Here is a 54,861-nt window from a genome sequence, read left to right on the forward strand (position 1 = left end):
GCCGGCGCGAGCGTGGCGGCGGCCGCCTCGGGCAGCAGCGTGACGGGCTTGGGCCGCGGCGACGCGGGCCGGTGGGCCTCCAGCCAGTCCACCAGGCGCTGCTCCAGGGTCTGCGTGCCGCCGCCGCTCGAGAGCCGGGCCAGCAGGCCGGTGTCCAGGCCCAGCGCGATGGCCGCGACGCCGGCCAGCACGGCGGCGCCGACGAGGCGCCGGACCTGTTCGCCGGTGCGCAGCGAGCCCTTCATGCGCGCCAGCAGGCGCCCGCCGAACAGCAGTGCGGCGGCCAGCGAGCTGCAGGCGCCCAGCGCATAGGCGAGCAGCAGCAGGGTGGTGCCGGCGCTGGCACCGTTGATGGCCGCGCCGGTCAGGATCAGGCCCAGGATCGGCCCCGCGCAGGGCGCCCACAGCAGGCCGGTGCCGACGCCCAGCAGCAGCGGCGCCAGCGGGGTCCGGGCGCGCCCGGCGGGCGCATCTTCCTCGCTCAGGCGCGCGCCGAGCGCCACCAGCGGGCGCGTCAGGCGCTCGGCGAGCGAGGGCAGCAGCAGGGTGGCGCCGAACAGGGCCAAGAGCGCGAGCGCCGCATAGCGCCCGTATTCGTTCAGCGTCACCACCCAGGCGCCGCCCACCGCCGCCAGCGTGGCGACGGCGGCAAAGGCCAGCGCCATGCCCAGCAGCAGCGGCAGCCCGTGCGAGGCGAAGGGGCGGTCGGCGCGCGCGAACACAAAGGGCAGCACCGGCAGGATGCAGGGGCTCAGGATGGTGAGCACGCCACCGAAATAGGCGATAACAAGGGTCAGGACAAGCATGGTCGTCGGCCTCTAGAGGGTGATCGTCGGCAGCCGCAGGCGGGCTTCCAGCCCGCCGCCGGCGCGGTTGTGCAGGCTCAGTTCGGCGCCCATCGCCACCGCCAGCTGCTGGGCGATGGCCAGGCCCAGGCCCGTGCCGCCGGTGCTGCGGTTGCGCGAGCCCTCGACGCGGTAGAAGGGCTTGAACACGGCCTCCAGCTGGTCGGCGGGTATGCCGGGGCCGCGGTCCAGCACGCTGAGTTCCAGCCGCTCGGGGCCGGCCCGCACCTGCAGGCGCACGTCGCTGCCGAACTTCAGGGCGTTGTCGATCAGGTTGCTGAGGATGCGGCGCAGCGCGATGGGGCGGGTCACGAGCGGCGCGCCGACCCGGCCCTCCAGCCGCACCGGTTCGCCGGCATCCTCGTAGTCGGCGACCATGCTCTCGAGCAGGGCGTCGGCGTCGATGCGGCAGGTTTCCTCGGTGATGCCGTGCAGCGTGCGCGCATAGCTGACGCCCTCGCGCACCAGCGCGTGCATCGCGGCCAGGTCCTGGCGGAACTTCTCGCGCTCGGGTTCCTTGTCCATCAGGTCGGTGCGCAGGCGCATGCGGGTGATCGGGGTCTGCAGATCATGCGAGATCGCGGCCAGGATCTCGACGCGCTCGGCCATGTAGCCGGCGATGCGCTGCTGCATCGCGTTGAAGGCGCGCGAGGCATAGGCCACCTCGGTCGGGCCGTCCTCCGCGAGCCGATGCGGCTGCAGGTCGGGGCCCAGCTCGTCGGCGGCGGCGGCCAGCCGGGCCAGCGGCCGCGTCACCAGGCGCACGGCCAGCCAGCCGCACAGGGCCAGCACCACCAGCTGGGCCAGCAGCGTCCACAGCACCCAGCTCGACACCGGCATGTCGACGCGCCGGGCGTGGATCAGCAGGGTGCTGCCGTCCGACAGCCGGACATCGAGCCGCAGACGGTCGTACGCCGCGATCCCCAGCTCCATCATCTGCGCGACCTTGAGCACCTCGAAGGGGCGCAGCGCGTCGACCAGCACCGCGGCGAACTGCCGGGCCGTGTCGGACACCGGCGGGCCGCCGGGGTCCTCGCCCTTCTCGCCGTCCAGCGCGAAGCGGTAGTTGCGCCGCTCCAGCCGGGCCAGCCAGGCCGGGCGCTCGGCGGCCGGCAGGCGGTCGAGGATGGCCACCGAGCTGGCGATGTCGCGCTCGATGCCGGCCATCATCAGCTCGCGCAGCGCCATGTCGCGCTCGACGCGGATCGCGGCAAAGGTCAGCAGCTGCGCGCCCGCCAGGCCCACGACGATGATCAGCGTGACGCGGGCGAACAGCGAGCGCGGGGCCAGCCGGCCCAGCGCGCGCGCCACGGCGGCGCCGCTCATGATGCGGCGCGCTCCAGCGCCTGGCGGACGAAGTCCAGCCGGTCCTGGCCCCAGAAGATCTCGCCGTCGATCACATAGCTGGGCGCGCCGAACACCTGGGCCTCGATGGCGCGGCGCGTGTTGTCCTCGTAGCGGGCCTGCACCTCGGCGGCCCGGGCCTGCAATGCGCGCTCGGCCGGCAGGCCGCATTCGGCCAGCAGCTCGGCCAGCACGGCCGGGTCGGCGATATTGCGCTGCTGGGCCCAGACGGCCGCGAACACCGCGCCGGCCAGGCGCAGCGCCGCCTCGGCGCCGTCGTGCAGATCCACCGCGACGATCAGCAGGGCGGCCGGGTGCGGCACGACCGGGAAGAAGGCCGGCTGCAGGTTCATCGGCAGCGCCAGATGCTTGGCGAAGCGCTGCAGCTCGACCAGGCGGTAGGCCTGGCGCTGGGCCGGCCGCTGGGCCAGCGGCACGCCGCCCGAGACCGCGAACAGCGCGTTCAGGTCGATCGGCAGTACCCGCACGGTGGCGCCGGTCTCGCGGGCGATGGCGGCGAAGCGCGCATGCCCCAGATAGGTCCAGGGGCTGTGCGGGGCGAAGTAGTAGTCGATCACGCGGCTCAAGGGATTCTCCGTGGCGGGTTGCGGGTGGGGCGGCGCCGGGGCGGCACTGCACGGACTGGTTTATAGGCGCTGCGGCCCGGTCCGGGGCGATTCCATGTACGGGCGTGTATCCGGGCCGCGCCGGCCACACAGTACTTTTCATTCGGGCCCGGCGCGGCATTCTTGCGGCCCGCGCGCCGCGGCCGCGCTGCTTGTGTATGCCACTGTATCCGGCCCGCGGCGCGCACACAGCGGCATGCAAATCCATGGGAGGCTCGACACATCGCGGATACAGCCGGGCGCTGCAATGGAGGCTCGTCAGCGCGGCATCCCCTTCCGGGCCGCATCCGCAAACCGCAACAAGAGCCTCACACCATGATCAACCCCGTCGACCAAGTCCTGTATACCGCCCATACCCGCACCACCGGTGGCCGCGACGGCGCCGGCACCTCCAGCGACGGCGCGCTCGACGTCAAGCTCAGCCCGCCCGGCTCCGGCAAGCCCGGCACCAATCCCGAGCAGCTGTTCGCGGTCGGCTGGTCCGCCTGCTTCATCGGCGCGCTCGGGTTTGCGGCGAAAAAGCTGGAGCTGACCCTGCCGGCCGACCTGCATGTGGACACCGAGATGAGCCTGGTCAAGAGCGGCGAGGGCTACTGCCTGAGCGCGCGCCTCAAGGTCAGCCTGCCCGGCGTGGCGAGCGAGTCCGCCGAGGCCCTGGTGGCGATGGCCCACCAGACCTGCCCCTACTCCAAGGCCACGCGCGACAATATCGACGTCGTGATCGAGCTGGTCTGAGCCGGCGCCCTCGCGCAAGCTCCAAACCCGACAGCGAGAACATCATCATGTCTGACGCAGTCATCAACCCGCAGCGCCGCCGGCTCCTGGGCGGCGCGATCGCCGGCGCCGTGGCCGCCGAGCTCGGCTTCATGGGCACGGCCACCGCCGCCCCGGCCGCGGCGCAGCCGCTCACCCCGATCCGGCAGATCCGTGCCGGCGAGCTGGATGTCGGCTATTACGAGGCCGGCCCCGCCGACGGCATTCCCGTGCTGCTGCTGCACGGCTACCCCTACGACATCCACAGCTATGCGGACGTGGCGCCGCTGCTGGCCGCGCGCGGCTGCCGGGTGATCGTGCCGCATCTGCGCGGCCATGGCAGCACGCGCTTCCTGGATGCCGACAACCCGCGCTCGGCCCAGCAGGCGGCCGTGGCGCTGGATCAGATCGCGCTGCTCGACGCGCTGAAGATCGAGCGCGCCGTGATCGTCGGCTACGACTGGGGCGCCCGCACGGCCTGCATCATCGCGGCCCTGTGGCCCGAGCGCTGCCTGGGTCTGCTGTCGGTGAACGGCTACATCATGACCAATCTGCCGGGCAATCTGCGTCCGCTGCCGGCCAAGGTCGAGCATGGCTGGTGGTACCAGTACTACTTCGCCACCGAGCGCGGCCGCCAGGGCCTGGAGGCCAACCGGCGCGACATCGCGCGCATCCTCTGGAACACCAACTCGCCCAAATGGCGCTGGGACGAGGCGGTCTTCGAGCGCACCGCGGCCTCCTTCGACAACCCGGACTATGTGCAGATCGTCATCCACAACTACCGCTGGCGCCTGAGCCTGGCGCCCGGCTTCCCGCAGTACGAGGCCTGGGAGAAGCGCCTGGCGACCCTGCCGACCATCGGCGTGCCGACGATCACGATGGACGGCGATTCGGACGGCGTCGTGCCGGCGACCGACGGCAAGGCCTATGCCGCGAAGTTCACCGGCCCGCGCTCGCATCGCATCGTCAACGCCGGACACAATGTGCCGCTGGAGGCCCCGCAGGCCTTCGCCGACGCGGTCCTGGAGCTGGCCTCGGCGCGCCGCTGAGTCCGGGCCCGAACGTGTAGGTCTGTGTATTCGGCTCCGGCCGGATACATGGGCATACAAAGCCTGTGCAAGCAGGCCCCGGGCCGGCTACATTGCTGCAGGATTTTCCTCTCGACGGCGCCTGCCGCGCCGCCTGCCGCCATGCTGCCCAAGACTTCCGACCATGTGCTGATCGTCGACGACGACCGCGAGATCCGCGAGCTGCTGAGCACCTATCTGGTGAAGAACGGCCTGCGGGTCGTCGCGGTGCCCACCGGGCGCCATATGCGCGCGGCGCTGGAGGAATCGGGGCCCTTCGATCTGATCATCCTGGATCTGATGCTGCCGGGCGAGGACGGGCTGTCGCTGTGCCGCGACCTGCGCTCGGGCAAGTACAAGGCCATTCCCATCCTGATGCTGACGGCGCGCGGCGACGAGGCCGACCGCATCCTCGGCCTGGAGATGGGCGCCGACGACTACCTGGCCAAGCCCTTCGCGGCGCGCGAACTGCTGGCCCGGCTGCGCTCCGTGCTGCGCCGCACCCGCATGCTGCCGCCGAACATGCGCTCGACCGAGGATGCGCAGACGCTGGCCTTCGGCGAATGGCAGGTGGACACGACGGCGCGCCATCTGGTCGATGCCAGCGGCCTGGTGGTGGCGCTGAGCGGTGCCGAGTACCGGCTGCTGCGCGTCTTCCTCGACCATCCGCAGCGCGTGCTGAGCCGCGACCAGCTGCTGAGCCTGACCCAGGGCCGCGAGGCCGAGCTGTTCGAGCGCTCGATCGATCTGCTGGTCAGCCGCCTGCGCCAGCGCCTGCGCGAGGATGCGCGCGAGCCGCGCTACATCAAGACCGTGCGCAGCGAGGGCTATGTCTTCGCCGCGACGGTCGAGGCGCAGGACTGACGAGCCTCGGCCGCAGGCCGCGCGTCAGCCGCGCCGCCGCGGCGTCGCGGAAAAACGGCTGGTGATGCTGTGGCACTGCGTCGGATGGCGGATCTCGTGCGAGATGCCGCCCATCAGGAAGAGCAGGGCGAACCAGAGCTTGCGCATCGCTGCCATCGCTCAGGACCCGGCGGCAGGCGGCTGGGCCAGCAGGGCCTGGATCTTGGCTTCGGTCTGGGCGTAGCGGCCCTCGCCGAAATGCGAGTAGACGATCTTGCCGTCGCGGTCGATCAGGTAGATGGCGGGCCAGTAGCGGTTGTTGAAGGCCTTCCAGGTCGCGTAGTCGTTGTCCTGCGCGACCGCATGCCGGACCTTCAGCTTGCGGATCGCCTCCTCGACGTTCTTGGTGGACTTCTCGTAGGCGAATTCCGGCGTGTGCACGCCCACCACGACCAGGCCCTGGTCCTTGTACTTCGCGTGCCAGTCCTGCACATAGGGCAGGTGGTTCAGGCAGTTGATGCAGGTGTAGGTCCAGAAGTCGACCAGCACGACCTTGCCGCGCAACTCCGTCATCTTCAGGGGCGGCGAGTTGAGCCAGTTGGAGATCCCCTGGAAGTCGGGCGCCGCTCGCGCGGTCTGGCCGTTCGCCCCACCGGGGCCCGACGGGGCCGCGGCGAAGGCCAGGGCGGCCAGCGATACCGCCGTGGCCGCGACGACGAGGGGGGTGTGGAGTCTGAACTGCATGATGGGAACCTCGGAAAGGGGGCTGTGAGCGCCCGGATGCGTGGATTCTTGGCGATCCAGGCGCGCTTGGGTTCGTTCGGTGTATGTCCGTGTATCCGGGCGGTGCAGTGCCCACACTATGTTTCCTGCGCCGCCCCGGCGGCGGGTCCGGCGTGCCGGGAGCGCCGGGCAAAGCGTTACCGCTGATGCGGGCGGAAACGCCCAAATAGGCGCAAACTTGCGGCCGCCATCAGTGACCAAGGAAGGAGCGCTCGATGACCCCCTCCCCGCAGCAGGAGCCCCTGCCGCCCCGCCCCGCGGTGCTGGACCTGATCGGCAACACCCCGCTGCTGCCGGTGCGCCGGCTCGACACCGGGCCCTGCCAGTTGTTCCTGAAGCTGGAGTCGCAGAATCCCGGCGGCTCGATCAAGGACCGCATCGGCCTGTCGATGATCGAGGCGGCCGAGCGCGAAGGCCTGATCCCGCCCGGCGGCACGGTGCTGGAGGCCACGGCCGGCAACACCGGCCTGGGTCTGGCGCTGGTCGCGCGGGCCAAGGGCTACCGGGTGCAGCTGGTGGTGCCGGACAAGATGTCGACCGAGAAGATCCAGCAGCTCAAGGCCCTGGGCGCCGAGATCCACCTGACCCGCTCCGACGTGGGCAAGGGCCATCCGGCCTATTACCAGGACCTGGCCGCCAAGCTGGCCGCCGAGATCCCCGGCGCCTGGTATGCCGACCAGTTCAACAACCCGGCCAACCCGCTGGCCCACGAGACCACCACCGGCCCCGAGATCTGGCAGCAGATGGGCCACCAGCTCGATGCCGTCGTCTGCGGCGTCGGCTCGGGTGGCACGATCACGGGCCTGTCGCGCTTCTTCGCCAAGGTGCGGCCGGGCCTGGACATGGTGCTGGCCGACCCGGCCGGCTCGGTGCTGAAGGACTATGTGGAGACCGGCAGCTTCGGCGCGGCCGGCTCCTGGGCCGTGGAGGGCATCGGCGAGGATTTCGTGCCGCCGATCGCCGACCTCAGCGGCGTGCGCCGGGCCTACGCGATCGGCGACGAGGAGAGCTTCGCCACCGCGCGCGAGCTCTACCGCGCCGAGGGCATCCTGGCGGGCAGTTCGACCGGCACCCTGCTGGCCGCGGCGCTGCGCTACTGCCGCGAGCAGCAGGAGCCCAAGCGCGTCGTCACCTTCGTCTGCGATACCGGCACGCGCTATCTGTCCAAGGTCTACAGCGATGCCTGGATGTTCGACCAGGGCTTGCTGAGGCGCAAACCCCTGGGCGACCTGCGCGACCTGATCGCGCGCCCGGCCAAGGACGGCGCGGTGGTCAGCGTCGGTCCCGACGACACCCTGCTGACCGCCTTCGCGCGCATGCGCCAGGCCGACATCTCGCAGCTGCCGGTGCTGGACGAGCATGGCCGGCTGGTCGGCCTGCTGGACGAGTCCGACCTGCTGGCCGGGCTGCACGAGGATCCCAGCCATTTCCGCCACCTGGTCGGCGCCGCGATGAACCGCGAGGTGACGACGCTCGCGCCCGACGCGCCGCTGGCCGCGCTGATCGCGCAGCTGAAGACCGGCCTGGTGGCGGTGATTGCCGACGGCAAGGGCGGCTTCCATGGCTTTGTCACCCGCTTCGACCTGCTCAACCATCTGAGAAAGACCCTGACATGAGTCACGATCCCAAGTCTCTGACCTCTCTGGCCTTCGACACCCGGGCCATCCACGGCGGCCAGCAGCCCGACCCGCTGACCGGCGCGGTGATGCCGCCGATCTATGCCACCTCGACCTACCGCCAGCAGAGCCCGGGCGTGCACAAGGGCTACGAGTACGGCCGCACCCACAACCCGACGCGCCAGGCCTACGAGCGCGCCGTCGCCAGCCTCGAGGGCGGCGCGCAGGGCTATGCCTTCTCGTCCGGCCTGGCCGCGATGGCCACCCTGCTGGACACCCTGCCGGCCGGCTCGCACATCGTGGCCGGCGACGATCTCTATGGCGGCAGCTACCGGCTCTTCGAGCGCGTGCGCAAGCACAGCGCCGGGCTTCAGGTGACTTATGTGGACAGCAGCGAGGCCGGCAACGTCGCCGCCGCGCTGCGGCCCGAGACGCGCCTGATCTGGATCGAGACCCCCAGCAATCCGATGATGAAGCTGACCGATCTGCAGGCCGTCGGCGCTCTCGCGCGCGCGCATGGGCAGGCGCTGGCGGTGGCCGACAACACCTTCGCCAGCCCCTGGTCGCAGCGCCCGCTGGAGCTGGGCTTCGATGTGGTGCTGCACTCGGCCACCAAGTATCTGAACGGACACAGCGACGTGATCAGCGGCGTGATCGTGGTGGGCGACGAGCCGCGCCAGGCGGCCGTGCGCGAGCAGCTGGAGTTCCTGCACAACGCGGTCGGTTCGGTGGCCGGGCCCTTCGACAGCTTCCTGGCGCTGCGCGGCCTGAAGACCCTGGCCCTGCGCATGCAGCGCCACAACGAGAGCGCCCAGCAGATCGCCGAATGGCTGGAGCGCCAGGCCAAGGTGCGGCGCGTGCATTACCCCGGCTTGGTCACGCATCCGCAGTACGCGCTGGCGCGCAAGCAGCAGCGCGGCGGCGGCGGCATGATCAGCATCGCGCTGGACACCGACCTGGCCGGCGCACGCCGCTTCCTGGAGCGGGTCGAGATCTTTGCGCTGGCCGAGAGCCTGGGCGGGGTCGAGAGCCTGATCTCGCTGCCGGCGCTGATGACCCATGCCTCGATCCCGGCCGAGCAGCGCGCACGCCTCGGGATCGGCGACGCGCTGGTGCGCATCTCGGTGGGCATCGAGGATGTCGAAGACCTGAAGCGCGACCTGGCGGCGGGGCTGGAGGCATTGTGAGACGCGACCCCCTGGACCTGCAGCACGAGCTGCCGCTGATCGACATCGCGCCGCTGCTGGACCGGACGGTGGTGCTGGACGCGGCCGCGCTCGACGCGATCGCGCTGCAGATCAACGCCGCCTGCCGCGCGCATGGCTTCTTCTACATCACCGGCCATGGCGTGGCGCCGGCGCTGATCGCGCGGCTGGAGGCGCTGAGTCGGCAGTTCTTCGCCCTGCCCGAAAGCCAGAAGCTGCGCTGGCCGATGAGCGAGGGCGGGCGCGCCTGGCGCGGCTATTTCAAGACCGGCGGCGAGCTGACCTCGGGCCGGCCGGACTGGAAGGAGGGTCTCTACCTCGGCACCGAGCTGGCACCGGACCATGAGCTGGTGCGCGCCGGCACGCCGCTGCACGGACCCAATCTCTGGCCCGAGGCCGCGGTGCCGGGCCTGCGCCAGGCGGTGCTGGACTACATGGCCGCGCTGACCGGCGTGGGTCATGCGGTGATGCGCGGCATCGCGCTGAGCCTGGCCCTGCCGCAGGACTATTTCGCGACCCGCTACACCGCCGACCCGCTGCTGCTGTTCCGCCTCTTCAACTACCCGAGCCGGCCCGTGCCGGCCGGCTCCGATGTGCAATGGGGCGTCGGCGAGCACACCGACTACGGCCTGCTGACCCTGCTTCACCAGGACGACACCGGCGGCCTGCAGGTCAAGACCCGCGAGGGCTGGATCGAGGCTCCGCCGATCGAGCACAGCTTCGTCTGCAATATCGGCGACATGCTGGACCGCATGACGCGCGGCCTGTACCGCTCGACGCCGCACCGCGTGCGCCTGAACATCAGCGGGCGCGACCGGCTCTCCTTCCCGCTGTTCTTCGATCCCAACTTCTTCGCCCGCGTGCAGCCCATCGAAGGCCTGCCGCCGGCCGAGGAGGATGCGCGCTGGCGCTGGGACGGCGCCAGCGTCCACGCCTTCGAGGGCAGCTACGGCGCCTACCTGATGGCCAAGGTCGGCAAGGTGTTTCCGGAACTGGGCCGGCAGGTGCTCTGAGCTCAGGCCCGGGGGTAGAGGATCATCTGGGTGCAGCGGAACAGCGCGATGGTCTTGCCGGTCTCGCGGTGCGTCACCACGGCGTCCCAGACCTGGGTGCTGCGGCCGTCATGCGCCAGCGTGGCGACGACCTCGATCAGGCCCTCGAGCGCGGTGCCCAGGTGGTTGGACTTCAGCTCGACGGTGGTGAAGCTCTGCGCGCCCTCGGGCAGGCTGGCGATGCAGCCGTAGCCGCAGGCGGTGTCGGCCAGGGTGACGACGCTGCCGGCGTGCAGATAGCCGTTGGGCGCCATCAGATGCGGCGCCACCGGCAGCTCGGCGCGGATCCGGCCGGGCTCGGCCTGGGTGATGACGATGCCCAGATGGCCGGGCAGCTTGGCAGCGCCGCGGGCGTTCAGTTGTTCGGGGGTGACGGTCATGGGTGGGTCGGAATGCCGAGGTTGCGATGGCGGTCATTCTGCCCAGGTATATGCTGCCGCGCGCGCAGGCGGGTATGCGCCCCGCCGAGGAGTCGTGCCATGGCCATCGAACGCTGGGGATCGCTGTCGGTCGCGGATCACATCGATGCGGGCGCGCTGGCCGCCAATGTGCTGCTCTACGACCGGCTGGTGCTGCCGGTCATGTCCGGCCAGCCCGACCGCGACGAGCGGGCCTACTGGGAGCAGCGCGGCTGGGCCCCTGAGCTGCAGCGCCGGCGCCTGGACCAGCTGGAGGAACTGGCGGTCTGCCGGCCCTGGAACGCCGCGCGGCGCGCGGAATTCCAGAGCCGCAGGGCCCAGCTGCTGGCCGAGCGCGCCGACGCCCAGCATGTCGACAGCCATGCGATGACCCGCCGGATCCTGGCCCAGGAGCAGGTGCTGGAGAAGCTGGCCGGCGTGCAGCATGTCGAGGTGATCGCGGCCTACAACTCGGCGGCGGCGCTGGCCGCCGATTTCCATCTCGATGCGCCCCGGGCGCATGTGGCCGCGCAAGCCTGGCTGCTGAGCCGCCGGCTGGCCGTGCCGGCGCTGGCTGCGGCCGACGATGTGGACGACATCCTGCGCCAGGCCTGCGAGCTCTCGCGCAATGCGGCGTTCCGGGCGCACCGTGCGGCCCTGTTCGACTGGCAGGAGACGATGGCGCGCAAGGGGCTGCCGCCGGACGCGGCCGTGGCCTTGCTGGACGAGCTGACCGGCGTCTACAACGCGGCGGTGCAGGCGGCCTGGGCCAAGGTGCGCTGGAAGTTCGCCTTCACGCTGTTCGGCATCGGCCTGGGCTTCGCCACCGGCGGGGCGATCGGCGCCGGCGCCTCGGCGGCGCTGGCCCTGGTGCAGTTCGCCACGCTCGACCTCGACCCGGTCGTCGAACCGGGCCGGGCCGCGCCGGTGGCGATGTTCCACGACATCCGCTCCCGCATGGGCTGGGGCCTGGCGCCCGCCTAGCCTCGGGGCGGTAATAGAACGCCAGGGGAAACGCCGATGTCCGGGGCGCGGCCCTTGAAATGCGACTGTATTGGCGTGCAGGGGACTCCGGCGCTCAAACGCTGTGTTGACCGAGGTCCTATTCCGGCGACACCGCGAGCTCATCGCAGCGCCGCACCAACTGCTGCACCAGGGCCAGCGTGGTGGCCGAGGCGCCGGCCGGGTGGTGCAGGGCCAGTCGCATCGGATGGCGGGCCGGCAGGCCGTCGGCCTCGCCCAGCACGCGATGGCCGGCGCGTACGGCGCGTTGCGGCAGCAGGCTGATTCCGAGGCCGTCGGCGACGGCGGCCTGCAGGCTGGCCAGGCTGCCGCTGCAGTAACCGATATGCCAGCGCAGGCGCCTCACATCGAGCGCCTCGAACATCTCCTCGCGGTACAGGCCGCCGTCCGGGAACACGGCCAGCGGCAGCGGGTCGCGCTGCAGGCAGGGGTGCTGGCGGCTGTCGACCCAGACGGCCTGCTCGGGCCAGGAGCGCAGGCCTTCGGCGCGTCTTTGCTTGGCCAGTATCACGTCGTAGTCGCCACGCTCGTAGCCGGCAATGAGGTCGGCGCTCAGGCCGCTGCTGACGGACAGGCGCAACCCCTCGCGCTGGCGGGCGAAGGCCGACAGCACCGGCGTCAGCAGCGCGCCGGCCAGGTCCTCGGGCACGCCCAGCCGTATCAGCTCCAGCGGCTCGGTCTGCTGGCTCATCGCGGCGCGGGCCTCGGCGCCCAGGGCCAGCAGGCGGCGCGCATAGCCCAGCAGGCGCTCGCCGGCCTGGGTGGTGCGGACGCGCCGCTCGCTGCGGTCCAGCAGGATCTGCCCGGCCTCGTCCTCGAGCCGACGCAGCTGCTGGCTGACGGTCGACTGGGTCAGGTGCAGGGCCTGGGCCGCGCGGGTGAATCCGCCGGACTCGACCACCGCGACGAAGGCGCGCAGCAGCTGCGGGTCGTACATATGTATTCACTTATCCACTGAAGTGGATGCGATTATTTAATTTCAGAATCGTGTGTGCAATCACTATTCTTCCCGGTCATGGGGCGGCATGGCGCTGCCCGAAGGCGGCACAGCGATGAGTGGTGGAAACAGTTTGATGGCAGCACTGATGATGACGACAGCGGCGGCGGTGGCCGCGCCGGCCTACGCGGTTTCGGAGGGCGAGCTGCTGGTGATGGCGGCCGAGGCGGGCAACACCCCGACCGTGCAGCGGCTGCTGGACAACGGCGCGGACATCGAGCAGCGTGACGCCAGCGGGCGCAGCGCCCTGCTGGCGGCCACCCATGGCAATCATGTCGCGACGGCGCGGCTGTTGATCGAGGCCGGCGCCAACGTCAACGCCAAGGACCGCATCGAGGACAGCCCCTATCTGTTTGCCGGTGCGCGTGGCCATCTCGAGATCCTGCGCCTGACCCTGGCCCATGGCGCCGATCTGAAGAGCACCAATCGCTACGGCGGCACGGCGCTGATACCGGCCTGCGAGCGCGGCCATGTGGCGACGGTGCGCACCCTGATCGAGGCCGGCGTCGACGTCGATCATGTCAACCGGCTGGGCTGGACCGGCCTGCTGGAGACGGTGATCCTGGGCAACGGCACGGCGCCCTATGTGGAGATCACCGCGCTGCTGATCGCCGCGGGCGCGCGCCTGGATCTGGCGGACCGCGAGGGCGTCACGGCGCTGGCGCATGCGCGCAGGCTGGGCCAGGGCGAGGTCGTGGCCCAGCTCGAAGCGGCGGGGGCGCGCTGATGGGGGCCGGTTTGAGCCGACGCGGCCTGCTGGCCTGCGCGGCGGCGCTGCTGGCACTGGCGACGGCGCGCGCCGCGGCCGGCGCCGAACTGCCGGACCTGCTGCTGCGCAATGTCATGGTCATCGATGTCGACGACGGCCGACGCCTGCCGCAGCGCGACATCGCGATGCGTGCCGGCCGCATCGTCGCCATCGTCGCGCACGACGCCGCACGACCGCTGCCGGCGCGCACGACGGTCGATGGCACGGGCAAGTTCGCGATTCCGGGCCTGTGGGACATGCATGTGCACTTCGGCGGCGGCGAGGCGCTGATCGAGGAGAACCGCAATCTGCTGCCGCTCTATCTGGCGCATGGCATCACCGCGGTGCGCGATGCGGCCGGCGATCTCAGCCCCAGCGTCTTCCAGTGGCGCGACGAGATTGCCGCGGGCCAGCGCCTGGGCCCGACGATCTTCACCTCGGGGCCGAAGATCGAGGGCATAGGCTCGATCTGGCCCGGCGACATCGAGGTTGCGACGACGCAGCAGCTGGATGCGGCGCTCGACCAGCTGCAGCAATGGCAGGTCGACTTCGTCAAGATCACCGACGACAAGCTCTCGCCCGAGCTGTTTCTGCAGGCCCTGGCCAAGGCGCGGGCGCGCGGCCTCAAGACCTCGGCGCATATCCCGATGGTGGTGCCGGTGGCCCAGGCCAGTGCCGCCGGGCTGGGCTCGATCGAGCATCTGGCCTATGCCTACAAGGCCGGTGCGCCGAACGAGGCGGCGCTGAGCGAGCGCTTCAAGGCCGGCGAGCTGAGCAGCCAGCAGCTGTGGGCCGAGGTCGCGGCCAGCTTCGAGCCGGCGGCCGCCAGCGCGGCCTACCGGCAACTGGCGGCGCATGGCACGGCGGTCACGCCGACGCTCAACGGCAGCCGCGTCATCGCCTATCTGGATCAGGACGACCATGCCGCGGATGACTACCTGAAGTACATCGGGCCGGGTCTGCAGGCCACCTATGCCGGGCGCGTGGCGCGCGCCCGCAAGGACGATGCGGCGGCGGTCAAGCGCCGCCACCAGCGCTTCGAGCGCATGGCGGCGATATTGCCGCTGCTGCAGCAGGCCGGGGTGAAGATTCTTGCCGGCACCGATGCCGGTTTCCTCAACTCCTACAACTACCCCGGCATCGGCCTGCACGAGGAGCTGGCGCTGTTCGTGCGCTACGGCCTGACGCCGCTGCAAGCGCTGCAGGCCGCGACCCGCAACGGTGCCGAGTTCCTCGGCCGCGGCGCCAGCCACGGCAGCATCGCGGTCGGCAAGGTGGCCGATCTGCTGCTGCTGGAGGCCGACCCGCTGCAGGACATCAGGGCGACGCGCCGCATCGCGACGCTGATACTCGGCGGCCAGGTGTTCGACCGCCGCGCGCTGGACGCCATGCTGGAGGATGTGCGCCGGCGCGTGGCGGCAGCGACGCCGGCGCCGCGCTGAGCGCGCTGAGCGGGCGTCTGCCGCGGCGGGCCAAGGTCCTTACTTACCGACATTGACCCAGCGCACCTCCAGCCAGTTGTCGGCGCGGTGCACCACGTCGACATTCTTGCGTGCGGCCCAGGGGATGAACTGGCGGTGCAGCGGAATGTAATGCACCTGCTCGGCCTGGCGCTGGAACACCTTCTTGATGATGGCCTTGCGCTTCTCGGGGTCGGCCTCGACGCTGGAGGCCGCGACCAGGGCGTCGAGCTCGTCGTCCCTGAAGTTGCCGCGGTTGTATTCGCCGACGCCCTTCTCGCCGCGGTTGCGGTAATGCGAGGTGAAGATGCTCTCGGGGTCGGTGATCGAGCCGCCCCAGCCGAACATATAGATCGAGGTGTCGAGCTTCTCCACCTTGTTGAAGAACTGCGCCTTGGGCTGCGCGTTGACCTTGGTCTTGATGCCGATCTTGGCCCATTGCGAGGCCAGGGTCACGCAGATGCGCTCGTCGTTGACATAGCGGTTGTTCGGGCAGTCCAGCTGCACCTCGAAGCCCTGCGGGTAGCCGGCGTCAAGCAGCAGCTTCTTCGCGGCATTGAGGTCATAGGGCAGGCGCTTCTCGATCTCGGGATCGTTGAAGCTGCCCAGCGGCGAGGGCACGACCGCGCCGGTGGGCGCGGCCTGGCCGTTCATCAGCTTGTCCTTGATCGTGACGATGTCGATCGCCTGGTAGAGCGCGCGGCGCACGCGCTGGTCCTTCAGCGGGTTCTTGCCCTTGACGCTGCTGTAGAGCAGCTCGTCACGGCCCTGGTCCATGCCGAGGAAGATGATGCGGTTCTCCGGGCCATTGATGATCTTGACGCCCGGCGTGGCGGCCAGCTTCTCGAGGTCGCGCGGGGCGGGGTCGAGCACGAAGTCCACCTCGCCGGAGACCAGGGCCGCGGTGCGGGTGGCGTCGCTCTTGATCGGCGTGTAGTCGATCTGCTGGACATTGCCCTCGATCTTGCCCCAGTAGTTGGGGTTGCGCTTGTAGACCGTCTTGCTGTCCGGCGCGCGGCTCACCAGCTGGAAGGGGCCGGTGCCATTGGTGTTGAAGGCGGCGAAGCTTTCTTCCTTGTTGGCGAAGTCCTGGGTCTTGGTGGCCTTGTTCTCCTCGGCCCAGGCACGGCTCATGATGTAGAGCGTGTTGATGTGCTCCAGGAAGATCGGATTCGCCCTGGGCAGCGTGAATTCGACGGTCAGGTTGTCGATCTTCTTCGCCTCGCCCAGCGCATTGGCGTAGACGGCGATCTGCGAGCTGGGCTGCTTGGCGCGCTCGAGCGAGAACACCACGTCGTCGGCGGTGAGGGGCTTGCCGTCGTGGAACCTGACGTTCGGGCGCAGCTTGAAGGTCCACTTCAGCGCGCTGTTCTGCTTCCACTCGGTCGCCAGCTGCGGCACCAGCTTCAGGTTCTTGTCGCGCGCGACCAGGAACTCGTAGACCTGGCCGTTGAACACATTGGTCAGCGACTCGTTCTGCGCATAGGGGTCCAGGGTCAGCGGATCGCCGGCGCCGGCCCAGCGCAGGGTCTGGGCCGGGGCGGTTGTGGCGGCGGCCAGCAGGGCCAGGGCGAGCAGGGTTCTTTTCTTCTTCATCATCAAGACGGCAATTCCCGGTGTGATTGGTCGGCCGTGCGAGTCTACGCACAGCCAGCGGTCAAGACCCCACGCATTGCAACAATGCTTATGCGCTGGGTGGAGATCCTGGGCGCAGGGCGAACGCAAGCCTGCCCGATACTTGGGGTCTTTGCTCCTCCTCTAGAGTCGCGGCGAGGCCGCGCTGCCGCGCGTCCCGGCCCTGACCCACCCTCCGATGACCCTGCTCCGTTCGCTCCTGTCCCGGCTTGCCCTGCTGAGCCTCATCCTCCTCCCCGGCATGGCCCTGGCCCAGGGCGCCGTGGTCACGACCGAGCAGGTGCGCGCCGAGTTGGTGGCGCATGCGCCGGAGGGCGTCGAGGCCGGCAAGCCCTTGTGGCTGGGTCTGTTGATCAAGCACCAGCCGCATTGGCATACCTACTGGAAGAACCCCGGCGACTCGGGCCTGCCGACCCGGCTGGACTGGCAACTGCCGGCGGGCGTCACGGCCGGCGAGATCCAGTGGCCGGTGCCGCAGCGCCTGCCGGTGGGGCCCCTGGTCAACTATGGCTACGAGGGTGAGCTGCTGCTGGCCGTGCCGATCACCGTCGGCCCCGAGTTCAAGGGTGAGACCCTGGACATCAAGCTGATGGCCGACTGGCTGGTGTGCAAGGAGGTCTGCATTCCCGAGTCCGGCGAGTTCGCGCTGAAGCTGCCGGCCGCCGCCGCGACCGCCGGCCATGCGGCGCTGTTCGGCCAGGCCCGGGCGGCGCTGCCGCGGGCGCTGCCGGCCAAGGTGGCCGCCCGGCTGGACGCTCGGAGCCTGCTGCTGGACATCGAAGGCCTGCCGGCCGCCTGGCGCGGCAAGACCTTGCTGGCCTTCCCGGAGGAGGCCGGCGTGTTCGACCATGCGGCCGCGCCCGCCCAGCAATGGGATGGCGAGCGCCTGAGCCTGACCCTGCCGATCTCGGCCCAGCGCAGCGAAAGTCCGGCCCAATTGGCCCTGGTGCTGCGCCCGGCCGGCCCGTCCGATGGACCCGATGGAAGAGGCGGCCGCGTCGGCTATGCGCTGGCCGCCTGGCCGGCGACCCCAGGCGCCGCGCCCGCGCCGGCCCTGCAGCCGGCCGACGCAGCCGCAGCCGCAGCAGCGCCCGCGCCGGCCCCGATCGCGCTGGCCCTGCTGCTGGCCTTTGCCGGCGGCCTGCTGCTGAACCTGATGCCCTGCGTGTTCCCGGTGCTGTCGCTGAAGGTGCTGGGCTTTGCCCAGCATGCCGGCGAGCGCCGCCTGCTGCTGGCCGGCGGCCTGGCCTACACGGCCGGCGTGGTGCTCTCCTTCCTGGCGCTGGCTGGCCTGCTGCTGGTGCTGCGCTCGGGCGGCGCGCAGCTGGGCTGGGGCTTCCAGCTGCAGTCGCCGTTGTTCGTCGCCGGCCTAGCCCTGCTGTTCGGCCTGATCGGCCTGAACCTGCTGGGCGTGTTCGAGATCCGCGCGGTGCTGCCGGGCAATCTGGCCGGCGCGCGCGCCGCCAACCCGGTGCTGGACCATGGCCTGACCGGGGTGCTGGCGGTGGCGGTGGCCTCGCCCTGCACCGCGCCCTTCATGGGCGTGGCCCTGGGTGCCGCGCTGACCCAGCCGGCCCCGCAGGCGCTGGCCATTTTCGCTACCCTGGGCCTGGGCATGGCCGCGCCCTATCTGGCCGTCAGCCTGTGGCCGGGTCTGGCGCGCGCGCTGCCGCGCCCGGGGGCCTGGATGCGCCACTTCAAGATCCTGATGGCCTTTCCGATGTTCGCCACCGTGCTGTGGCTGATGTGGGTGCTGGGCCAGCAGGTCGGCATCGACGGCGCGATCGCCCTGCTGGGCCTGCTGCTGGCCGTGGCGCTGGCGGCCTGGGTGTTCGGCGCGCCGGATCTGCAGGCGCGCGGCCGCACGGTGTTGGGCGGCCTGGCGCTGCTGATCCTGGCGGGCACGGCCTGGTGGGCCTGGCCGGCGCTGCGCGAGGCGCCGGCGGCCGCGGTGCAGGCGGAGGCCCAGGCCCAGGCCGGCGGCTGGCAGCCCTGGTCGCCCGACAAGGTGGCCGCGGCCCAGGCCGAGGGCCGCATGGTGCTGGTGGACTTCACCGCGGCCTGGTGCGTGACCTGCCAGTTCAACAAGCGCAGCACATTGGCCGACGCGCAGCTGGTGGCCGATATGCGGGCCAGGAACGTGCTGCTGCTGCGCGCCGACTGGACCCGCCGTGACGCCGCGATCAGCCAGGAGCTGAGCCGCCTGGGGCGCAGCGGCGTGCCGGTCTATGCCGTCTACGCGCCGGGCGCTGGCGCGCCCAGGCTGCTGCCCGAGATCCTCAGCGTCGCGCTGCTGCGCGACGCGCTGTCGCTCTGAGGGGTTCCCGACCGATCGATCCTCAACCCTCACTCTCAAGGAGGCTTGTATGAAGCAATGGATGAGCGCAATCGCATTGGGCCTTGCCGCCATGGCCGCCACCGGTGCCGCCCAGGCCAATGCCGTCGTGGGCCAGGCCGCGCCGGCCTTCAGCATCACCGACAGCCAGGGCAAGACCGTCAGCCTGGCCGACTACAAGGGCAAGCATGTGGTGCTGGAATGGGTGAACCCCGGCTGCCCCTTCGTGCAGAAGCACTACAACAGCGGCAATATGCCGTCCACCCAGCAGGGCGCCACCGGCCAGGGCGTGGTGTGGCTGGCCGTCAGCTCGACCGCCAGGAGCGCCAGCGACTACAGGCCGCCGGCCGAACTGGAGGCCTGGATGAAGAGCAAGCGGGCGGCCCACAACGCGACCCTGATGGACGATGACGGCAAGCTCGGCCGGGCCTATGGCGCGCGCACCACGCCGCATATGTACCTGATCGATCCGGCCGGCAAGCTGATCTATGCCGGCGCGATCGACTCCAAGCCCACGGCCAACGCGGCCGACATCAAGACCGCGGTGAACTATGTGAGCCAGGCGGTGGGCGAGGCCCTGGCCGGCAAGCCCCTGAGCCAGCCGACCTCGACGCCTTACGGCTGCTCGATCAAGTACGCGGGTTAAAAGGACCACCCCCTACCGGCTGCGCCGGCCCCCTCAAGGGGGCCGAAGCCGGACACGAACAGTCCTGAGGACTGTTCGTGCCTGCTGAGGGCCAGGGCCTCCGGCCTTGGCGAGCCCGTAGGACCGGCAAAGCCGGATCCTCGGGCTCCGCTGGAGGGGCCGCGGCCCTGCGGGCGCGGTCCGGGGGGCTTAAGCCTTGTCGTCGCCGGAGGCCTGGCGCGGCGGGCGGTTCTTCTGGCCACCGCCGCCACCTTCGCGCCGCGGCGGGCGCTGGCCGCCATCGCGGCGACCTTCATTGCGCCGGTCATGGCGGCGCTCGCCCTGCGGCTGCGCTGCGCGGCGGATGCGGTCTTCCTCGGCTTCCTGCTTGGCGATCTCCAGCAGGCCGTCCAGCTCTTCCTCCGCCACGCCCTTGAGCGCGCAGAAGTTGGCACGCGTCAGCGTGGTGGTCTGGAAATCGCGCAGCAGCGCTGCGCGGTTGCGGCGCTGCTGCTGCTCGAGCGCGCGCCGCTCCTCGACGATGCCGCGGCGGCGTGTCAGTTCGGCAACGGCGGCCTCGCGGTGTTCGGCGCTCAACTCGCCGGCGGGATTGCCGTCGAGGTCGAAGCGCTCGCTGGCCTTGCTCAGCGCGATCAGGTAGCCGGTACCACCGGTGTAGCGGCGCAGCACGGCCGACAGCAGCTGCTTGCTGAACTGGCCCGGAGCGCGCTCCTGGATGTCGGCCTGGATGCGCAGCTTCAGGGGCTTGTGGGCGCCATCGAACAAGGCAGGGAACAGGGCCTTGAGCTGCTGCAGGGCGGCGGCCGGGGTCATTTCGACGGCGGCTTCGGTGCCGGGGTTCGGGGAGGACGACATAAGAGGAACGTGGTTCGAGAAACCGAATCGCGATAGAAAAGGAAAGGCTGGATTGTGCCTACTGTGGCGCGCCGGGCGCAAACCCCAGCGGGCCGCAGATGCGATTGCGCCCCGCCTGCTTGGCGGCGTAGAGCAGGGCATCGGCCTCGGCCAGCCCGTCCTCCAGCCTGGCGTGGCGCGCCAGATCGGACAGCCCCAGGCTGGCGGTGACCGCCAGACCGGGCGCCAGCGCCGCCCAATCGTGCCGCTCGATGGCCTGGCGCAGGCGCTCGCAGATCTGCCAGGCATCGGCCAGGGCCACGCGGTCCAGCATGATCAGGAACTCCTCGCCGCCGTAGCGGGCGGCCAGGTCCTGGGCGCGGCAATGGGCCTGCAGCAGCGTGCCGAACTGGCGCAGCGCGCGGTCGCCCATGGCGTGCGAGTGGCGGTCGTTGATGGCCTTGAAGTGGTCCAGGTCGATCAGCGCGACGCACAGCGGCTGGCCCTCGCATCGGGCGGTCCCGAAGCGCAGATCCAGATGGGCGTCCAGGCTGCGCCGGTTGGCCAGGCCGGTCAGCGCGTCCTGCAAGGCGTCACGGCCCAGCGCCTCGGCGCGCAGGGCCAGTTCCTCGTTGGCCAGGCGCAGCGCCTGGGCCTGCAGCCGCTCGGTGGCGGCCTCGGCCAGCGCGCGTTCGGTCTCCAGCCGCACCGCCAGCGCCTTGGCGCGCTGCTGGGCGCCGTTCAGCGCCAGCTCGCTGCGCAGCGCATGAAAGCGCTTGTAGAGCGCCAGCGCCGGGGCGAAATCGCCGGCCTGCTCGGCCAGCGCGGAGGCCAGCTCGTAGAGCGGGATCAGCAGGCTCTTGGCGCGCGCCTGCTCGCCGATGGCCAGCCCCTCGGCGGCGATGGCGCGGGCCTGCTCCAGATCGCCGGCTTCGCGGTACATCAGCGCCAGGTACTGGGCGCGCTGCACCTTGCTGCCCTGGTCGCCGCTCTGCTGCGCCAGCTGCAGCTGATGCGCGAAGGCCGCGTGCGCTTCGGCGCGGCGCCCCAGCAGGGCCAGCGCCGCGCCGCGGTTGCTGTGCGCCACCACCTGGATGCTCTGCATGCCGGCGGGCTCGGCGATCGCCAGCGCGGCATCGTTGAAATCCAGCGAGCGCAGCAGGGCGGCCTCGGCCGCCTCGGCATGGCCGTCCAGCAGCAGGGCCTCGCCCAGGTCCAGCTCATGGCCGGCCAGGTTGGCGCGCGTGATCGCGCGCATGCGCGGCCGGCCGGCGCGTTCGGCCAGGCCCAGCGCGCGCTGGTGCCAGTCCAGCGAGGCCTCGTTGTTGCCGAGCTCGCCGTAGACGATGCCCAGCAGGTTCATCGCGTCGTACAGCAGTTCCTCATCATCGCCGGCCTGGCAGGTGGGCAGGGCGGCCTCCACGTCGATCAGGGCCTGGTCGTTGTCGCCGACGCTCCAGCTGGCGCGGGCCGAGGCGACGCGGCTGCGTGCCTGCAGCATCTCGTCGTCCAGCGACTGGCTGAGGGTCAGGGCACTGGCGGCATGGGCGGCGGCCTGGCTGTGCTCGCTCTGGCGCTGGGCGGCATGCGCCAGCAGGACATGCGCATGCACCTCGGCCGGCAGGTCGTCGGCGGCGCGGGCGCGGTCCAGCAGCAGGGCGGCCAGGCGCCGGCATTCGGCCCATTGCTCGGCGCCATAGGCATGGCGGGCGGCAGTCAGCAGATCGGGCAGCGCTGGAGCCGGTGCGTTGGGCGGCAGTGGATGGCAGGCGGTCGTCGGCACGTCGGGCCGATGATAGGGCCCGCAGTGGCCGGGCCGCTGCATCGCAAGGGCCCGAAACTGCTCAGGTCGTGTGATCTTTGGGTTTGGCGCAGGCTGGTTTGCAGATCAGCTCGGTGCGGCCCAGCACGCGCTTGGATTGCAGGCTGCTGGGCGGGCGGTGTTTGCCGCATTTGAAGCAGGAGCGGGTGTGGCCGCTGCCGAGGAAGGGCGAACCGCCCAGCTTCGACTCATAGCGCAGCCCGTCGTCGCTCACGCTGGTGAAGGTGTCTTTGCTCATTGTTGTGCCCGCTCCGGTTCACATATCCCTCTGCGAAGATATTAGGCCGGGCGCGCGAGACAACGCTATCTCGCTTGTACCCATGTGATGTCATAAACCACGTGCAATCTGTCACGATATGGGAATGACGGGCCGGCCAACGCACAATCGCGCCTTCCGCCGAGCGGCGGCATGATTCCCCGGACGAGATGGCCAAACTGTTTTTTCGCTATGCCGCAATGAATGCCGGCAAATCGACCGCGCTGCTGCAGGTGGCACACAACTACGAGGAGCGCGGCCATCGGGTGCGCATCTTCACGGCCCAGTTGGACGACCGCTACGGGCGCGGCCATGTCACCTCGCGCCTGGGGCCGCAGCGCGCGGCCGAGGTGTTCGGCGAGGCCACGGATTTCCTGGCCGAGAACCGGGCGCAGCCGGGCGTGGCCTGCATCCTGGTGGACGAGGCGCAGTTTCTCGCCAAGGCCCAGGTCTGGGCCCTGCACGAGCTGGCGCATATCCACAATGTGCCGGTGATCTGTTACGGGTTGCGCACCGACTTCCGCGGCGAGCTGTTCCCGGGCTCGGCCACGCTGCTGGCGCTGGCCGACGAGATGGATGAGATGAAGACCATCTGCGACTGCGGCCGCAAGGCGACGCTGAACGCGCGCCTGGACGCCGACAACCGCCGCATCACCGAGGGCGCGCAGGTGGAAATCGGCGGCAATGCCCGCTACCGGGCGGTCTGCGGGCGCTGCTTCAGGGCGAACTGACCCACCCCCTATGCGCTCCTCTACGCGCTTCCGCCCCCTCAAGGGGGCGAGCGAGCCGCTTACTTCTGGGCGAGTTGCTCGTCCAGTTCCTTGCAGCTGGGTGCGCAGACGGGCTGGGACTTGCCCAGCAGCTTCTTGGACTTGAGCATGGCGCGCGGCCTGTGCTTGCCGCACAGGAAACACGACATGGTGGCCGCTCCGAACGAGGAGGTCGCCGCGAAGGGCGAGCCCGGTGCTTTAGAGCGGTAACGCAGACCATCCGCTTCGATGGTGGTTTTAGTACTGTCCTTGGCCACGCTGGTCCTGTAGTGAGGAGGAGAAGAAATGCCTGCGACGGCGGGGCGGCTGCTGGACGCCGGGCGGCGCCGCAGACGCTATTTTCGTCGATTCCGACCGTCGCGCCCTGAGACCGGTATTTTCCATCATGCGGGCGCATGCCGGAATGAGGGTTCTCGGCGGGCCGTTCAGCGTCCGTTGAAGCGCGGCGCGCGCTTCTCCTGCCAGGCGCGCACGCCCTCGGCCAGGTCCTCGGAGGCGTTGGCGCGGGCGATGTCGGCGGCCAGTGCCGCGGCATCCAGCCGCCCCGCGGCAATCGCGTTCAGATGCCTCTTCATGCCCAGCAGGGCCAGCGGCGCGGCCGCCAGCAGGCGCTGGCACAGCGCGTCGACCGCCTGCTGCAGCGCCGGGCCGTCATCCAGCAACTGATCGAGGAAGCCGCAGTCGCGCATGGCCGCGGCGTCCAGCGTCTGGCCGGCCAGCAGCACCCGCTTGGCGGCGGCCAGGCCCAGGCGGTTCACATAGCGCTCCAACCCGCCGCGATAGAAATGCAGACCCAGGCGCGCGGCCGGCACGAACATTTCACAGGCCCGCGTGCCGAGGCGGAAGTCGCAGGCCAGCGCCAGGTCGGTGGCGCCGCCATAGACGCCCCCCTGGATGGCGGCCACCGTCACCGGCCGGGCGTTCTCCCAGGCATTGGCCAGGGCCTCGAACAGCGCGCCGGCGTCGACGCCCGGCACCGCGTCGATGTGGAAGCCGCTGCAGAAATGCCTGCCCTGGGCGTCGAGCAGCAGCACGCGCACGCCCGGATCGGCCTCGATGCGGGCCAGATGCCGGGTCAGGGCCTGCAGATCGCCCAGTTCGAGCCGGTTGGCCACGCGCGGGCGCCGCAGCGTGATGCGGGCGAATGGGCCTTCGACCTGCAGCAGCGGGAGTTGGTGTTGGGAATCTGGCATGGCGGACATGGGCGCAGTCTAAGATCCCGGCCCGCACCACCGTGTCTCTTGCCGCCCACGAGGCCTTTCCTGAAAACGCCCATCCTGCGCTCCTCGCTGCTTGCCCTGGCGCTGCTTGTCCTGCCTCAAGCCCGGCTGGCGGCGCAGCCCGAGCTGCGTGTCGTGGCCGGCGAGTACCCGCCCTTCATCGGCGCGCAGTTGCCGGGGCAGGGACCGATGAGCGTCGAGATGCTGCGCCTGCTGCGGGCCGCCGGGGTGACGCCTAGGCTGTTGCCGCTGGTGCCCTGGCCGCGCGCGCTGGCGATGCTGCGCTCCGGCGAGGCCGAGGTGAGTTACGGCTGGGGCCTGGCGCCGGAGCGCGAGGCCGAGTTCCTCAGCAGCCGGCCCTTCTTTCGCAGTCCGCGCAAGTTCTTCGCGCTGGTGGGGCACAAGCCGTACATCGACGCCGACGATCTGGCGGGCAAGAGCCTGTGCCTGCCCCAGGGCTACACGCTGCCGCCGGAGATCGCCCCGCTGTGGCACCGGCGCGCGTTCCGCCTGGAACGGCCGGCGACGGCGCCCGCCTGCTTCCGGATGATGCAGGCCGGCCGGGTGGACTATTTCTTCCAGGCCGAGCCGGTGGGGCGTCTGCTGATCGAGCAGGCCGGACTGGGCGGGCAGATCCGGCCGGCCGCCAATGTCGTGGGCCAGGCCGAATTCCACATCCTGGTGCCGCGCCAACTGCCGGGCGCCGCCGCCCTGATCCAGCGCCTGAACGAGGTGATGGTCGAGCCGCCGCGGGCCGCCGGCCGCTGAACGCCGGCCTGCGAAAACAATTTCGACCGACTGGTCGGACGAAATTTGCGCTTTGTCAATGCGGCCTCGTACTAAGGGCTTTCCCCCGGTTTTTGTTTAGAGTGAAACGCAAGAAGCCGGCCCGAGCCGGCATGGCGGTGCGGAGACAGGCATTCATGGACTTCACGATTGCGAGCATCCTGGCGCTGGACGGCGTGACCAACGGGGCGATCTACGCCCTGCTGGCGCTCAGTCTGGTGCTGGTTTTTGCGGTGACGCGGGTCATCTTCATCCCCCAGGGCGAGTATGTCGCCTTCGGGGCGCTGACGATGGCGGGGCTGCAGCTGGGGCAGACGCCGCTGACCATCTGGTTCCTGCTGGCGATGGCCGTCGGCGTGGCCGTGCTGGACCTGTGGGCCGGCTGGCGCGCCGGGCGGCCGCTGGCGGGCCTGCTGGGCACGGTGGGCATGGCGGCGGCGCTGCCGCTGGCGATCGGCCTGCTGGCCCTGTGGGCCGCACCGCTGAAGCTGCCGCTGCTGCTGCAGGCCCTGCTGACCCTGGCGATCGTGACGCCGATGGGCCCGCTGGTCTACCGCCTGGCCTACCAGTCGCTGGCCGACGCTTCGGTGCTGGTGCTGCTGATCGTCTCGATCGGCGTGCATTTCGCGCTGACCGGCCTGGGCCTGGTGTTCTTCGGCGCCGAGGGCTCGCGCAACCCGAGCTTCTGGGATGCCAGCTTCAGCCTCGGCCCGCTGTCCCTGTCGGGCCAGACCCTGATCATCATCGGCGCCTCGCTCGCGCTGATCGTGCTGCTGTGGCTGTTCTTCGAGAAGAGCCTGTACGGCAAGGCGCTGCGCGCCACCGCGGTGAACCGCCTGGGCGCGCGCCTGATGGGCATCTCCAGCACGGCCGCGGGCAAGCTCTCGTTCACGATGGCGGCCTTCATCGGCGCGCTCTCCGGCCTCTTGATCAGCCCGACCACGACGATCTTCTATGACAGCGGCTTCCTGATCGGCCTGAAGGGCTTCGTCGCCGCGGTGTTCGCGGGCCTGGCCAGCTATCCCGGCGCGGCGGTCGGCGCGCTGCTGGTGGGCCTGCTGGAGTCGTTCAGCTCCTTCTGGGCCAGCGCCTTCAAGGAGGTGATCGTGTTCACCTCGATCCTGCCGGTGCTGCTGTGGCGCTCGCTGCGCGATCCCCATAAAGACGAAGAGTGACATGAGCGACCACCCCCTACGCGCTTCGCGCGCCCCCTCCAGGGGGCGACATCGGCAGCCCGGCAAGGCCGGATCTGCGGTGTCCGCTCGGACGGCTTCGGCTGGTGCAACGAGATTGCCGTGCAGCGGCATGGATGACTGAAATGCGCAAGTTCCTTCCTTTGGCAGGCGCCGCCCTGCTGTTCGCCCTGCCCGTGCTGCCGGTGCCGGAGTTCTGGATCACGCAGCTGAACTACATCGGCCTGTTCGCGCTGGTGGCGCTGGGCCTGGTGCTGCTGACCGGCGTCGGCGGCCTGACCTCCTTCGGCCAGGCGGCCTTCGTGGGCCTGGGCGCCTACACGACCGCGGTGCTGAGCACCAGCTACGCCGCCTCGCCCTGGCTGGCCCTGCTGCTGGGCCTGCTGATCACCGGCCTGGTGGCCCTGGTGCTGGCCCTGCTGACCTTGCGCATGTCGGGCCACTACCTGCCGCTGGCCACGATCGCCTGGGCGCTGAGCCTGAATTTCTCGATGGCGAACATGGACTTCCTCGGCAAGTACGACGGCATCCAGGGCCTGCCGGCGCTGCAGTTCCTGGGCTGGAGCCTGCAGGACGGCCGTTCGATCTACTACCTGATCTGGGTCATCGCCATCCTGGCCGCCTTGGGCGTGCGCAACCTGCTGGACTCGCGCCCGGGGCGCGCCATCCGCGCGCTCAACGGCGCGACCACGATGGCCGAGGCCATGGGCGTCTCGACCTTCCGCTACAAGGTCGTGATCTTCGTGCTGGCGGCCCTGCTGGCCTCGGTCTCGGGCTGGCTGTTCGCGCATTTCCAGCGCACCGTGAACCCCAGCCCCTTCGCGCTGAAGATGGGCATCGAGTACCTGTTCATGGCCGTGGTCGGCGGCGTCGGCACGGTCTGGGGCGCCTTCATCGGTGCCGGCGTCGTGAAGATCATCGAGGACCAGCTGAAGGAAGTGCTGCCGGTCCTGCTGGGCAGCAACGGCAACTTCGAGATCATCGTGCTGGGCGTGGTGCTGGTGCTGATGCTGAAGTACGCGCCCAAGGGCCTGTGGCCCTATGTCGTGGCCTTTGCCGGGCGCTGGCTGCCCGCCGCCGCGCGCCAGCGCGACTGGCTGGACGCCGCGCCGCTGGCGGCGCGCGACAAGCCGCGCCTCGGCGAGCTGCTGCTGGACGTGGACAAGGTCAGGAAGCAGTTCGGCGGCCTGGTGGCGGTCAATGATGTGTCATTCCAGATCCGCGCCGGCGAGATCGTCGGCCTGATCGGCCCGAACGGCGCCGGCAAGTCCACCACCTTCAACCTGGTCTCCGGCGTGCTGTCGCTGACCAGCGGCGCGGTGGCCTTCCGCGGCCAGGCGGTCGGCGGCCTGGCCTCGCGGGAGATCGCGCGGCGCGGCATGTCGCGCACCTTCCAGCATGTGAAGATGATCGCCGACATGACGGTGCTGGAGAACGTGGCGCTGGGCGGCTATCTGCGCAGCACCAGCGGCACGGCGCGCGCGATGCTGCGGCTGGACCGCGACGAGGAGAAGCGCCTGTTCAAGGAGGCCGAGCGCCAGCTGCTGCGCATCGGCATGGGCGACAAGATGTTCGAGCTGGCCGGCAACCTGGCCCTGGGGCCGCAGCGCCTGATGGAGATCGCCCGCGCGCTGTGCACCGATCCCGCGCTGCTGCTGCTGGACGAGCCGGCCGCCGGCCTGCGCCACAAGGAGAAGCAGGCCCTGGCCGAGGTGCTGCGCCAGCTGAAGGGCGAGGGCATGAGCATCCTGCTGGTGGAGCACGACATGGAATTCGTGATGGGCCTGACCGACCGCATCGTCGTGATGGAGTTCGGCACCAAGCTGATCGAGGGCTCGCCCGAGGAGGTGCAGGCCAGCCCTGCCGTGCGCGCCGCCTATCTGGGAACGGAACACTGACATGGCCAACGATCTGCTGAACGTCACGGACCTGCATGCCGGCTATGGCCGCGCCGAGGTGCTGTCGGGCCTGAACCTGCGCCTGCCGCAGGGCGCGGTCGTGACCGTGATCGGCCCCAACGGCGCCGGCAAGAGCACCACCCTGAACGCGCTGATGGGCGTGCTGCCCGCCAAGGGTCAGGTCTTGTTCGGTGGCGAGGACATCTCCGCGCTGACGCTGGAGGAGCGCGTGATGAAGGGCCTGGCCCTGGTGCCCGAGAAGCGCGAGCTGTTCACGACGATGAGCGTCGAGGACAACCTGGTGCTGGGCGGCTTCCGACCGATGAAGCTGGGCCAACGCGACTGGCGCGAGGGGCTGGAGCAGGTCTACCGGCTGTTCCCGCGCCTGCAGGAGCGCCGCGCGCAACTGGCCGGTACGCTGTCCGGCGGCGAGCGCCAGATGCTGGCGGTGGGCCGCGCGCTGATGAGCCGCCCCAAGGTGCTGATGCTGGACGAGCCCAGCCTCGGCCTGGCGCCGCTGATCGTCAAGGAGATCTTCCGCATCGTCGCCACCTTGCGCGACACCGGCGTCTCGATCCTGCTGATCGAGCAGAACGCGCGCGCTGCGCTGGAGGTGGCCGACTACGGCTATGTGCTGGAGACCGGCGAGATCGGCCTGGAGGGGCCGGCGCCCGAGCTGGCGCGCGACCCGCGCGTGATCGAGACCTATCTGGGCGCGGCCAAGAAGGCCGCGGCCTGAGGCCGTGTCGGCCTAGTCCGACAAGCGAATCCGGCCCGCGCCGATGCGGGCCGCGCGGGTGGCGCCTTAGCCTTTCGCCCATCGATGGCCGCCTCCGGCGCCATCAAGGACAAGGAAAGGCTTTGGCATGAACCCTACCCGCAATTCCCTCTTGATCGCGGCCGCCGCCGCGGCTCTGCTGGCCGGCTGCGGCCGTCAAGACCAGGAGATCATGGCCGACCCGCCGGCGGCCGGCGTGGCGCCCGCCGCCGCCCCGCAGTCGCCCGCCGATGCCGCCATCACGGCCGATATCCAGGCCAAGTTCGCGGCCGATGCCGAATTGAGCCCGCTGGCCATCCGGGTGCGCACCCGCGACGGCCTGGTCGAGCTGGACGGCAAGGCGCCCGATGCCAAGGTGCGCGACCATGCCACCCGCGTGGCCGCCAAGGCCAAGAACGTGCTGAGCGTGGACAACCACATGGCGGTGCCGCGCAGCAGCTGATCGGCGCGCGGCGGCTCAGGCCTGGCCGGGGCAGCCGTCGGCGCCGGCCGCGAACATCTGCTGCGCGCGCCGCGTGACCTCCTCGGGCGTCGGGTCCTCGATATGGGTGGCGACCATCCATTTGTGGCCATAGGGGTCGGTGATCTGGCCGGCGCGGTCGCCCCAGAACTGGTCCTGCACCGGCATGTCGAGCTTGGCGCCGGCGGCCACGGCGCGCTCCACCGCCGCATCGACGTCCGGCACATAGACCACGCTGCAGGAGCCCGAGCCGCCCAGGCTCAGCGGGCTCAGCGCGCCGTATTGCGGGCGCTCCTCGCTGAGCATGAAATGCGCCGGGCCGACCGTCATCTCCGCATGCATCAGGCCGTCCGGCGCGTCCAGGCGCAGGCCCAGCTTGGCGCCGAATACCCGCTCGTAGAAGCTCAGCGCATCGGCCGCGCCGCGCACCGTCAGGTAGGGGATGGCGCCGTTGCCGGGCGGCACCGGGTCGACCGCCGTCGGCGCATGGGGGGCCTGCTGCGCGGCGAGGCGCTCGCGCTGCCGCTCTTCCTGCGCGCGCAGCTCCGGCGTGAATTCGGCGCCGAAGTCCTCGGCCTCGAAGACCTGGCGCAGTTCGATCTCGCAATCCTGCTCCATCGGATTGGGGCAGCGCTTGATCCATTCGATCGCTTCGTCGCGCGACTTGACCTGCCAAATCCAGAAACCGGCGACCAGCTCCTTGGTCTCTGCGAAGGGGCCGTCGACAACGCGGCGCTCCTTGCCGCTGAAGCGGACCCGCGCACCCTTGCTGCTGGGCTGCAGGCCCTCGCCGGACAGCATCACGCCGGCCTTGATCAGTTCCTCGTTGAACTGGCCCATCTCGGTGAGCAGGCGCTCACTCGGCATCTTGCCCGTCTCGCTGTCGGCGGTGGCCTTGATCATCACCATGAATCGCATGTCGTCTCTCCTGAAAGGTTGCGGGGCAAGGCAGCTTGTGCCTCCTTGCCACGACGTGCAAGCCCGGCCGGAATCGACAGGCAGACAAGGAAATCTTGGAGGGATCCACGCAAGACCCAAGGAGTTTGTCATGCCCCGCAGCACCTGGAGCGCCAAGCGCGAACGTCAGTACCAGCACATCAAGTCCGCCCTCGAAGCTCGCGGCAAGAGCGAGGACCTGGCCGAGGAGATCGCCGCCCGCACGGTCAACAAGGAGCGGGCGCGGCATGGCGAGTCCCTGAGTGCCAGTCGCAGCTCGCTGGAGGACATCTCCTCGGGCCAGCGCGGCGGTCTGCGCTCGCACCGCGGCGAGGGCGGGCGCACCTATGCCCAGCTCTACAACGAGGCCCGGCAGCGCGGCCTCAAGGGGCGCTCCGGCATGAACAAGGCCCAGCTCGAGCGGGCCCTGCGGCATTGAGCTGGCTCAGCCCTGGGCTTCGAACAGCTCCACCGCCCAGTCGACGAAGACGCGCAGCTTGGCATTGAGGTGGCGGTTGGCCGGGTAGAGCAGGTGCAGCGGATGGCGCTGGCGCGTCCACTCGTCCAGCAGCGGCACCAGGGCGCCGCTCTGCAGATGGGGGCGGGCCATGAAGGCGAAGGTCTGGCCCAGCCCCAGGCCGGTCAGCAGCGCGTTCAAGTGGGCCGTGCTCTCGTTCACGGCCAGGGTCGCCGGGCCGCGGATCTCGATCTCGGGGTCGTCCCCACGCTTGAAGTACATGGGGAAGGGGCGGCCGGTCAGCGACGAGAAATACTGCAGCAGCCGATGCGGCCCCAGCACCATCAGCTCCTCGGGATGGCGCGGCCGGCCATGGCGGCGCAGGTAGTCGGGGCTGGCGCAGGTGACGTACTCCAGTTCCGTCAGATGGCGCGCCACCAGCGATGAATCCGGCAGCGCGCCGCCGCGGATCACGCAGTCCACCCCCTCGCTGATCAGATCGGTCGGCCGGTCGCTGACGCCCAGCTCCAGCTGGATGTCGGGGTAGCGCGCCCGGAAGTCCGGCAGCGCCGGGATCAGGATCAGATTGGCCAGCGAGGAGCCGATGTCCAGGCGCAGCCGGCCCCGGGGGCGCGCGCGCGTGTTGGCCGCCGCCGCGTCCATGTCCTCCAGCTCGCTGATCAGGCGGATGGCGCGCTCGTAATAGGCCGCGCCCTCGGGCGTCACCGAGACGCGCCGCGTGGTGCGCTGCAGCAGCTTGGCACCCAGATGCGCCTCCAGGTTCTGGATCAGCTTGGTGGCCGTGGGCTTGGGCAGGTTCAGCGAATCGGCCGCCTTCGCGAAGGTGCCGGCCTCGGCAATGCGCACGAACACGCGCAGGGCAAGCAACTGGTCCATCTCGGGCTCTCCTTCCCATCATCAAGCATCGATTATTTATCGTTGGAAATTGACAAATGGTTTTCTGAAATATCCATTAAGCAATGAGCCTGTCCATGGTTCGCCTGCCGACGCATCGCCTGGAGAACCCGGACGGCAGCATGGCCAGAGCTCGTGAGCCGGATCGCCCTGGTTGCCGGCGGGCGCGCCCCGGGGGGCGATCAGCGCCCGGCGCGGCGCCGCAGCTGCCGCTCCAGCAGCGCGAACAGGCCCTCGATCAGCAGGGCCAGGGCGGCGGCGGGCAGGGCGCCGGCGATCAGCAGCTGGTGGTCGTTCAGCGCCAGGCCGGTGACGATGCGCTCGCCATAGCCGCCGGCGCCGATGAAGGCGGCGATCGTCGCCGTGCCCACCGCGATGCTGGCGGCGGTGCGCACGCCGGCGAGTATGGTCGGCAGCGCCAGCGGCAGCTCGATCAGGCGCAGGCGCTGCCCGGCACTCAGCCCCAGGGCCTGGCCCGCCAGCTTGAGCCCGCCCGGCACCTCGGCCAGGCCCACGCAGGTGTTGCGCATGATGGGCAGCAGCGCGTAGAGCGTCAGCGCCAGCAGGGCCGGCAGCGCGCCAATGCGGTCCACCAGCGAGATCAGCGCCGCCAGCAGGGCCAGCGAGGGCACGGTCTGCAGCATGCCGCAGGCGCCCAGCATCAGGCCGCGCGGCCCGGCATGCGGGGCCACCCAGGTGGCCAGCGGAATGCCCAGCAGCGCCGCCAGGCCCACCGAGGCCAGCACCAGGGTCAGGTGTTGCGCGGTGAGCCGCGCCAGATCGGCGCCGAACAGCTTGGCGGTGAAGCCGCCGCCCGCGCCCGGACTCGCGGACTGGCTCTGGCGGCCGGCCAGGAAGTCGCGCGCGATCGCCTCGAAGCCGCGCCCCTGCAGCTCGGCCTGGGCATTCATCGCGATCATCGCGCGCTCGTCGATGCGGCCGGCCAGGCCCTGCAGCGCGGCCCAGGCCGCGGGATGGCGCTGCGGCAGGTCGAGCCGGTACAGCAGCAGCGCGTCGTAGCGCGGGAAATAGGCGAGGTCGTCCTCCAGCACCCGGAGCCCCAGATGGTCGATCTTGGCGTCGGTGCTGTAGATGTCGATCACGTCGACCTGGCCGCCGGCCACCGCGTCGTAGGCCAGGCCGTGATCCAGTCCGGTGGGGCGCTGCGGCAGGCCATAGCGCCGGGCCAGGCCGCCCCAGCCGTCGCTGCGGCCGATGAACTCGTTGGAGAGGCCGAGCCTCAGCGTCGGATGGCGGGCCAGGTCGGAGAGCCTGGCGATGCCCAGCTGCCGGGCGCGCTCGGCCCGCATCGCCAGCGCATAGCCGTCGTTGAAGCCCAGCGCGACGTCCACGCCCAGGCCAAGGGGCTTCAACTGCGCGCGCATCGCGGCCAGGTTCGAGGGCCGGTCGTTCTTCAGGATCTCCTGGTCGATGGTGCCGGCGTACTCGGGATAGAGATCGATGCTGCCGTTGCGCAAGGCCGCATAGACGATGGCCGTATTGCCCAGGCCGGCCTGCACCTCGACCGGGCCGTGGCGCTGCGCGGTCTGGGCCAGCAGCTGGGCCAGGATGTAGCTTTCGGTGAAGCGCTTGGAGCCGATCTTCAGCGGTTCGGCATGGCCGGCGGACAGGGCCAGCAGCAGGCCGAGGGCAGGGAGCAGGCGACGGAGCATGGCCGCAGCATCGGTGATGCCGCGGCCTGCGGTCAAGCCGCGGCGCCGGCGCTCAGAAGCCCCAGGCGAAGGGGTCTCCGGGCTGGAACACCAGCGTGGCGTCCAGGTTCACATGGGCGCGACCGCGGATCGTCGGCAGGATGCGGCCGTCGGCGTCGGCCCGGTAGCTGGCCTCGAACACGCTGCCGATCACGCTCTCCTGCCGCCAGGCTTGGCCGGGCGCCAGCTTGCCGTCCGCGGCCAGGCAGGCCAGCTTGGCGCTGGTGCCGGTGCCGCAGGGGCTGCGGTCATAGGCCTTGCCGGGGCAGAGCACGAAGTTGCGGCCCTGGTGGGAGGGATCCTGCGGCGGGCCGAGCAGCTCGATATGGTCGATCTCGGCGCCCTCGGCGCCCTCGGCGCCGCCGATGCCCTGCTCGCGCAGGGCCTGGCGCAGCGCCCAGGACAGCTCGGTCAGCGGCTCGACCTGGTCCGGCCTTAGTGCCAGGCCATGGTCCTCGCAGAGGAAGAACCAGTTGCCGCCCCAGGCCACGTCGCCATGCAGCGTGCGATCACCGAGGCGGACGGGGACCTGCCTGGCCAGCCGGTAGGCCGGCACGTTGTCGATGGCGACGCTGCCGTCCTCGAACAGGGTGGCGCGGATGCGGCCGACCGGGGTCTCGATCAGGTGCTCGCCGGGGGCGATGCGGCCCAGGTAGGCCAAGGTGGCGATCAGGCCGATGCTGCCGTGGCCGCACATGCCCAGGAAGCCGACGTTGTTGAAGAAGATCACGCCGGCCGTGCTGTCCGGCAGTTCGGGCTCGCAGAGCAGGGCGCCGACGATCACATCCGAGCCGCGCGGCTCGTTGACCACGGCGCGGCGCCAGGCATCGTGCCGCGCGCGAAAGCGTGCCAGGCGTTCGGCCATCGAGCCGCCGCCCAGGTCCGGGCCGCCGGCCACGATCACGCGGGTCGGTTCGCCGCCGGTGTGGGAGTCGATGATGCGGGTGCAGGGGTTGGCGGTGTTCATTCGATGACGGCTTGAGCGAACTGGCGCAGATAGTCCATCAGCGCATCGCTGGCCTGGGCGGCGGCGTCGCCGTCGCCGGCCGCGATTGCCTCGGCCAGCACGAGATGCCGCTGCGCCCCCTGGCGGATGTCGCCCTGGTGGCGGTAGGCATACCAGAAGCGCCGGCACTGGATCACCATCGGCACGATGGCGGCCACCGCGAAGGGGCTGCGGCAGGCGGCATGGTTGACGCGGTCCAGCGCCTGGTCGGCCTCCATATAGCCGGCCAGGTCCTCCTGCTCGCTGGCCCGCACCATCGCGCGGGCCTGGGTCAGCAGGGCCTCGCGCTGGTCGGGCGCGGCGCGGCGTGCCGAGGTGGTGGCGATCAGACGCTCCAGCACGCGGCGCGCCTCGATCAGGTCCAGGTGTTCGGCCAGCATCAGGTCGCCGACGCGCAGGCCGCGGCGCGGCAGCTGCACGATCAGGCCGTTGGACACCAGGCGCATCAGGGCTTCGCGCGTGGGCGTACGGCCCAGTCCGGTGCGCTCGATCAGCTCGGCCTCGACGATCGGCGCGCCGGGCCTGAGCTGCAGGGTGGCGATCATGGTTTCCAGGGCGTCGTAGGCCTGGTCGGCCACGCGGCGCTTGGGGTCGCTGGGTTCGGTCATGTCGCCATCATCGCCGGGTGGGACGGAGCCCAAGCGCGCGCATCTTGTTAATATATTTGTAGAATATTTTTTGAATTGACGCCTGTCAACCCCACATGGCTGGGCGTGGCGGAGTGCCCGGGACGCCCGCTTACAATCCAACGTTCTTCCGTCCGCGCCAGGACGGGCTTCATCAAAGGGATACCGACGTGTTTATTTCCAACGCTTTTGCCCAGGCCGCTCCGGCCGCCACCGGCGGCACCGAGTCCAGCTTGCTGAGCATGCTGCCGCTGGTGCTGATGTTCGTGGTGCTGTATTTCGTGATGATCCGGCCGCAGATGAAGCGCCAGAAGGAGCACAAGGCCATGATCGAGGCGCTGGCCAAGGGCGACGAGATCGTCACCGCGGGCGGTCTGCTGGGCAAGGTGGCCAAGCTGGGCGAAAGCTATGTGACCCTGGAAGTGGCCACGGGCGTGGAACTGCAGGTGCAGCGCTCGGCCGTGGTGCAGGTGCTGCCCAAGGGCACGGTCAGCAAGTAAGCCGCCCAGCGAGCGCTCGCTGGCGAGACTCCGGACGGGCCGTCCTCGGCCCGCCCATCCAGCCCGGCACCCTGCGGTGCCGGCTCCCGTTTCAGGCCCCGGCCTGAGAGGACGTCCCCATGAACCGTTATCCGCTGTGGAAGTACGCGATCCTCGTCATCGCGCTGCTGATCGGCACCATCTACACGCTGCCCAACTTCTTCGGCGAGGCGCCGGCCGTCCAGGTTTCCAGCGGCAAGGTCACCGTCAAGGTCGATAGCGGCATGGTGGGCCGGGTCGAGCAGGCCCTGAAGGAGGCCGGCATCCAGGCCGACTTCGTGCAGTTCGACGGCAATTCGGTGAAGGCCCGTTTCGGCGACACCGACACCCAGCTGAAGGCCAAGGACATCATCGGCAGGGCGGTCAACGCCGACCCGGCCGACCCGAGCTATATCGTCGCGCTGAATCTGCTGTCGCGTTCGCCGCAATGGCTGACCAGCCTGCATGCCTTCCCGATGTACCTGGGCCTGGATCTGCGCGGCGGCGTGCATTTCCTGATGCAGGTCGACATGAAGGCGGCCCTGACCAAGAAGGCCGAGGCCCTGACCGGGGACGTGCGCAGCCTGCTGCGCGAGAAGAACATCCGCCATGCCGGCATCAGCCGCGATGGCAACAATGTGGTGCTCGCCTTCCGCGACGTCGAGACCATGAATGCCGCCCGCGGCGTGCTGACCGACGTCATCACCGACGTGCAATGGACGCCCGCCCCGCCCGGCGCCGAGCCCGGCCTGACCGGCAGCCTGAAGCCGCAATCGCTGGTGGCGGTGCAGGAAGCCGCGCTGAAGCAGAACATCACGACGCTGCACAACCGCGTCAACGAGCTGGGCGTGGCCGAGCCGGTGATCCAGCAGCAGGGGCTGGACCGCGTGGTCGTGCAGCTGCCGGGCGTGCAGGACACGGCCAAGGCCAAGGACATCATCGGCCGCACCGCCACCTTGGAGCTGCGCATGGTGGACGACAGTGCCGAGGCCCAGGCGGCCCTGAGCGGCTCCGGCCCCGTGCCCTTCGGCACCGAGCGCTTCATCGACCGCGGCTTCGGGCCCATCATCGTCAAGCGCCAGGTGGTGCTGACCGGCGACAACCTGAACGACGCCCAGCCCGGCTTCGACGAGAACCACAACCCCTCCGTGAACCTGAAGGTGGACGCCAAGGGCGCCCGCATCATGAAGGAGGTCTCGCGCGAGAACATCGGCAAGCGCATGGCCATCATCCTGTTCGAGAAGGGCAAGGGCGAGGTCGTGACGGCGCCGAACATCCGCAGCGAGCTGGGCAACAGCTTCCAGATCACCGGCGCGATGACCACGCAGGAGGCCAACGACACCGCGCTGCTGCTGCGTGCCGGCTCGCTGGCCGCGCCGATGGAGATCATCGAGGAGCGCACCATCGGCCCGAGCCTGGGGGCCGAGAACATCGCCAAGGGCATCTCCTCGGTGGTATGGGGTTTCGCCGCGGTGGCCGCCTTCATGTGCGTCTACTACATGCTGTTCGGCCTGTTCTCGGCGCTGGCGCTGGGCTTCAACCTGCTGCTGCTGCTGGCCGTGCTGTCGATGCTGCAGGCCACGCTGAGCCTGCCGGGCATCGCCGCGATCGCCCTGGTGCTGGGCATGGCGATCGACGCCAACGTGCTGATCAATGAGCGCATCCGCGAGGAGCTGCGCGGCGGTGCCAGCCCGCAGGCGGCCATCCATGCCGGCTATGAGCGCGCCTTCGCCACCATCCTGGACTCCAACGTGACCACCTTGATCGCCGGCGTCGCGCTGCTGGCCTTCGGCTCCGGCCCGGTCAAGGGCTTCGCGGTGGTGCATTGCCTGGGCATCCTGACCTCGATGTTCTCCTCGGTGGTGTTCTCGCGCGCCCTGGTGAACCTCTGGTACGGCCGCCAGAAGAAGCTGAAGTCGCTGGCCATCGGCCAGGTCTGGAAGCCCGAACCCGACGCGCCCAAGGCCTGAGCAGGAGACAAGACATGGAACTGTTCCGCATCAAACGGGATATCCCGTTCATGAAGCACGCGTTGATCTTCAACGCGATCTCCTTCATCACCTTCGCCGTGGCCGTGTTCTTCCTGGTCACGCGCGGCCTGCATTACTCGATCGAATTCACCGGTGGCACGGTGATCGAGGTGGCCTACCCGCAGGCGGCCAACATCGAGAAGACCCGCCACACGATCGAGCAGATGGGCTTCGGCGAGGTCCAGGTGCAGAACTTCGGCAGCTCGCGCGACGTGATGGTGCGCCTGCCGGTGCGCTCGGGCGAGAAGCAGACCGAGGTGGTGGACAAGGTGTTCGCCGCGCTGTGCAAGGCCGAGTCCGGCGGCATCAGTCAGCACCAGCAGGTCACCGACAAGGGTGAATCGGTCAGCAAGCAGATCTGTACGGCTTCGGCGGCCGGGGCCGCCCAGGCCGAACCGATCAAGCTGTCGCGCTCCGAGGTGGTGGGTCCGGCGGTCGGCGAGGAGCTGGCCTGGGATGCCGCCAAGGCCCTGCTGTTCACCGTGGTGGGCATCGTCATCTACCTGGCGATCCGCTTCGAGTGGAAGTTTGGCGTGGCCGGCATCATCGCCAATCTGCACGACGTGGTCATCATCCTGGGCTTCTTCGCCTTCTTCCAGTGGGAGTTCTCGCTGGCGGTGTTGGCGGCGGTGCTGGCGGTGCTGGGCTACTCGGTGAACGAATCGGTGGTGATCTTCGATCGGGTGCGCGAGGCCTTCCGCAAGTACCGCAAGATGAACACCCATGAGGTGATCGACCACGCGATCACCTCGACGATGAGCCGTACCTTCATCACCCACGGCTGCACCCAGCTGGTGGTGCTGTCGATGCTGATCTTCGGCGGCCCGACCCTGCACTACTTCGCGGTGGCGCTGACCATCGGCATCCTGTTCGGCATCTACTCCTCGGTGTTCGTGGCCGCGGCGCTGGCGATGTGGCTGGGCGTCAAGCGCGAGGATCTGATCAAGGGGCCGATCAACAAGGAAGATCCCGATGATCCCAACGCCGGGGCGGTGGTGTAGAGTCTTTTGCATTCCACGCACCGCCTGAACACGCCTACATGACCACCGCCCGCAACCAAGCTCTGGCTTCGCAAGCGCGGCGTGTCTATATCGAGACCCTGGTGCACGGTCTGGCGCCGGCGGTGGGCCTGTTCAACGAGGCAACACGGCAGCTGATGCTGCAGTCGGCCGAGCACGCGGTGGTCGTGGCGCGCCGCGACAGCGTGGGCGTCTGGATGCGCCAGGGGCCGGCCTGGCTGGCGGCTTGCATCGCCGCGCTGCGGCGTGCCGCGACGCCCGGCCCGAGCGCGACGCGCAGCGGCCAGTCGGTGGGCGGTAACAGCGTGCCGGGCGTGCTGTCCCTGGTCGATGACGACACCATCGAGCGCGAGATCATCGCCTCGCGCCTGGCCCTGGCCATGATGGACAAGGCCTCCTGGGAATTCACCGACCTGCGCACCCGCATGCTCGAGCTCGAGGGGCGCGACGAACTGCCGGCCCAGGACCTGCTGCGCGCCAATGTGGTGGCAGGCATCGCCCTCGACACCTGGTACCGCAGCGACATGGGCTCTTCCGAGTGGCAGATGCTCAAGAGTGCCGTGCATGCCGAGTTTGCCCTGGTGCTGGGCGAGGCCTATCACGAGACCAACCGCTGGTTGATCGAGCAGGGCGTGATGCCCGAGGTCGACCTGCGACCCTTCATCCGTCGAACCACCGACGCCGGCGGCATGGGCGCGCGCATCCAGGCCGAGACGGGCGGCAGCGGCCAGGAAGAAACCCCCTATATGGCGCGCCAGGTGATGCCGGTCGAGGCTCAGCGCAGCCAGGCCAGCGCCGCGGCCGACGAGGTGCTGCAGTTGCTGCAGCGGGTGGTGAGCCGGCAGGTGCCGGGCTTCGGTGGCGTGGATTCGACCGCCTCCGGCGGCATGTCGCCGGACTCCCGCCCCTCCCTGGCTGGCTTGGGCGGTGCCTCTTCTTCTAGGGCCCATGCGCCGACGGCGCCGCTGCCGAGCCTGCCCGGCCTGCATCAGTATTCGGCCTCGCCGCGCCTGACGGCGGCGATCAACCATGCGCAGGAGGCGCTGGTGCGCCGCAGCGCATTCGCCAGGGGTGGCGACGTGGAGCTGCCGCCGCTGCAGCAGCTGGAGGAAATCCAGTCGCGCAGCCAGGCCTTCAAGCAGGTCTTGAAGCAGGCGGCCGATTCGCCGGCCGAACGCGCCACCATCGAGATTGTCGCCCTGCTGTTCCAGAGCATCCTGATGGAAGAGCGCATCCCGGCCGCGGTGCGGGTCTGGTTCGCGCGCCTGCAGATGCCGGTGCTGCGCGTGGCGGTGTCCGAGCCGGACTTCTTTGCCGCCGCCGACCATCCTGCGCGCAGCCTGATCGACCGCATGGGGGCCTGCGTGATGGGCTTCAATACCTCGTCCGCCGCGGTGGGCGATGCGCTGGAGCGCGAGATCAAACGGATCGTGCAGGTGGTCGAGGCCTATCCCGACACCGGTCGGCGCGTCTTCCAGACCGTGCTGGCCGAGTTCGAAAAGTTCCTCGATCATTACTTCGAGAACGAGAACCAGGCCTCGATGAAGGGCGTGTCGCTGGCCCAGCAGGTCGAGCAGCGCGAGACGCTGGCGATCCAGTACACCATCGAGCTGCGCAAGATGCTCAACGAGGTGCCGGTGCAGGACGGCGTGCGCGAATTCCTGTTCCATATCTGGGCCGACGTGCTGGCGGTCACCGCGGTGCGCACCGGCGCGCAGTCCGAGGAGACCAAGGCGATGAAGCGCGCCGCGGCCGACCTGATCTGGTCGGCCAGCGCCAAGGTCTCGCGCGAGGAGCGGGCCGAGGTGATCCGCCGCCTGCCGCCGCTGCTGAAGACGCTGCGCGACGGCATGGGGCATGCCGGCTTGGCGGCGCCCAAGCAGGATGAGCAGATCCGCGCGCTCAACAACTCGCTGGCGGCGGCCTTCACCGCCAAGACCGCCTCCATTCCGCGCGAGCGGCTGGACGAGCTGATGGACCAGCTGCAGGCGCTGGACGCCCTGCTGCCCGAGGCCGGCGGGCTGGAGATCAACGAATCGCTGGTGCGCGACCTCTCGGGCCACGAGAGCGAGGATCTGGAGGTGGTGGCCGAGGGCGGTTCGGCGCCGACCCCGGCCATGCTGGCCTGGGCCAAGGAGCTGCAGGTGGGCGGCTGGTACATGCTGGACTACCGCGGCCGCAACGAGGCCGTGCAACTGGCCTGGCGCGGCATGCGCCATCAGCTGACCCTGTTCGTCTCGCCCAAGGGGCGCGGCGTGCTGTTCCAGCTGAGCCGCCTGGCGGCCTTCCTGCAGGCGGGGCTGCTGCTGCCGGCGCAGGATGAGGCGCTGACGGTCAAGGCCACGCGCAATGCGCTGGCCAAGCTGGATGTCGACCCAACAAGACTTCTGAACTGAGGTGCATTGGCCCAGCGGAGTCCGCGGATCCGGCTCTGCCTGGCGTCGGTCTAGTGGATCAAACGGTCTTCGGGGGCGACGAAGAGCTCGTCGAGGATCAGCGCGTCGGGCTCCTCGCCCAGGCTCCAGAACACCATCAACACGATGATTTTGAGGTCTTCCAGGTCCATCGGGGCGCCGGGAATGGCCATCGCGCGGTCGATCACCATCTCGCGCATCGGCGGGGGCAGCACGCCGGCCGATTCCAGGAAGCTGACAAAGCCCACCGAGGCTTCGCCCAGATGGTCCAGCTCGTCCTTGGAATAGACGCGCAGGCTTTGCTGGCCCTGCTCGCCCTTGTGGCTTTCGGCCGCGACGGCCAAGCCGTCCAGCCAGGACAGGGCTTCCTGGATCTCGTCGCTCTCGAAGCCCACCGCCGACAGTTTGCGGGTCAGCTGGGCGTGGTCCGGGCAAGCGTCCGGGCGCCAATAGGTTTCGTAGAGATAGACCAGCACGTCGAACATGAAGGGACTATAACCCAGGGCTCCCGGCCCCGATGGCCGTCGGGTCGGCGGAAAACGGCGCCGTTCGGCCCTCGTGTTCAGGCGTTCTGACGGCGCTGGAACAGCTGGCCCGGCAGCCGGGCGACCTCGCCCGCCAGCTCCAGTTCCAGCAGCAGGGCGTTCAACTGGGCGGCCGACCAGCCGCCGCGCGCCTGCAGCGCATCCAGGCCGACGGGCTCGAATCCCATGGCCGCGAGCAGGAGCGCCGGCTCGTCCGCGCTGTCGTCCGGCGCTGCGGGCACCGGAGCCGGGGTGGCGGCCGCGGGTGGCGCCGAAACCCGCAGTTCCTCCAGCACGTCGTCGGCGCTTTCTACCAGCTTGGCGCCGTCGCGCAGCAGGGCATGGCAGCCGCGGCTTTGCTGGGCATGGATGGAACCCGGGACGGCGAACACCTCGCGGCCGGCCTCGGCGGCCAGTCGGGCGGTGATCAGCGAGCCCGACTTCGGCGTGGCCTCGACCACCAGGCAGCCGTCGGCCAGTCCGGCGATGATGCGGTTGCGTTGCGGGAAATGCTGGGGCAGGGGCGGTGTTCCCAGTGAGTATTCACTCACAAGCAGGCCCTGGGATGCGATCCGGGCGCCCAGCTGGCGGTGGCTGGAAGGGTAGATCTGGTCCAGGCCGCAGCCCAGCACCGCGATCGTGCCGCCGGCCGTCTCCAGGGCACCCTCGTGCGCCGCCCCGTCGATGCCCAGGGCCAGGCCGGACACGATGGTCAGGCCCGCCTGCCCGAGACTGCGGCCCAGCTGGCGCGCGTTGTCGCGCCCCTGGGCGGTCGGGCTGCGGCTACCGACGATGGCCAGGCAGCGCCGGCCCAGCAGCCCGCGTCGGCCGCTCAGGTAAAGCAGCAGCGGCGGATCGGCGCTCTGCAGCAGGGAGTGGGGATAGTCGGCATCGCCCAGCGCCAGCAATTGGTGGCCGGGGGCGGCGCGCAGCCAGGCGAAGGTGCGCTCCAGCAGGGCGTCCAGCCCGTCGGGCGGGCGGCTCAGGGCCTGGATCTGGGTCGCGCTCAGCAGGCTGTGCCAGGCGGCGGCCGGCGCGCCCAGCACGGATGGCGGTGGGCCGAGTGCGGCCAGCAGGCGGCGCACGGCGCTCCGGCCCAGGCCCGGCGTCTCCAGCAGGCGCAGCCAGGCGGCCAGTTCGCTGCGCTCCATGCGCCGGCGGTGTTGTCAGGGCTGGGTGAAGCGGTCGCCCGCCGACACCGGGTCCTGCACCGAGATGATCAGCGCATAGGACACGCGCTCGTAGACCTGGAACACGAACAGCACGCCATGGCGCTCGTCGGGCAGCCGGATCTCTTCGCGCTTGTCGCCGGTGCGATCGACGACACGCTTGCCGCTGCGCCACAGCGCCAGCACATGGCCACGCTCCATGCCGTCGCGGGCGCCGCGGTTCAGGGCGACGATCTGGTTCTGGCCGGCGGTCAGGGCATCGCCATAGACCGAGACGATCTGGCCGGCCACCGGATTGGCCGGCGCATGCGGCACATAGCGCGTGAAGCCCTGCTGCGGCACCGGCGAGAGCCGGTCGCCGACGCCGATCTCCTGCTTGGTGCTGCGGATCGTCAGGGTGGCCGGGACGATGTCGACCTTGCCGTCGGCGACATTGCGGTTCTCGGCCGGGCGGGTCAGCATGGCGGTGCCCAGATAGGGGGCCTCGTAGCCCAGGATTTCGCGCGTGCTCGGGTCGCGCAGCGGCCTGCTGCTGCGGAACACGCGGTAGTCGCCGGCCTTGTCCAGGTCGCCGCGCGCGTAGGCGAGATCCCCCTTCGAAAGCAGCACCCGTCCTTCCTGGGCCGAGACGATGCGCGGCGCGCGCGCCAGCTCATCGGTGTCGAACACGATGGCCTCGTTGAGGAAGGGCTCGATCAGGTGCTGGGGAATCGCGGTGATCGGATTGACGTCCTGTTGGCTGGAGCGGATCTGCGGCGAAAGCCGCGCCGTACCGTCGGCGCCGCCGCGCGACTGCGCCAGCTGCAGGCTGGCACGGCCGTCCTTCTTGACCAGCAGCAGCATCTGGCCGGGGTAGATCAGGTGCGGGTTGGCGATCTGGTCGCGGTTCATGCCCCACAGCTCGGGCCAGCGCCAGGGGCTGGTCAGGAAGAGCTTGGAGATGTCCCACAGCGTATCGCCGGGCTTGACCGTGTGCGAATCGGGCGCGTTGGGCGCCAGCTCGGACAGCGGCACGCCGGCCTGCGCGACCTGGTTGGCGGTCTGGCGCTGCTGGGGGGTGACGGGATAGTTGCTCGCCGAAACGGGAGCGCTCAACAAGGCCGCGGCGATGGCCAGGGCGCAGGGTATTTGGGGGGTGAGGGGCCGCCTCTGGGTCATCAAGAACTCTCCCGCGCCTTGGCCTCGCCGTCCAGGGGCGTGGCGCTGTCTCGTTGAAAAATCCGGCGGACTCGCCATATAAGGCCCCATGTCGAACATGACATGGGAAAGATCGGCGAAAATCCATCCGGCTTGAGAGGATTCTGCCCCCATTCAGGGGTGGTCGCAAATATAGCGCCCGGCAGGGCGGTCCTCTTGCACGCTCTTACAAACAGGCGTTGTGTGCAATCCACAGCGCCGGCCGACCCCGGTGGCGGTTCAACCCTGATGATGTCCATGGCGATACTGAATATCCTGAGATACCCCGATGCCCGTCTGCACACCGTTGCCAAACCGGTGACGCAGGTCGACGAGCGCATCAAGAAGCTCGCCGACGACATGCTGGAAACCATGTACTCCGCCGATGGCGTGGGCCTGGCCGCCACTCAGGTGGATGTGCATGAGCGCGTGCTGGTGATGGACACCTCCGAGGGGCGCAACGAGCCGCGCGTGCTGATCAACCCCGAGCTGATCGAGACCAGCACCGAGATGACCGAGGGCGAGGAGGGCTGCCTGTCGGTGCCCACCATCTACGACAAGGTGCCGCGCCACACCAAGGTCAAGGTGCGCGCGCTGGACCGCGAGGGCCAGAGCTACGAGTTCGAGGCCGAGGGCCTGCTGGCCGTGTGCGTGCAGCACGAGATGGACCACCTGGTGGGCAAGGTCTTCGTCGAATACCTGAGCCCGCTGAAGCGCGAGCGCATCAAGACCAAGATGGTCAAGAAGACGCGCGACGAGCAGACCCCGTCCAAGCGGCGCTGATCCGGTGTCCCGTCCCATGAGGGTGGTCTTCGCCGGCACGCCGGAATTCGCCCAGGTCGCGCTGGTCCGCCTGCATGCGGCCGGTTTCACGATCCCGTTGGTGCTGACCCAGCCCGACCGTCCGGCCGGGCGCGGCATGAAGCTGCAGGCCTTACCGGTCAAGCAGTTCGCGCTGGAGCGCGGCATCGCCGTGGCCCAGCCGCGCAGCCTGCGCCTGGACGGCAAGTACCCCGACGACGCGGCCGCCGCGCGCCGGGCCCTGCTGGAGGCGCGACCGGACGTGATGGTGGTGGCCGCCTACGGCCTGATCCTGCCGCAATGGGTGCTGGACCTGCCGCCGCGGGGCTGCCTGAACATCCACGCCTCGCTGCTGCCGCGCTGGCGTGGCGCGGCGCCGATCCATCGTGCGATCGAGGCGGGTGATGCCGAGACCGGCATCACCATCATGCAGATGGACGCGGGCCTGGACACCGGCGACATGCTGCTGATCGAGCGCGAGGTCATCCGCCCGGGCGACACGACGGCGCGTCTGCATGACCGCCTGGCCGTGCTGGGCGGCCGCTTGATCGTCGAGGCGCTGGAGATCGCCGCCTGCGGCGGGCTGCCGCGCATGCCCCAGCCCGAGCAGGGCGTCAGCTACGCCCACAAGATCGAGAAGGCGGAAGGGGCGATCGACTGGCGCCTGGATGCCGTCCAGATCGAGCGCCGGCTGCGCGCCTTCGATCCCTTCCCGGGCGCGCAGGCCCAGCTGGACGGAGAAACGCTGAAGTGCTGGCGCGCCGAACCGGTGCCCGAGGCCGTGGGCGAGCCCGGCCGGGTGCTGGCGGTCGACGAGCGCGGTCTGCTGGTGGCCTGCGGCACCGGGGCCTTGCGGCTCACCGAGCTGCAGCGCGCCGGCGGCAAGCGCCTGCCGGCCCAGGCCTTCCTGCAGGCGCGGCCGGTGGCGCCGGGCGAACGCTTCGCAACGCCTGCGGCTTGAATCGGGGGCGATCCGCCCCACATACTCGACTACGGGCATCTTTCGCCCGACACAGGAGCACGAGCACATGTTCAATCTGATGAAGACCGCCATCCTGATGGCAGCCATCACCGCCTTGTTCATGGCCATCGGTGCCTTGCTGGGCGGGCAGAGCGGCATGATGCTGGCGCTGCTGGTGGCGCTGGGCATGAACTTCTTCAGCTACTGGTTCTCGGACAAGATGGTGCTGAAGATGTACAGCGCCCGCGAGGTGGATGCGAGCTCGGCGCCGCAGTTCTACCGCATGGTGCAGGAGCTGGCACAGAAGGCCCAGCTGCCGATGCCCAAGGTCTACCTCATCGACGAGAACGCGCCCAACGCATTTGCAACCGGGCGCAACCCGGAGCATGCCGCCGTGGCGGCCACCACCGGCATCATGCGGGTGCTGTCCGAGCGCGAGCTGCGCGGCGTGATGGCGCATGAGCTGGCCCATGTGAAGCACCGCGACATCCTGATCAGCACGGTCAGCGCCACGATGGCCGGCGCGATCTCGATGCTGGCCAATTTCGCGATGTTCTTCGGCGGCCGCGACAGCGAGGGCCGGCCGGCCAATCCGCTGGTGGGCATCCTGGTGGCCATCCTGGCGCCGATCGCCGCCAGCCTGATCCAGATGGCGATCAGCCGCGCCCGCGAGTTCGAGGCCGACCGCGGCGGCGCCGAGATTTCCGGCGACCCGCAGGCCCTGGCCTCGGCGCTGGACAAGATCCACCGCTATGCCCAGGGCATCCCGCTGGAGGCTGCCGAGCGCCACCCCGAGACGGCCCAGATGATGATCATGAACCCGCTGTCGGGCGGCGGCATCAAGGGCCTGTTCAGCACCCATCCCTCGACCGAGGAGCGGGTGGCCCGGTTGCTGGAGATGGCGCGTAGCGGCGTCCGCTGAGCGCCGACCGCCGCAACCCCGGACTCAAGACCTGGCCCCGGCGGCCGATAATGGGGCGATGAAGGCCCTACCGACCCCGCTCCTGCCCCTGCTGCTGGCCGCCCTGGCGCTGGCCGGCTGCGACCAGTTGGGCATCGAGGACCCCGCCAAGGTCGCCGCGGCCAAGGAGGCCGAGGCCCGCGCCGTCGGCAGCGCCTGCCGCCACGCGATGCGCGCGATCGAGGACTGCTACAGCCTCAACCCCAGGGCCCAGAAGGCCGCGGTGTTCGCCGGCTGGCGCGAGATGGACGAATACATGCGCGAGAACAAGCTGGAGGGCGTGGCGCCGCAGGTACCGCGCCCCGGCTCCGGCAAGCCGCCCGCCGAGGACATCGAGACCGAGCCCAAGGGGGCCTCGCGCGAAGCGGGCAGCGGCGGCAAATCGCGCTGATCGCATCGGGCGGCAGCTCGGTGGCGCCGTTTTGCAGTTGATCGCAGGTCGCTTGGCCGGTTCTTCGCCGCGGGCATGATGAGGGCATTGCAACAACAAGCCCCGAGGAACCCGTCATGAACCGTCGCATCGCCACCATCGCCCTGGCCGCCCTGACCCTGGCCGGCGGCGCCCAGGCCTGGAGCTGGACCATCGGCAGCGGCGAACGCATCAAGGGCTCGGGCGAGCTCGGCAGCGAGGCGCGCAGCCCCGGCAGCTTCGAGGCCATCCAGCTGAGCGGCAGCTTCAAGCTGCAGGTGCGCCAGGCCGCCGCGGATTCGCTGGAGATCAAGGCCGACAAGAACCTGCTGCCCTATATCGAGACCCGCGTGGTCGATGGCGGCAAGGGCTACAAGACCCTGGAGATCCACACCAAGAAGGGCTACCAGCTGTCCGGTACCCAGGCGGTGCAGATCAATGTCGGCATGACCGTGCTGCGCAGCCTGGCGGTCGACGGCTCGGGCGACATCCGCGTCGAGAGCATGAAGACGCCCTCGCTGGACGCCGCGATCGCGGGCTCGGGCGATATCCGCTTCGCCGAGCTGTTCAGCGAGAAGGTGGGCTTCAAGGTCGCCGGTTCCGGCGACATCCTGGCCAAGGGCCGGGTCAACAGCCTGACGATCTCGGTGGCCGGCAGCGGCGACGTCAAGGCGGCCGAACTGGCGGCCGAGGAGGTCAAGGTCAGCATCGCCGGCTCCGGTGACGCCCAGGTACAGGCCAGCAAGACGCTGAAGGTGTCGATCGCCGGTTCGGGCGATGTGCGCTATGTCGGCTCGCCCGAGATCAACAGCTCGGTGGCCGGCAGCGGCTCGATCAAGCGCCTGGGCAACTGACGCTATGCGCACAGGCGCCGGCCCGGGCCCGCCGGGCCGGGCGCGAGCGCCGACAATGGCGCCATGAGGTCGAGAATCATGGCGCTGGCGCGCCACCCCGAGTTCCGCCAGGGCGTGCGCGACATGATGGGCATCACCTTGGGCATTTCCGCCTGGGGGCTGGTGACCGGCGTGGCCATGGTCAAGAGCGGGCTGTCGGTGTGGCTGGCCCTGCTGATGAGCCTGGTGGTGTTCGCCGGCAGTTCGCAGCTGGCCTCGCTGCCGCTGATCGCGGCCGGGGCGCCGATGTGGGTGCTGTGGGCCACGGCCTTCTGCGTCAATCTGCGCTTCGTGATCTTCAGCGCGCAGTGGCGGCTGTACTTCGGTCACCTGCCGCGGGCGCAGCGCCTCTTCACCGCCTATTTCGCGGCCGACCTGAACTACGTCGCCTTCCTCAAGCGCTTCCCCGATGCCCGGCCCGCGCCGGAGCAGGAGCCTTATTTCTGGGGCGGCGTGGCGCTGAACTGGTGTGCCTGGCAGATCCCCTCGATCGCCGGCATCCTGCTGGCCAACCATGTGCCGACCGAATGGGGCCTGGGCTTTGCCGGCGTGCTGGCGCTGCTGGGCCTGTCCTACTCGCTGCTGAAGGACCGCAACACCTGGGTGTCGGCCGGCGTGGCCGGTTGCGCGGCGGTCGCGGCCTATGCGCTGCCGTTGCGCCTGAACATCATGGTGGCGATCGCGGTGGCGGTGGCGGTCGGCCTGCTGATGGAGAAATGGCTGCCCGAAAAGAGCAAAGGGAGCATGGCATGAGCTGGTGGGAGACCGCGATCGCGATCATCGGCATGGGGGCGATCACCCTGCTGACGCGCGCCTTCTTCATGATCCCGAAGCATGAGCTGCCGCTGCCGGACTGGCTCAAGGAAGGCCTGCGCTACGCGCCGCTGGCCGCGCTGGCGGCGGTGATCGTGCCCGAGATCGTGATGAGCAACGGTCAGCTGATCTCGACCTGGAAGGATGCGCGGCTTTATGCCACCGCGGTGGGCACGGCCTATTTTTTCTGGAAGGGCGGCATCCTCGGCACCATCATCAGCGGCACCGCGGTGATGCTGGCGCTGCGCATCGGGCTGGGCTGGTAGGCGGCCAGCGCCGGGCCGGCGCCGGCCGCTTGGTAAGCTTGAGGCTAGGGCGCCGGGATGGTGCCAACGGTTTTCTCAACTCCAAGCCTACTTTCTCCGATCATGAACGTTCTGCGTTTTTCCGACCTGGTCGCCGCCGGCAAGGTGGCCGGCCAGCGCGTCTTCATCCGCGCCGATCTCAACGTGCCGCAGGATGATGCCGGCAACATCACCGAAGATACCCGCGTCCGCGCCTCGATCCCCTGCATCCAGGAAGCCCTGAAGGCCGGCGCCGCGGTGATGGTGACCTCGCATCTGGGCCGCCCGACTGAAGGGCAGTTCAAGCCCGAGGATTCCTTGGCCCCGGTGGCCCAGCGCCTGGGCGAGCTGCTCGGCCGCGAGGTGCCGGTCGTGGCGAACTGGGTCGACGGCGTCGACGTGCGGCCGGGTCAGCTGGTGCTGCTGGAGAACTGCCGCGTCAACAAGGGCGAGAAGAAGAACAACGAAGAGCTGGCGAAGAAGATGGCCGCGCTCTGCGACATCTATGTCAACGACGCCTTCGGCACCGCGCACCGCGCCGAGGGCACGACCTACGGCATCGCGCAGTTCGCCAAGATCGCCTGCGCCGGCCCGTTGCTGGCCGCCGAGATCGACGCGATCACGAAGGCCCTGGCCGCGCCGAAGCGCCCGCTGGTGGCGATCGTCGCCGGCTCCAAGGTCAGCACCAAACTCACCATCCTGCAGTCGCTGTCGAAGAACGTCGACGGCCTGATCGTCGGCGGCGGCATCGCCAACACCTTCATGCTGGCCGCCGGCCTGGGGATCGGCAAGAGCCTGGCCGAGCCGGACCTGCTGGGCGATGCCAAGGCCGTGATCGAGGCCATGAAGGCGCGTGGCGCCGAGGTGCCGATCCCCGTCGATGTGGTGACCGCCAAGACCTTCGCGGCCGACGCACCGGCCACCGTCAAGGCCGCCACCGAGGTGGCCGACGACGACCTGATCCTGGACATCGGCCCCAAGACCGCGGCGATCCTGGCGGACAAGCTGAAGGCGGCCGGCACCATCGTCTGGAACGGCCCGGTGGGCGTGTTCGAGTTCGACGCCTTCGCCGGGGGCACCGAGGCGATCGCTCGCGCGATCGCGGCGTCGGACGCCTTCAGCATCGCCGGCGGCGGCGACACCCTGGCCGCGATCGCCAAGTACGGCATCGAGGGCGATGTCGGCTATATCTCCACCGGCGGCGGCGCCTTCCTGGAGGTGTTGGAGGGCAAGACCCTGCCGGCGTTCGAGATCCTGGCGAAGCGCGCGGCCGGCTGAGGCCGCGTTCCTGCAGCAGAAAAAAGGGGCCCGCGGGCCCCTTTTGTTTTGCCATCTTTGCATGGCCGTCAAAACAGTCGGCATCGGCATAAGGCGATAACAGGAGTAATCTTGCCCGCCCAGAATTCGAGGAGACTCGGGAATGAGCAACAAGACGACCCTGTCGCCGGCCGAGGCCGCGCTGCGCGAAGCCGCACTGGACTACCACCGGCTACCTTCGCGCGGCAAGATCTCGGTGACGCCCACCAAGGCCTTGTCGAACCAGCGCGACCTGTCGCTGGCCTATTCCCCGGGCGTCGCCTATCCCTGCCTGGACATCGAGGCCGACCCCAGCCTGGCGGCCGAGTACACCTCGCGCGGCAATCTGGTCGGCGTGGTCACCAACGGCACCGCGGTGCTGGGGCTGGGCGATATCGGTCCGCTGGCCGCCAAGCCGGTGATGGAGGGCAAGGGCTGCCTGTTCAAGAAGTTCGCCGGCATCGATGTGTTCGACATCGAGCTGGCCGAACGCGACCCGGACAAGCTGGTGGACATCATCGCGGCGATGGAGCCGACCCTGGGCGGCGTCAACCTCGAGGACATCAAGGCGCCCGAATGCTTCTACATCGAGAAGAAGCTGCGCGAGCGCATGAACATCCCGGTGTTCCACGACGACCAGCATGGCACGGCCATCATCAGCGCCGCGGCCCTGCTGAACGGGCTGGAGCTGGTGGGCAAGGACATCGCCAAGGTCAAGCTGGTGGCCTCCGGCGCCGGCGCCGCGGCGATCGCCTGCCTGGACGTGATGGTGGGCCTGGGCGTGGCGCGCCAGAACATCTTCGTCGTCGACTCCAAGGGCGTGATCCGCGAAGGGCGGGGTGACAAGCTCGACGAGAGCAAGCAGCGCTACTGCCAGCAGACCGAGGCCAGGACCCTGGCCGATGTGGTCGCGGATGCCGACGTCTTCCTCGGCTGCTCGGCCGCCGGCGTGCTGACCCAGGACATGGTCAAGACCATGGCCGACCGGCCGATCATCCTGGCCCTGGCCAATCCCGAGCCGGAGATCCGCCCCGAACTGGCCAAGGCGGTGCGGCCCGACTGCATCATCGCCACGGGCCGCTCGGACTACCCGAACCAGGTCAACAATGTCCTGTGCTTCCCCTATATCTTCCGCGGCGCGCTGGACTGCGGCGCCACCAAGATCACCGAGGAGATGAAGCTGGCCTGCGTGCGCGAGATCGCTGCGCTGGCCAAGGCCGAGACCAGCGACGAGGTGGCCGCCGCCTATGCCGGCCAGGAACTGGCCTTCGGTCCCGACTACCTGATCCCCAAGCCCTTCGACGCGCGGCTGATCCTGCGCATCGCGCCGGCCGTGGCCCAGGCCGCCGCGGCCTCGGGCGTGGCGACGCGGCCGATCCAGGACCTGGACGCCTACCGACAGGAGCTGTCGCGCTTCGTCTACCAGACCGGCATGTTCATGCGCCCGGTGTTCGCCGCGGCCAAGGCCAACCCGGCGCGCGTGATCTATGCCGAGGGCGAGGACGAGCGCGTGCTGCGCGCCGTGCAGGTGGCGCTGGACGAGGGCCTGGTCAAGCCGACGCTGATCGGCCGCCCCGAGGTGATCGCGATGCGCATCCAGCGCGCCGGCCTGCGCCTGAAGCTGGGCGGCGACGTGGCGGTGATCGACCCCGAGAACGACCCGCGCTTCCGCCAGTACTGGGAGGCCTACCACCAGGCGATGGGCCGGTGCGGCTTCACGCCCGAGATGGCCAAGGCCGCGGTGCGCCGCTCCAACACGACGATCGGCGCGCTGGCCATCAAGCTGGGCGATGCCGACGCGATGATCTGCGGCATGGTCGGGCGTTTCGATTCGCACCTGGAGCATGTGGCCGACCTGATCGGCCTGAAGCCCGGCGCCCGCACCTTCGCGACGATGAACGCGGTGATGATGGAGAAGCAGACGCTGTTCCTGACCGACACCTTCGTCAACGACGCGCCCGATGCCGAGCAACTGGCCGAGATCGCCGCGATGGCGGCCGAGGAGGTGCAGCGCTTCGGCCTGCCGGCCAAGCTGGCCTTCGTCTCGCACTCGATGTTCGGCAGCAGCAAGCGGCCCTCGGCGCTGAAGATGCGGCGCGCCCACGAGCTGTTCGCGGCCGCCCATCCGGAGATCGAGAGCGACGGCGAGATGCATGGCGACGCGGCGCTGAGCGAGGCGGTGCGCAGCACCTTCCTGCCCGACAGCAAGCTGCAGGGCGCGGCCAACCTGCTGGTGCTGCCGACGCTGGACGCGGCCAACATCCTCTTCAACGTGCTGAAGATCACCGCCGGCCAGGGTGTCACCGTCGGGCCCATCCTGCTGGGCGCGGCCGCGCCGGTGCATATCCTGACGCCGTCGGCCACGGTGCGCCGTATCGTCAACATGACGGCGCTGGCTGTTGCGGATGTGCTGGCAGCGCGCGGATGAAACCGGCTGAAACCGCGTGAAACCGGAGGCGGGGGCCGGATGCGGCCCATAATCGCTCGCCCGTAACTTCATTCCAGCGAGACCGTCTCATCATGACCCGTGCCACCAAGATCGTCGCCACCCTGGGCCCGGCTTCCTCCTCTCCCGAGGTGCTGGAGCGCATGATCCGGGGCGGCGTCGACGTGGTGCGGTTGAACTTCTCGCATGGCAAGGCGCAGGACCATATCGACCGCGCCCGCATGGTGCGCGAGGTGGCCCGCGCGGCCGGCAAGGAGGTGGCCATCATGGCCGACCTGCAGGGCCCGAAGATCCGCGTCGGCAAGTTCGAGAACGGCAAGATCGAGCTGGTCAACGGCACGCCCTTCATCCTCGACGCCGACCGCAGCGAGCCGGGCAACGAGCAGGCCGTGGGCCTGGACTACAAGGAGCTGCCGCGCGACGTGAAGCCGGGCGACACCCTGCTGCTCAACGACGGCCTGCTGGTGCTGACCGTCGAGGCCGTGCGCGGCGCGGCCGTGCACACCATCGTCAAGGTGGGCGGCGAGCTGTCCAACAACAAGGGCATCAACAAGCAGGGCGGCGGCCTGACCGCGCCGGCCCTGACGGCCAAGGACATGGAGGACATCAAGACCGCGATGTCCTTCCAATGCGAATACCTGGCGGTGAGCTTTCCGAAGAACGCCACCGACATGGAGATGGCGCGCCAGCTGGCCAATGTGGCCGGCGAGCCCTGGCGCCACAAGCCGGCGATGATCGCCAAGATCGAGCGCTACGAGGCGATTCCCCATCTGGAAACCATCCTGAAGGCCAGCGACGGCATCATGGTGGCGCGCGGCGACCTGGCGGTCGAGGTCGGCAACGCCGCCGTGCCGGCGCTGCAGAAACGCATGATCAAGATGGCCCGCGAGCTGGACAAGGTGGCGATCACCGCGACCCAGATGATGGAGTCGATGATCGTCAACCCGGTGCCCACCCGCGCCGAGGTGTCCGATGTGGCCAATGCGGTGCTGGACGGTACCGACGCGGTGATGCTGAGCGCCGAGACGGCGGCCGGCAAATACCCGGTCGAGACCATCGAGCAGATGGCCGCGATCGCGCTGGAGGCCGAGCGCGCCGAGTTCGTCAGCCTGGACACCGATTTCGCCGGCCGCCAGTTCGGCCGCATCGACCAGTCGATCGCGATGGGCGCGCTGTTCACCGCCTACCACCTGGGCTGCAAGGCCATCGTGGCGCTGACCGAGTCGGGTTCCACGGCCCTCTGGATGAGCCGCCACCGCATCCAGGTGCCGATCTTCGCGCTGACCACCCAGGAGGTCAGCCAGCGCAAGATGTGCCTGTACCGCAATGTGCGGCCGCTCTTGATGCCCAAGTTCGACGACCGCGACCAGGCGCTGAAGGCCGCCGAGCAGCTGCTGGTCGAACGCGGCGTGCTGATGCCGGGCGACACCTATGCGATCACCTGCGGCGAGCCGATGGGCTACCCGGGCGGCACCAATATGCTGAAGGTCTGCCGGGTCGACTGAGCGCGCCGCGCTGCGCTATGCTGAACTCCCGGGGTGGAGACCCAGCATGAGCGAAGTCCGTAGCAAGGAGGCGCGTCGCCGCCGGCTGTTGGGCGCCGGCGCCGCATTGGCGGGCCTGTCCTGGGCGCCGCTGCGCGCCACGGTGCGGCCCGTGTTGCCGCTGGCGGTCGGCGACGGCAGCCCGCGCGCCTTTGTGCTGCCCTTGCTGCAGCTGGTGGCCGAGGGGGGCGGCATCGACTGGGACCTGCGCTTCCTGCCCTGGGCGCGGCTGCTGGCGCTGGCGGGGCGCGGCGAGATGATGGCCTTCGGCCTGTCGCGCAACGAGCAGCGTGAGCAGCAGTTCCTGTTCAGCGAAGCGGTCTTCACCAACCATGTCTGGCTGGTCGTGCGCGCCGGCGAGCCCGCAGCGTTCGGCGGGCTGGAGAGCCTGCGCGGCCGCACCCTGTGTCTGACCCGTGGCGTCAGCTATGGCACGGCCTTCGATGCGGCGCTGGAGCAGCAGCTGTTCCGGAGCCAGCAGGTCAGCCTCGACCTGAGCGGCCGCCTGCGCATGCTGGCCGCACGGCGCTGCGACGCGCTGCCGGCCTCGCACCGCAG

General features: G+C 69.8%; 54 protein-coding genes and 1 pseudogene (1 of these 55 only partly in view). 33 read left to right on the forward strand and 22 right to left on the reverse strand.

The features are described 5' to 3' along the window. The 3 genes from AC07OQ_RS19450 to AC07OQ_RS19460 all read right to left on the reverse strand — a co-directional run. The coding region (locus tag AC07OQ_RS19450; RefSeq protein ID WP_495054796.1) for a cytochrome c biogenesis CcdA family protein at positions 1-806 on the reverse strand (806 nt) is incomplete at its 3' end. A 12-nt stretch (positions 807-818) separates the two neighbouring features. Next, complete coding sequence (locus AC07OQ_RS19455; RefSeq protein ID WP_495054797.1) at positions 819-2,171, reverse strand: sensor histidine kinase; 1,353 nt, start codon at positions 2,169-2,171, stop codon at positions 819-821. Beyond that, positions 2,168-2,776: a 2-hydroxychromene-2-carboxylate isomerase gene (locus tag AC07OQ_RS19460; RefSeq protein ID WP_495054798.1), complete on the reverse strand. Its 609-nt coding sequence runs from the start codon at positions 2,774-2,776 to the stop codon at positions 2,168-2,170. The genes AC07OQ_RS19455 and AC07OQ_RS19460 overlap by 4 nt, the downstream gene beginning before the upstream one ends. 354 nt (positions 2,777-3,130) lie before the next feature. Here AC07OQ_RS19460 and AC07OQ_RS19465 point away from each other — a divergent pair, with 354 nt between their 5' ends. The 3 genes from AC07OQ_RS19465 to AC07OQ_RS19475 all read left to right on the forward strand — a co-directional run bounded on the left by AC07OQ_RS19465 (position 3,131) and on the right by AC07OQ_RS19475 (position 5,499). Continuing rightward, on the forward strand, positions 3,131-3,550 hold the full coding sequence (locus AC07OQ_RS19465; protein ID WP_495054799.1) for an organic hydroperoxide resistance protein: 420 nt from the start codon (positions 3,131-3,133) through the stop codon (positions 3,548-3,550). A gap of 47 nt (positions 3,551-3,597) precedes the next feature. Then, the gene (locus AC07OQ_RS19470; protein WP_495054800.1) at positions 3,598-4,617 is read left to right on the forward strand and encodes an alpha/beta fold hydrolase; all 1,020 of its coding nucleotides are present in this window, start codon (positions 3,598-3,600) and stop codon (positions 4,615-4,617) included. A 141-nt stretch (positions 4,618-4,758) separates the two neighbouring features. Beyond that, positions 4,759-5,499: a response regulator gene (locus AC07OQ_RS19475; protein WP_495054801.1), complete on the forward strand. Its 741-nt coding sequence runs from the start codon at positions 4,759-4,761 to the stop codon at positions 5,497-5,499. Between the two features lie 24 nt (positions 5,500-5,523). On the opposite strand, the gene AC07OQ_RS19480 is transcribed toward AC07OQ_RS19475, so the two are convergent. Then, positions 5,524-5,646 (reverse strand): hypothetical protein, encoded by a 123-nt coding sequence (locus AC07OQ_RS19480; protein WP_495054802.1) that lies wholly within the window; start codon positions 5,644-5,646, stop codon positions 5,524-5,526. 12 nt (positions 5,647-5,658) lie between these two features. Further along, positions 5,659-6,222 (reverse strand): thioredoxin family protein, encoded by a 564-nt coding sequence (locus tag AC07OQ_RS19485; protein WP_495054803.1) that lies wholly within the window; start codon positions 6,220-6,222, stop codon positions 5,659-5,661. A 254-nt stretch (positions 6,223-6,476) separates the two neighbouring features. On the opposite strand from AC07OQ_RS19485, the gene AC07OQ_RS19490 reads away from it, so the two are divergent. The 3 genes from AC07OQ_RS19490 to AC07OQ_RS19500 are packed head-to-tail and all read left to right on the forward strand — an operon-like array spanning position 6,477 to position 10,095. After that, complete coding sequence (locus tag AC07OQ_RS19490; RefSeq protein WP_495054804.1) at positions 6,477-7,877, forward strand: pyridoxal-phosphate dependent enzyme; 1,401 nt, start codon at positions 6,477-6,479, stop codon at positions 7,875-7,877. Further along, positions 7,874-9,064, forward strand: coding sequence for a trans-sulfuration enzyme family protein (locus AC07OQ_RS19495; RefSeq protein WP_495054805.1), 1,191 nt, complete (start codon positions 7,874-7,876; stop codon positions 9,062-9,064). The genes AC07OQ_RS19490 and AC07OQ_RS19495 overlap by 4 nt, the downstream gene beginning before the upstream one ends. After that, positions 9,061-10,095, forward strand: coding sequence for an isopenicillin N synthase family dioxygenase (locus AC07OQ_RS19500; RefSeq protein ID WP_495054806.1), 1,035 nt, complete (start codon positions 9,061-9,063; stop codon positions 10,093-10,095). Before AC07OQ_RS19495 ends, AC07OQ_RS19500 begins: the two co-directional genes overlap by 4 nt. Positions 10,096-10,097: 2 nt before the next feature. Here the strand turns inward: AC07OQ_RS19500 and AC07OQ_RS19505 are convergent, their stop codons facing one another. Continuing rightward, the gene (locus tag AC07OQ_RS19505) at positions 10,098-10,514 is read right to left on the reverse strand and encodes a PaaI family thioesterase (protein WP_495054807.1); all 417 of its coding nucleotides are present in this window, start codon (positions 10,512-10,514) and stop codon (positions 10,098-10,100) included. A gap of 99 nt (positions 10,515-10,613) precedes the next feature. Here AC07OQ_RS19505 and AC07OQ_RS19510 point away from each other — a divergent pair, with 99 nt between their 5' ends. Continuing rightward, the gene (locus AC07OQ_RS19510; protein WP_495054808.1) at positions 10,614-11,516 is read left to right on the forward strand and encodes a hypothetical protein; all 903 of its coding nucleotides are present in this window, start codon (positions 10,614-10,616) and stop codon (positions 11,514-11,516) included. Between the two features lie 118 nt (positions 11,517-11,634). On the opposite strand, the gene AC07OQ_RS19515 is transcribed toward AC07OQ_RS19510, so the two are convergent. Next, positions 11,635-12,492: a LysR family transcriptional regulator gene (locus AC07OQ_RS19515; protein ID WP_495054809.1), complete on the reverse strand. Its 858-nt coding sequence runs from the start codon at positions 12,490-12,492 to the stop codon at positions 11,635-11,637. A 136-nt stretch (positions 12,493-12,628) separates the two neighbouring features. Between AC07OQ_RS19515 and AC07OQ_RS19520 the strand changes: the two genes are divergently transcribed. Next, on the forward strand, positions 12,629-13,279 hold the full coding sequence (locus AC07OQ_RS19520; protein ID WP_495054810.1) for an ankyrin repeat domain-containing protein: 651 nt from the start codon (positions 12,629-12,631) through the stop codon (positions 13,277-13,279). A gap of 11 nt (positions 13,280-13,290) precedes the next feature. Next, positions 13,291-14,742, forward strand: coding sequence for an amidohydrolase family protein (locus tag AC07OQ_RS19525; protein WP_495054811.1), 1,452 nt, complete (start codon positions 13,291-13,293; stop codon positions 14,740-14,742). Positions 14,743-14,781: 39 nt separating this feature from the next. Here the strand turns inward: AC07OQ_RS19525 and AC07OQ_RS19530 are convergent, their stop codons facing one another. Continuing rightward, positions 14,782-16,359 (reverse strand): ABC transporter substrate-binding protein, encoded by a 1,578-nt coding sequence (locus tag AC07OQ_RS19530; protein ID WP_495054812.1) that lies wholly within the window; start codon positions 16,357-16,359, stop codon positions 14,782-14,784. Between the two features lie 214 nt (positions 16,360-16,573). On the opposite strand from AC07OQ_RS19530, the gene AC07OQ_RS19535 reads away from it, so the two are divergent. Both AC07OQ_RS19535 and AC07OQ_RS19540 read left to right on the forward strand, forming a co-directional pair. After that, positions 16,574-18,712, forward strand: coding sequence for a protein-disulfide reductase DsbD family protein (locus AC07OQ_RS19535; protein WP_495054813.1), 2,139 nt, complete (start codon positions 16,574-16,576; stop codon positions 18,710-18,712). 61 nt (positions 18,713-18,773) lie between these two features. Continuing rightward, positions 18,774-19,376 carry a thioredoxin family protein gene (locus tag AC07OQ_RS19540; protein WP_495054814.1) on the forward strand — a complete coding sequence of 201 codons (603 nt, stop codon included), beginning with the start codon at positions 18,774-18,776 and terminating at the stop codon, positions 19,374-19,376. A 189-nt stretch (positions 19,377-19,565) separates the two neighbouring features. On the opposite strand, the gene AC07OQ_RS19545 is transcribed toward AC07OQ_RS19540, so the two are convergent. The 3 genes from AC07OQ_RS19545 to AC07OQ_RS19555 form a co-directional block, all read right to left on the reverse strand. Then, positions 19,566-20,231, reverse strand: coding sequence for a ProQ/FINO family protein (locus AC07OQ_RS19545; RefSeq protein WP_495054815.1), 666 nt, complete (start codon positions 20,229-20,231; stop codon positions 19,566-19,568). A gap of 58 nt (positions 20,232-20,289) precedes the next feature. Next, positions 20,290-21,993 (reverse strand): diguanylate cyclase, encoded by a 1,704-nt coding sequence (locus tag AC07OQ_RS19550; RefSeq protein WP_495054816.1) that lies wholly within the window; start codon positions 21,991-21,993, stop codon positions 20,290-20,292. A 61-nt stretch (positions 21,994-22,054) separates the two neighbouring features. Next, positions 22,055-22,270 carry a hypothetical protein gene (locus AC07OQ_RS19555; RefSeq protein ID WP_495054817.1) on the reverse strand — a complete coding sequence of 72 codons (216 nt, stop codon included), beginning with the start codon at positions 22,268-22,270 and terminating at the stop codon, positions 22,055-22,057. Between the two features lie 188 nt (positions 22,271-22,458). On the opposite strand from AC07OQ_RS19555, the gene AC07OQ_RS19560 reads away from it, so the two are divergent. Further along, positions 22,459-23,019, forward strand: coding sequence for a thymidine kinase (locus tag AC07OQ_RS19560; RefSeq protein WP_495054818.1), 561 nt, complete (start codon positions 22,459-22,461; stop codon positions 23,017-23,019). A gap of 59 nt (positions 23,020-23,078) precedes the next feature. On the opposite strand, the gene AC07OQ_RS19565 is transcribed toward AC07OQ_RS19560, so the two are convergent. Together AC07OQ_RS19565 and AC07OQ_RS19570 are read right to left on the reverse strand one after the other, a co-directional pair. Then, positions 23,079-23,315 (reverse strand): hypothetical protein, encoded by a 237-nt coding sequence (locus tag AC07OQ_RS19565; protein ID WP_195795907.1) that lies wholly within the window; start codon positions 23,313-23,315, stop codon positions 23,079-23,081. A 168-nt stretch (positions 23,316-23,483) separates the two neighbouring features. After that, positions 23,484-24,260 carry an enoyl-CoA hydratase/isomerase family protein gene (locus AC07OQ_RS19570; RefSeq protein ID WP_495054819.1) on the reverse strand — a complete coding sequence of 259 codons (777 nt, stop codon included), beginning with the start codon at positions 24,258-24,260 and terminating at the stop codon, positions 23,484-23,486. A 39-nt stretch (positions 24,261-24,299) separates the two neighbouring features. On the opposite strand from AC07OQ_RS19570, the gene AC07OQ_RS19575 reads away from it, so the two are divergent. The 5 genes from AC07OQ_RS19575 to AC07OQ_RS19595 all read left to right on the forward strand — a co-directional run bounded on the left by AC07OQ_RS19575 (position 24,300) and on the right by AC07OQ_RS19595 (position 29,375). Further along, the gene (locus tag AC07OQ_RS19575) at positions 24,300-25,046 is read left to right on the forward strand and encodes a substrate-binding periplasmic protein (RefSeq protein ID WP_495054820.1); all 747 of its coding nucleotides are present in this window, start codon (positions 24,300-24,302) and stop codon (positions 25,044-25,046) included. A gap of 155 nt (positions 25,047-25,201) precedes the next feature. Beyond that, positions 25,202-26,239 carry a branched-chain amino acid ABC transporter permease gene (locus AC07OQ_RS19580; RefSeq protein WP_495054821.1) on the forward strand — a complete coding sequence of 346 codons (1,038 nt, stop codon included), beginning with the start codon at positions 25,202-25,204 and terminating at the stop codon, positions 26,237-26,239. Positions 26,240-26,382: 143 nt separating this feature from the next. Next, complete coding sequence (locus tag AC07OQ_RS19585; RefSeq protein ID WP_495054822.1) at positions 26,383-28,155, forward strand: branched-chain amino acid ABC transporter ATP-binding protein/permease; 1,773 nt, start codon at positions 26,383-26,385, stop codon at positions 28,153-28,155. A gap of 1 nt (position 28,156) precedes the next feature. Further along, complete coding sequence (locus AC07OQ_RS19590) at positions 28,157-28,894, forward strand: ABC transporter ATP-binding protein (RefSeq protein WP_495054823.1); 738 nt, start codon at positions 28,157-28,159, stop codon at positions 28,892-28,894. Positions 28,895-29,021: 127 nt separating this feature from the next. Continuing rightward, positions 29,022-29,375: a BON domain-containing protein gene (locus AC07OQ_RS19595; RefSeq protein ID WP_495054824.1), complete on the forward strand. Its 354-nt coding sequence runs from the start codon at positions 29,022-29,024 to the stop codon at positions 29,373-29,375. 15 nt (positions 29,376-29,390) lie between these two features. Here AC07OQ_RS19595 and AC07OQ_RS19600 read toward each other — a convergent pair whose 3' ends face one another. Both AC07OQ_RS19600 and AC07OQ_RS19605 read right to left on the reverse strand, forming a co-directional pair. After that, complete coding sequence (locus AC07OQ_RS19600) at positions 29,391-29,858, reverse strand: VOC family protein (protein WP_495054859.1); 468 nt, start codon at positions 29,856-29,858, stop codon at positions 29,391-29,393. A 24-nt stretch (positions 29,859-29,882) separates the two neighbouring features. Next, positions 29,883-30,311: pseudogene (locus AC07OQ_RS19605) on the reverse strand (YciI family protein); the annotation flags it as partial. A gap of 130 nt (positions 30,312-30,441) precedes the next feature. On the opposite strand from AC07OQ_RS19605, the gene AC07OQ_RS19610 reads away from it, so the two are divergent. Then, positions 30,442-30,768 (forward strand): plasmid stabilization protein, encoded by a 327-nt coding sequence (locus AC07OQ_RS19610; RefSeq protein ID WP_495054825.1) that lies wholly within the window; start codon positions 30,442-30,444, stop codon positions 30,766-30,768. Positions 30,769-30,774: 6 nt separating this feature from the next. On the opposite strand, the gene AC07OQ_RS19615 is transcribed toward AC07OQ_RS19610, so the two are convergent. From AC07OQ_RS19615 to AC07OQ_RS19630, 4 genes are all read right to left on the reverse strand, one after another. Next, the gene (locus AC07OQ_RS19615; RefSeq protein WP_495054826.1) at positions 30,775-31,683 is read right to left on the reverse strand and encodes a LysR family transcriptional regulator; all 909 of its coding nucleotides are present in this window, start codon (positions 31,681-31,683) and stop codon (positions 30,775-30,777) included. A gap of 200 nt (positions 31,684-31,883) precedes the next feature. Continuing rightward, positions 31,884-33,374 (reverse strand): ABC transporter permease/substrate-binding protein, encoded by a 1,491-nt coding sequence (locus AC07OQ_RS19620; RefSeq protein ID WP_495054827.1) that lies wholly within the window; start codon positions 33,372-33,374, stop codon positions 31,884-31,886. Between the two features lie 52 nt (positions 33,375-33,426). Continuing rightward, the gene (locus AC07OQ_RS19625) at positions 33,427-34,380 is read right to left on the reverse strand and encodes a proline racemase family protein (protein ID WP_495054828.1); all 954 of its coding nucleotides are present in this window, start codon (positions 34,378-34,380) and stop codon (positions 33,427-33,429) included. Then, complete coding sequence (locus AC07OQ_RS19630) at positions 34,377-35,027, reverse strand: GntR family transcriptional regulator (protein WP_495054829.1); 651 nt, start codon at positions 35,025-35,027, stop codon at positions 34,377-34,379. The genes AC07OQ_RS19625 and AC07OQ_RS19630 overlap by 4 nt, the downstream gene beginning before the upstream one ends. Before the next feature lie 188 nt (positions 35,028-35,215). On the opposite strand from AC07OQ_RS19630, the gene yajC reads away from it, so the two are divergent. The 4 genes from yajC (at position 35,216) to AC07OQ_RS19650 (ending at position 41,008) form a co-directional block, all read left to right on the forward strand. Continuing rightward, positions 35,216-35,545 carry a preprotein translocase subunit YajC gene (gene yajC / locus AC07OQ_RS19635; protein WP_495054830.1) on the forward strand — a complete coding sequence of 110 codons (330 nt, stop codon included), beginning with the start codon at positions 35,216-35,218 and terminating at the stop codon, positions 35,543-35,545. A 119-nt stretch (positions 35,546-35,664) separates the two neighbouring features. Then, a complete protein-coding gene (gene secD / locus AC07OQ_RS19640; protein ID WP_495054831.1) occupies positions 35,665-37,533 on the forward strand; it encodes a protein translocase subunit SecD in 1,869 nt (622 codons plus the stop codon). A gap of 14 nt (positions 37,534-37,547) precedes the next feature. After that, positions 37,548-38,594, forward strand: a complete 1,047-nt coding sequence (gene secF / locus AC07OQ_RS19645; RefSeq protein WP_495054832.1) for a protein translocase subunit SecF — start codon at positions 37,548-37,550, stop codon at positions 38,592-38,594. 38 nt (positions 38,595-38,632) lie between these two features. Further along, the gene (locus tag AC07OQ_RS19650; protein WP_495054833.1) at positions 38,633-41,008 is read left to right on the forward strand and encodes a DUF1631 family protein; all 2,376 of its coding nucleotides are present in this window, start codon (positions 38,633-38,635) and stop codon (positions 41,006-41,008) included. A 50-nt stretch (positions 41,009-41,058) separates the two neighbouring features. On the opposite strand, the gene AC07OQ_RS19655 is transcribed toward AC07OQ_RS19650, so the two are convergent. The 3 genes from AC07OQ_RS19655 to AC07OQ_RS19665 all read right to left on the reverse strand — a co-directional run bounded on the left by AC07OQ_RS19655 (position 41,059) and on the right by AC07OQ_RS19665 (position 43,877). After that, positions 41,059-41,511, reverse strand: coding sequence for a Smg family protein (locus tag AC07OQ_RS19655; RefSeq protein WP_495054834.1), 453 nt, complete (start codon positions 41,509-41,511; stop codon positions 41,059-41,061). A 77-nt stretch (positions 41,512-41,588) separates the two neighbouring features. Beyond that, positions 41,589-42,701 carry a DNA-processing protein DprA gene (dprA, locus tag AC07OQ_RS19660; RefSeq protein WP_495054835.1) on the reverse strand — a complete coding sequence of 371 codons (1,113 nt, stop codon included), beginning with the start codon at positions 42,699-42,701 and terminating at the stop codon, positions 41,589-41,591. Between the two features lie 15 nt (positions 42,702-42,716). Continuing rightward, on the reverse strand, positions 42,717-43,877 hold the full coding sequence (locus tag AC07OQ_RS19665; RefSeq protein WP_495054836.1) for a LysM peptidoglycan-binding domain-containing protein: 1,161 nt from the start codon (positions 43,875-43,877) through the stop codon (positions 42,717-42,719). Positions 43,878-44,153: 276 nt separating this feature from the next. Between AC07OQ_RS19665 and def the strand changes: the two genes are divergently transcribed. The 11 genes from def to AC07OQ_RS19720 all read left to right on the forward strand — a co-directional run. Next, positions 44,154-44,678, forward strand: a complete 525-nt coding sequence (gene def, locus AC07OQ_RS19670; RefSeq protein WP_495054837.1) for a peptide deformylase — start codon at positions 44,154-44,156, stop codon at positions 44,676-44,678. 16 nt (positions 44,679-44,694) lie between these two features. Next, entirely contained in the window at positions 44,695-45,657 is a 963-nt protein-coding gene (gene fmt, locus AC07OQ_RS19675) for a methionyl-tRNA formyltransferase (protein ID WP_495054838.1), read from the forward strand. A 67-nt stretch (positions 45,658-45,724) separates the two neighbouring features. Next, on the forward strand, positions 45,725-46,579 hold the full coding sequence (gene htpX / locus AC07OQ_RS19680) for a zinc metalloprotease HtpX (protein ID WP_495054839.1): 855 nt from the start codon (positions 45,725-45,727) through the stop codon (positions 46,577-46,579). Positions 46,580-46,637: 58 nt separating this feature from the next. Further along, on the forward strand, positions 46,638-47,009 hold the full coding sequence (locus AC07OQ_RS19685; RefSeq protein WP_495054840.1) for a hypothetical protein: 372 nt from the start codon (positions 46,638-46,640) through the stop codon (positions 47,007-47,009). A gap of 116 nt (positions 47,010-47,125) precedes the next feature. Beyond that, positions 47,126-47,881, forward strand: a complete 756-nt coding sequence (locus AC07OQ_RS19690) for a head GIN domain-containing protein (RefSeq protein ID WP_495054841.1) — start codon at positions 47,126-47,128, stop codon at positions 47,879-47,881. A 63-nt stretch (positions 47,882-47,944) separates the two neighbouring features. Next, a complete protein-coding gene (locus AC07OQ_RS19695) occupies positions 47,945-48,673 on the forward strand; it encodes an AzlC family ABC transporter permease (protein ID WP_495054842.1) in 729 nt (242 codons plus the stop codon). Next, positions 48,670-48,999, forward strand: coding sequence for an AzlD domain-containing protein (locus tag AC07OQ_RS19700; RefSeq protein ID WP_495054843.1), 330 nt, complete (start codon positions 48,670-48,672; stop codon positions 48,997-48,999). The genes AC07OQ_RS19695 and AC07OQ_RS19700 overlap by 4 nt, the downstream gene beginning before the upstream one ends. Before the next feature lie 102 nt (positions 49,000-49,101). Further along, positions 49,102-50,295: a phosphoglycerate kinase gene (locus AC07OQ_RS19705; RefSeq protein ID WP_495054844.1), complete on the forward strand. Its 1,194-nt coding sequence runs from the start codon at positions 49,102-49,104 to the stop codon at positions 50,293-50,295. Positions 50,296-50,437: 142 nt separating this feature from the next. After that, positions 50,438-52,741, forward strand: coding sequence for an NADP-dependent malic enzyme (locus tag AC07OQ_RS19710; protein ID WP_495054845.1), 2,304 nt, complete (start codon positions 50,438-50,440; stop codon positions 52,739-52,741). A gap of 92 nt (positions 52,742-52,833) precedes the next feature. Further along, the gene (gene pyk / locus AC07OQ_RS19715) at positions 52,834-54,264 is read left to right on the forward strand and encodes a pyruvate kinase (RefSeq protein ID WP_495054846.1); all 1,431 of its coding nucleotides are present in this window, start codon (positions 52,834-52,836) and stop codon (positions 54,262-54,264) included. Between the two features lie 46 nt (positions 54,265-54,310). Then, positions 54,311-54,861: the 5' portion of a substrate-binding periplasmic protein gene (locus AC07OQ_RS19720; RefSeq protein WP_495054847.1), read on the forward strand. Its footprint extends 211 nt past the window's final position; 551 of the gene's 762 nt are visible here — the first part of the coding sequence; the start codon lies at positions 54,311-54,313; the stop codon falls past the right edge of the window.

This window comes from Roseateles sp. GW821-FHT09B06 (genome assembly GCF_059418245.1).

Excerpts from the sequence above, each read along its gene's own strand:
- AC07OQ_RS19455 (WP_495054797.1), bottom strand. The coding sequence starts at position 2,171 with ATGAGCGGCGCCGCCGTGGCGCGCGCGCTGGGCCGGCTGGCCCCGCGC.
- AC07OQ_RS19465 (WP_495054799.1), top strand. The coding sequence starts at position 3,131 with ATGATCAACCCCGTCGACCAAGTCCTGTATACCGCCCATACCCGCACC.
- AC07OQ_RS19470 (WP_495054800.1), top strand. The coding sequence starts at position 3,598 with ATGTCTGACGCAGTCATCAACCCGCAGCGCCGCCGGCTCCTGGGCGGC.
- AC07OQ_RS19475 (WP_495054801.1), top strand. The coding sequence starts at position 4,759 with ATGCTGCCCAAGACTTCCGACCATGTGCTGATCGTCGACGACGACCGC.
- AC07OQ_RS19480 (WP_495054802.1), bottom strand. The coding sequence starts at position 5,646 with ATGCGCAAGCTCTGGTTCGCCCTGCTCTTCCTGATGGGCGGCATCTCG.
- AC07OQ_RS19485 (WP_495054803.1), bottom strand. The coding sequence starts at position 6,222 with ATGCAGTTCAGACTCCACACCCCCCTCGTCGTCGCGGCCACGGCGGTA.
- AC07OQ_RS19490 (WP_495054804.1), top strand. The coding sequence starts at position 6,477 with ATGACCCCCTCCCCGCAGCAGGAGCCCCTGCCGCCCCGCCCCGCGGTG.
- AC07OQ_RS19495 (WP_495054805.1), top strand. The coding sequence starts at position 7,874 with ATGAGTCACGATCCCAAGTCTCTGACCTCTCTGGCCTTCGACACCCGG.
- AC07OQ_RS19505 (WP_495054807.1), bottom strand. The coding sequence starts at position 10,514 with ATGACCGTCACCCCCGAACAACTGAACGCCCGCGGCGCTGCCAAGCTG.
- AC07OQ_RS19510 (WP_495054808.1), top strand. The coding sequence starts at position 10,614 with ATGGCCATCGAACGCTGGGGATCGCTGTCGGTCGCGGATCACATCGAT.
- AC07OQ_RS19515 (WP_495054809.1), bottom strand. The coding sequence starts at position 12,492 with ATGTACGACCCGCAGCTGCTGCGCGCCTTCGTCGCGGTGGTCGAGTCC.
- AC07OQ_RS19520 (WP_495054810.1), top strand. The coding sequence starts at position 12,629 with ATGGCAGCACTGATGATGACGACAGCGGCGGCGGTGGCCGCGCCGGCC.
- AC07OQ_RS19530 (WP_495054812.1), bottom strand. The coding sequence starts at position 16,359 with ATGATGAAGAAGAAAAGAACCCTGCTCGCCCTGGCCCTGCTGGCCGCC.
- AC07OQ_RS19535 (WP_495054813.1), top strand. The coding sequence starts at position 16,574 with ATGACCCTGCTCCGTTCGCTCCTGTCCCGGCTTGCCCTGCTGAGCCTC.
- AC07OQ_RS19540 (WP_495054814.1), top strand. The coding sequence starts at position 18,774 with ATGAGCGCAATCGCATTGGGCCTTGCCGCCATGGCCGCCACCGGTGCC.
- AC07OQ_RS19545 (WP_495054815.1), bottom strand. The coding sequence starts at position 20,231 with ATGTCGTCCTCCCCGAACCCCGGCACCGAAGCCGCCGTCGAAATGACC.
- AC07OQ_RS19555 (WP_495054817.1), bottom strand. The coding sequence starts at position 22,270 with ATGAGCAAAGACACCTTCACCAGCGTGAGCGACGACGGGCTGCGCTAT.
- AC07OQ_RS19560 (WP_495054818.1), top strand. The coding sequence starts at position 22,459 with ATGGCCAAACTGTTTTTTCGCTATGCCGCAATGAATGCCGGCAAATCG.
- AC07OQ_RS19570 (WP_495054819.1), bottom strand. The coding sequence starts at position 24,260 with ATGTCCGCCATGCCAGATTCCCAACACCAACTCCCGCTGCTGCAGGTC.
- AC07OQ_RS19580 (WP_495054821.1), top strand. The coding sequence starts at position 25,202 with ATGGACTTCACGATTGCGAGCATCCTGGCGCTGGACGGCGTGACCAAC.
- AC07OQ_RS19585 (WP_495054822.1), top strand. The coding sequence starts at position 26,383 with ATGCGCAAGTTCCTTCCTTTGGCAGGCGCCGCCCTGCTGTTCGCCCTG.
- AC07OQ_RS19590 (WP_495054823.1), top strand. The coding sequence starts at position 28,157 with ATGGCCAACGATCTGCTGAACGTCACGGACCTGCATGCCGGCTATGGC.
- AC07OQ_RS19595 (WP_495054824.1), top strand. The coding sequence starts at position 29,022 with ATGAACCCTACCCGCAATTCCCTCTTGATCGCGGCCGCCGCCGCGGCT.
- AC07OQ_RS19610 (WP_495054825.1), top strand. The coding sequence starts at position 30,442 with ATGCCCCGCAGCACCTGGAGCGCCAAGCGCGAACGTCAGTACCAGCAC.
- AC07OQ_RS19615 (WP_495054826.1), bottom strand. The coding sequence starts at position 31,683 with ATGGACCAGTTGCTTGCCCTGCGCGTGTTCGTGCGCATTGCCGAGGCC.
- AC07OQ_RS19620 (WP_495054827.1), bottom strand. The coding sequence starts at position 33,374 with ATGCTCCGTCGCCTGCTCCCTGCCCTCGGCCTGCTGCTGGCCCTGTCC.
- AC07OQ_RS19625 (WP_495054828.1), bottom strand. The coding sequence starts at position 34,380 with ATGAACACCGCCAACCCCTGCACCCGCATCATCGACTCCCACACCGGC.
- AC07OQ_RS19630 (WP_495054829.1), bottom strand. The coding sequence starts at position 35,027 with ATGACCGAACCCAGCGACCCCAAGCGCCGCGTGGCCGACCAGGCCTAC.
- secD (WP_495054831.1), top strand. The coding sequence starts at position 35,665 with ATGAACCGTTATCCGCTGTGGAAGTACGCGATCCTCGTCATCGCGCTG.
- secF (WP_495054832.1), top strand. The coding sequence starts at position 37,548 with ATGGAACTGTTCCGCATCAAACGGGATATCCCGTTCATGAAGCACGCG.
- AC07OQ_RS19650 (WP_495054833.1), top strand. The coding sequence starts at position 38,633 with ATGACCACCGCCCGCAACCAAGCTCTGGCTTCGCAAGCGCGGCGTGTC.
- AC07OQ_RS19655 (WP_495054834.1), bottom strand. The coding sequence starts at position 41,511 with ATGTTCGACGTGCTGGTCTATCTCTACGAAACCTATTGGCGCCCGGAC.
- dprA (WP_495054835.1), bottom strand. The coding sequence starts at position 42,701 with ATGGAGCGCAGCGAACTGGCCGCCTGGCTGCGCCTGCTGGAGACGCCG.
- AC07OQ_RS19665 (WP_495054836.1), bottom strand. The coding sequence starts at position 43,877 with ATGACCCAGAGGCGGCCCCTCACCCCCCAAATACCCTGCGCCCTGGCC.
- def (WP_495054837.1), top strand. The coding sequence starts at position 44,154 with ATGGCGATACTGAATATCCTGAGATACCCCGATGCCCGTCTGCACACC.
- fmt (WP_495054838.1), top strand. The coding sequence starts at position 44,695 with ATGAGGGTGGTCTTCGCCGGCACGCCGGAATTCGCCCAGGTCGCGCTG.
- htpX (WP_495054839.1), top strand. The coding sequence starts at position 45,725 with ATGTTCAATCTGATGAAGACCGCCATCCTGATGGCAGCCATCACCGCC.
- AC07OQ_RS19685 (WP_495054840.1), top strand. The coding sequence starts at position 46,638 with ATGAAGGCCCTACCGACCCCGCTCCTGCCCCTGCTGCTGGCCGCCCTG.
- AC07OQ_RS19690 (WP_495054841.1), top strand. The coding sequence starts at position 47,126 with ATGAACCGTCGCATCGCCACCATCGCCCTGGCCGCCCTGACCCTGGCC.
- AC07OQ_RS19695 (WP_495054842.1), top strand. The coding sequence starts at position 47,945 with ATGAGGTCGAGAATCATGGCGCTGGCGCGCCACCCCGAGTTCCGCCAG.
- AC07OQ_RS19700 (WP_495054843.1), top strand. The coding sequence starts at position 48,670 with ATGAGCTGGTGGGAGACCGCGATCGCGATCATCGGCATGGGGGCGATC.
- AC07OQ_RS19705 (WP_495054844.1), top strand. The coding sequence starts at position 49,102 with ATGAACGTTCTGCGTTTTTCCGACCTGGTCGCCGCCGGCAAGGTGGCC.
- AC07OQ_RS19710 (WP_495054845.1), top strand. The coding sequence starts at position 50,438 with ATGAGCAACAAGACGACCCTGTCGCCGGCCGAGGCCGCGCTGCGCGAA.
- pyk (WP_495054846.1), top strand. The coding sequence starts at position 52,834 with ATGACCCGTGCCACCAAGATCGTCGCCACCCTGGGCCCGGCTTCCTCC.